At 38.3% G+C, this 57671-nt stretch carries 51 protein-coding genes (2 of these 51 running past the window's edge); 23 read left to right on the top strand and 28 right to left on the bottom strand.

Going from position 1 to position 57671, the window contains the following annotated elements; all coding sequences use genetic code 11:
• Positions 1-302: the 3' portion of a nucleoside-diphosphate kinase gene (locus tag G6N06_RS02970; RefSeq protein WP_163514570.1), read on the top strand. It extends 118 nt beyond the left edge of the window; 302 of the gene's 420 nt are visible here — the last part of the coding sequence; the start codon falls outside the window, past its left edge; it ends in the stop codon at positions 300-302.
• Positions 303-465: 163 nt separating this feature from the next.
• Here the strand turns inward: G6N06_RS02970 and G6N06_RS02965 are convergent, their stop codons facing one another.
• The 7 genes from G6N06_RS02965 to recF form a co-directional block, all read right to left on the bottom strand.
• Positions 466-657, bottom strand: coding sequence for a cold-shock protein (locus G6N06_RS02965; protein WP_027125508.1), 192 nt, complete (start codon positions 655-657; stop codon positions 466-468).
• Positions 658-921: 264 nt separating this feature from the next.
• Positions 922-1335 carry a hypothetical protein gene (locus tag G6N06_RS02960; RefSeq protein WP_163514569.1) on the bottom strand — a complete coding sequence of 138 codons (414 nt, stop codon included), beginning with the start codon at positions 1333-1335 and terminating at the stop codon, positions 922-924.
• 34 nt (positions 1336-1369) lie between these two features.
• Positions 1370-1723 carry a hypothetical protein gene (locus tag G6N06_RS02955; protein ID WP_163514568.1) on the bottom strand — a complete coding sequence of 118 codons (354 nt, stop codon included), beginning with the start codon at positions 1721-1723 and terminating at the stop codon, positions 1370-1372.
• Entirely contained in the window at positions 1720-4140 is a 2421-nt protein-coding gene (locus G6N06_RS02950; protein WP_163514567.1) for a penicillin acylase family protein, read from the bottom strand. Before G6N06_RS02950 ends, G6N06_RS02955 begins: the two co-directional genes overlap by 4 nt.
• A 97-nt stretch (positions 4141-4237) precedes the next feature.
• Positions 4238-4534 carry a DciA family protein gene (locus G6N06_RS02945; protein WP_163514566.1) on the bottom strand — a complete coding sequence of 99 codons (297 nt, stop codon included), beginning with the start codon at positions 4532-4534 and terminating at the stop codon, positions 4238-4240.
• A gap of 19 nt (positions 4535-4553) precedes the next feature.
• Positions 4554-4997 carry a lipocalin family protein gene (locus G6N06_RS02940; protein ID WP_163514565.1) on the bottom strand — a complete coding sequence of 148 codons (444 nt, stop codon included), beginning with the start codon at positions 4995-4997 and terminating at the stop codon, positions 4554-4556.
• A 112-nt stretch (positions 4998-5109) separates the two neighbouring features.
• A complete protein-coding gene (recF, locus tag G6N06_RS02935) occupies positions 5110-6192 on the bottom strand; it encodes a DNA replication/repair protein RecF (RefSeq protein ID WP_163514564.1) in 1083 nt (360 codons plus the stop codon).
• Between the two features lie 134 nt (positions 6193-6326).
• Between recF and G6N06_RS02930 the strand changes: the two genes are divergently transcribed.
• The 7 genes from G6N06_RS02930 to G6N06_RS02900 all read left to right on the top strand — a co-directional run bounded on the left by G6N06_RS02930 (position 6327) and on the right by G6N06_RS02900 (position 13046).
• On the top strand, positions 6327-7094 hold the full coding sequence (locus tag G6N06_RS02930; protein ID WP_163514563.1) for a YfgM family protein: 768 nt from the start codon (positions 6327-6329) through the stop codon (positions 7092-7094).
• Positions 7095-7097: 3 nt separating this feature from the next.
• Positions 7098-7580, top strand: a complete 483-nt coding sequence (gene ribH / locus G6N06_RS02925) for a 6,7-dimethyl-8-ribityllumazine synthase (RefSeq protein WP_163514562.1) — start codon at positions 7098-7100, stop codon at positions 7578-7580.
• A gap of 587 nt (positions 7581-8167) precedes the next feature.
• Positions 8168-8449: a riboflavin synthase subunit beta gene (locus tag G6N06_RS02920; RefSeq protein WP_163514561.1), complete on the top strand. Its 282-nt coding sequence runs from the start codon at positions 8168-8170 to the stop codon at positions 8447-8449.
• Entirely contained in the window at positions 8449-10299 is a 1851-nt protein-coding gene (mutL, locus tag G6N06_RS02915; protein WP_163514560.1) for a DNA mismatch repair endonuclease MutL, read from the top strand. The genes G6N06_RS02920 and mutL overlap by 1 nt, the downstream gene beginning before the upstream one ends.
• 28 nt (positions 10300-10327) lie before the next feature.
• Positions 10328-11149 (top strand): rhomboid family intramembrane serine protease, encoded by an 822-nt coding sequence (locus tag G6N06_RS02910; RefSeq protein WP_163514559.1) that lies wholly within the window; start codon positions 10328-10330, stop codon positions 11147-11149.
• Positions 11146-12018: a rhomboid family intramembrane serine protease gene (locus G6N06_RS02905; protein WP_163514558.1), complete on the top strand. Its 873-nt coding sequence runs from the start codon at positions 11146-11148 to the stop codon at positions 12016-12018. Before G6N06_RS02910 ends, G6N06_RS02905 begins: the two co-directional genes overlap by 4 nt.
• A gap of 5 nt (positions 12019-12023) precedes the next feature.
• Positions 12024-13046 (top strand): endonuclease/exonuclease/phosphatase family protein, encoded by a 1023-nt coding sequence (locus G6N06_RS02900; protein ID WP_163514557.1) that lies wholly within the window; start codon positions 12024-12026, stop codon positions 13044-13046.
• A gap of 346 nt (positions 13047-13392) precedes the next feature.
• Here G6N06_RS02900 and G6N06_RS02895 read toward each other — a convergent pair whose 3' ends face one another.
• The 10 genes from G6N06_RS02895 to G6N06_RS02850 form a co-directional block, all read right to left on the bottom strand.
• On the bottom strand, positions 13393-13707 hold the full coding sequence (locus G6N06_RS02895; RefSeq protein WP_163514556.1) for a DUF6122 family protein: 315 nt from the start codon (positions 13705-13707) through the stop codon (positions 13393-13395).
• Complete coding sequence (locus G6N06_RS02890; protein ID WP_163514555.1) at positions 13707-14327, bottom strand: WbqC family protein; 621 nt, start codon at positions 14325-14327, stop codon at positions 13707-13709. Before G6N06_RS02890 ends, G6N06_RS02895 begins: the two co-directional genes overlap by 1 nt.
• A 41-nt stretch (positions 14328-14368) precedes the next feature.
• Positions 14369-14776 carry a hypothetical protein gene (locus G6N06_RS02885; RefSeq protein ID WP_240337954.1) on the bottom strand — a complete coding sequence of 136 codons (408 nt, stop codon included), beginning with the start codon at positions 14774-14776 and terminating at the stop codon, positions 14369-14371.
• A 184-nt stretch (positions 14777-14960) separates the two neighbouring features.
• Positions 14961-16508, bottom strand: coding sequence for a signal peptidase I (gene lepB / locus G6N06_RS02880; RefSeq protein ID WP_163514553.1), 1548 nt, complete (start codon positions 16506-16508; stop codon positions 14961-14963).
• 109 nt (positions 16509-16617) lie between these two features.
• The gene (dapB, locus tag G6N06_RS02875) at positions 16618-17322 is read right to left on the bottom strand and encodes a 4-hydroxy-tetrahydrodipicolinate reductase (RefSeq protein ID WP_163514552.1); all 705 of its coding nucleotides are present in this window, start codon (positions 17320-17322) and stop codon (positions 16618-16620) included.
• Positions 17323-17435: 113 nt separating this feature from the next.
• Complete coding sequence (locus tag G6N06_RS02870) at positions 17436-18050, bottom strand: DUF5683 domain-containing protein (protein WP_240337953.1); 615 nt, start codon at positions 18048-18050, stop codon at positions 17436-17438.
• Positions 18040-18939 (bottom strand): ParB/RepB/Spo0J family partition protein, encoded by a 900-nt coding sequence (locus G6N06_RS02865; RefSeq protein WP_163514551.1) that lies wholly within the window; start codon positions 18937-18939, stop codon positions 18040-18042. Before G6N06_RS02865 ends, G6N06_RS02870 begins: the two co-directional genes overlap by 11 nt.
• Positions 18939-19703 (bottom strand): ParA family protein, encoded by a 765-nt coding sequence (locus G6N06_RS02860; RefSeq protein WP_163514550.1) that lies wholly within the window; start codon positions 19701-19703, stop codon positions 18939-18941. The genes G6N06_RS02865 and G6N06_RS02860 overlap by 1 nt, the downstream gene beginning before the upstream one ends.
• Before the next feature lie 241 nt (positions 19704-19944).
• A complete protein-coding gene (locus G6N06_RS02855) occupies positions 19945-22767 on the bottom strand; it encodes a M16 family metallopeptidase (protein ID WP_240337952.1) in 2823 nt (940 codons plus the stop codon).
• A gap of 123 nt (positions 22768-22890) precedes the next feature.
• On the bottom strand, positions 22891-23775 hold the full coding sequence (locus G6N06_RS02850; protein ID WP_163514549.1) for an SDR family oxidoreductase: 885 nt from the start codon (positions 23773-23775) through the stop codon (positions 22891-22893).
• Positions 23776-23941: 166 nt separating this feature from the next.
• Between G6N06_RS02850 and G6N06_RS02845 the strand changes: the two genes are divergently transcribed.
• From G6N06_RS02845 to yidC, 4 genes are all read left to right on the top strand, one after another.
• On the top strand, positions 23942-25666 hold the full coding sequence (locus G6N06_RS02845; RefSeq protein WP_163514548.1) for a M16 family metallopeptidase: 1725 nt from the start codon (positions 23942-23944) through the stop codon (positions 25664-25666).
• A gap of 24 nt (positions 25667-25690) precedes the next feature.
• Entirely contained in the window at positions 25691-26710 is a 1020-nt protein-coding gene (locus G6N06_RS02840) for a M16 family metallopeptidase (protein ID WP_163514547.1), read from the top strand.
• A gap of 498 nt (positions 26711-27208) precedes the next feature.
• Complete coding sequence (gene pyrG / locus G6N06_RS02835; RefSeq protein ID WP_163514546.1) at positions 27209-28837, top strand: CTP synthase; 1629 nt, start codon at positions 27209-27211, stop codon at positions 28835-28837.
• A gap of 120 nt (positions 28838-28957) precedes the next feature.
• A complete protein-coding gene (yidC, locus tag G6N06_RS02830; RefSeq protein WP_163514545.1) occupies positions 28958-30853 on the top strand; it encodes a membrane protein insertase YidC in 1896 nt (631 codons plus the stop codon).
• A gap of 97 nt (positions 30854-30950) precedes the next feature.
• Here the strand turns inward: yidC and G6N06_RS02825 are convergent, their stop codons facing one another.
• Entirely contained in the window at positions 30951-31943 is a 993-nt protein-coding gene (locus G6N06_RS02825) for a fasciclin domain-containing protein (RefSeq protein WP_163514544.1), read from the bottom strand.
• 66 nt (positions 31944-32009) lie between these two features.
• On the opposite strand from G6N06_RS02825, the gene G6N06_RS02820 reads away from it, so the two are divergent.
• The 7 genes from G6N06_RS02820 (at position 32010) to G6N06_RS02790 (ending at position 39991) form a co-directional block, all read left to right on the top strand.
• Positions 32010-32720, top strand: coding sequence for a toxin-antitoxin system YwqK family antitoxin (locus G6N06_RS02820; protein ID WP_163514543.1), 711 nt, complete (start codon positions 32010-32012; stop codon positions 32718-32720).
• Positions 32721-33034: 314 nt separating this feature from the next.
• A complete protein-coding gene (mnmA, locus tag G6N06_RS02815; protein WP_163514542.1) occupies positions 33035-34222 on the top strand; it encodes a tRNA 2-thiouridine(34) synthase MnmA in 1188 nt (395 codons plus the stop codon).
• Positions 34223-34254: 32 nt separating this feature from the next.
• Entirely contained in the window at positions 34255-35868 is a 1614-nt protein-coding gene (locus G6N06_RS02810) for a S8 family serine peptidase (RefSeq protein WP_163514541.1), read from the top strand.
• Positions 35868-36812, top strand: coding sequence for an NAD(P)H-dependent flavin oxidoreductase (locus tag G6N06_RS02805; RefSeq protein WP_163514540.1), 945 nt, complete (start codon positions 35868-35870; stop codon positions 36810-36812). The genes G6N06_RS02810 and G6N06_RS02805 overlap by 1 nt, the downstream gene beginning before the upstream one ends.
• Positions 36813-37243: 431 nt before the next feature.
• On the top strand, positions 37244-38623 hold the full coding sequence (locus G6N06_RS02800; RefSeq protein WP_163514539.1) for an MATE family efflux transporter: 1380 nt from the start codon (positions 37244-37246) through the stop codon (positions 38621-38623).
• 547 nt (positions 38624-39170) lie between these two features.
• Positions 39171-39398, top strand: coding sequence for a DUF8828 family protein (locus tag G6N06_RS02795; protein ID WP_163514538.1), 228 nt, complete (start codon positions 39171-39173; stop codon positions 39396-39398).
• A complete protein-coding gene (locus G6N06_RS02790; protein WP_163514537.1) occupies positions 39398-39991 on the top strand; it encodes a phosphatase PAP2 family protein in 594 nt (197 codons plus the stop codon). Before G6N06_RS02795 ends, G6N06_RS02790 begins: the two co-directional genes overlap by 1 nt.
• On the opposite strand, the gene G6N06_RS02785 is transcribed toward G6N06_RS02790, so the two are convergent.
• The 9 genes from G6N06_RS02785 to G6N06_RS02745 all read right to left on the bottom strand — a co-directional run bounded on the left by G6N06_RS02785 (position 39976) and on the right by G6N06_RS02745 (position 50717).
• Positions 39976-40857 (bottom strand): diacylglycerol/lipid kinase family protein, encoded by an 882-nt coding sequence (locus G6N06_RS02785; protein WP_163514536.1) that lies wholly within the window; start codon positions 40855-40857, stop codon positions 39976-39978. The genes G6N06_RS02790 and G6N06_RS02785 overlap by 16 nt on opposite strands.
• Positions 40858-41062: 205 nt before the next feature.
• Positions 41063-43036, bottom strand: a complete 1974-nt coding sequence (locus G6N06_RS02780) for an LTA synthase family protein (RefSeq protein WP_163514535.1) — start codon at positions 43034-43036, stop codon at positions 41063-41065.
• A gap of 44 nt (positions 43037-43080) precedes the next feature.
• Positions 43081-43845, bottom strand: coding sequence for a COG4705 family protein (locus G6N06_RS02775; RefSeq protein WP_163514534.1), 765 nt, complete (start codon positions 43843-43845; stop codon positions 43081-43083).
• A 64-nt stretch (positions 43846-43909) separates the two neighbouring features.
• The gene (locus tag G6N06_RS02770) at positions 43910-45154 is read right to left on the bottom strand and encodes a sensor histidine kinase (protein ID WP_163514533.1); all 1245 of its coding nucleotides are present in this window, start codon (positions 45152-45154) and stop codon (positions 43910-43912) included.
• A 24-nt stretch (positions 45155-45178) separates the two neighbouring features.
• Positions 45179-45853 (bottom strand): response regulator transcription factor, encoded by a 675-nt coding sequence (locus G6N06_RS02765; RefSeq protein ID WP_163514532.1) that lies wholly within the window; start codon positions 45851-45853, stop codon positions 45179-45181.
• Positions 45854-45991: 138 nt separating this feature from the next.
• Positions 45992-47353: an acyl-CoA dehydrogenase family protein gene (locus tag G6N06_RS02760; protein WP_163514531.1), complete on the bottom strand. Its 1362-nt coding sequence runs from the start codon at positions 47351-47353 to the stop codon at positions 45992-45994.
• A gap of 381 nt (positions 47354-47734) precedes the next feature.
• Complete coding sequence (meaB, locus tag G6N06_RS02755; protein ID WP_371865806.1) at positions 47735-48814, bottom strand: methylmalonyl Co-A mutase-associated GTPase MeaB; 1080 nt, start codon at positions 48812-48814, stop codon at positions 47735-47737.
• A gap of 14 nt (positions 48815-48828) precedes the next feature.
• The gene (locus tag G6N06_RS02750) at positions 48829-49404 is read right to left on the bottom strand and encodes a DUF2911 domain-containing protein (protein WP_163514529.1); all 576 of its coding nucleotides are present in this window, start codon (positions 49402-49404) and stop codon (positions 48829-48831) included.
• Between the two features lie 614 nt (positions 49405-50018).
• Complete coding sequence (locus G6N06_RS02745; protein WP_240337951.1) at positions 50019-50717, bottom strand: DUF4382 domain-containing protein; 699 nt, start codon at positions 50715-50717, stop codon at positions 50019-50021.
• 269 nt (positions 50718-50986) lie between these two features.
• Here G6N06_RS02745 and G6N06_RS02740 point away from each other — a divergent pair, with 269 nt between their 5' ends.
• The 4 genes from G6N06_RS02740 (at position 50987) to pncA (ending at position 56025) form a co-directional block, all read left to right on the top strand.
• Positions 50987-51436: a KTSC domain-containing protein gene (locus tag G6N06_RS02740; RefSeq protein ID WP_163514528.1), complete on the top strand. Its 450-nt coding sequence runs from the start codon at positions 50987-50989 to the stop codon at positions 51434-51436.
• 311 nt (positions 51437-51747) lie between these two features.
• Positions 51748-53277 carry a bifunctional metallophosphatase/5'-nucleotidase gene (locus tag G6N06_RS02735; protein ID WP_163514527.1) on the top strand — a complete coding sequence of 510 codons (1530 nt, stop codon included), beginning with the start codon at positions 51748-51750 and terminating at the stop codon, positions 53275-53277.
• A 354-nt stretch (positions 53278-53631) separates the two neighbouring features.
• Positions 53632-55029: a nicotinate phosphoribosyltransferase gene (locus tag G6N06_RS02730; protein WP_163514526.1), complete on the top strand. Its 1398-nt coding sequence runs from the start codon at positions 53632-53634 to the stop codon at positions 55027-55029.
• Positions 55030-55419: 390 nt separating this feature from the next.
• Complete coding sequence (gene pncA / locus G6N06_RS02725) at positions 55420-56025, top strand: bifunctional nicotinamidase/pyrazinamidase (protein WP_163514525.1); 606 nt, start codon at positions 55420-55422, stop codon at positions 56023-56025.
• An 81-nt stretch (positions 56026-56106) separates the two neighbouring features.
• Here pncA and G6N06_RS02720 read toward each other — a convergent pair whose 3' ends face one another.
• Positions 56107-57671: the 3' portion of a cytochrome c biogenesis protein gene (locus G6N06_RS02720; RefSeq protein ID WP_240337950.1), read on the bottom strand. 1588 nt of this gene lie beyond the right edge of the window; only the last 1565 of its 3153 coding nucleotides appear in the window; its start codon lies beyond the right edge, outside the window; it ends in the stop codon at positions 56107-56109.

Below are 57671 nucleotides of genomic sequence, written 5' to 3'. Positions count from 1 at the left end.
CTCAAATGACTACTGCTGATGCCAAGGAGTTTTATGCTATACACAGCGAAAGACCTTTTTATGGCGAGTTGGTAGAATATATGACACGCGGACCGATTGTAGCTGCGGTTTTAGAAAAAGACAATGCCGTTGAAGATTTCAGAACCTTGATTGGTGCAACCAACCCGGCTGATGCAGCTGAAGGTACTATCCGTAAACTCTACGCTGCTTCTATTGGTGAAAATGCAGTGCATGGAAGTGATAGCGATGAGAATGCCGCGATTGAAAGCGCATTCCATTTTGCAGGAAGAGAGATGTTTTAAGGGTTTAACCTGTTACATTCCTGTTACATATAAAAGGCTCGGAGCGATTGGTTCCGAGCCTTTTTTTGTTGAGTTTTCAAATACCCTGAATTCTATAAGCTCTATAAGCAAAAAGCCCCACAACATCAGTTGCAGGGCTTTATCATTTAAAAAAGCTTATATATTAGATAACTTTTACGTTAACTGCGTTTAATCCTTTTTTTCCTTCTGTAAGATCGAATTCAACTTCATCGCCTTCACGAATCTCGTCGATTAATCCTGAAATGTGAACAAAATGTTCTTTGTTGTTTCCTTCTTCCACGATAAAACCGAAGCCTTTAGCATCGTTGAAAAATTTTACTGTTCCTTTACTCATTGTAATAAAATATTAAATTAATTGTATATAATAGCCCAAAGATAGTGCCAAAAACCATACAAAATGCTTTTTAGGCCATCTTTTTTTTATCCCTGTTAAGAATGTAATTGACGATTGCTGAAATTTGAAGTTGGAACCATCCAAAGTCTCGTAAAACAATAGTCCAGATACTTTTGCAGATATATTGGCTATAGTCTAAGATATTGTCAATAAATATGGTATGGGTTATTTGAAGTGTTTCTTATCGTTATATTTTCTCGACAACTAGGGTTTAACACGAGTCAGGATTACGGACTTTTCATCAAAAGATGATGGTCTAATGTCCTCAAAGGAAAGGGCAAAATTAATGACGTCTTCTTCAATAAATTCGGCAATTGCCAATAAGGTTTTTTGCTCTCCAGACTCGAGCTTTGTAAGTGTGAAATCAATTTGAATGGGTTTGGTTTCTTTGTTAATGCTGTAGGTCATCTGACCTCTTTTACCATTAATCACAAATTCCTTTCCACCCATTATTTGTCCGCCAATTTCAAAGGCAGCGTAGCCATCCTTCTCAAAAATAACCGCGCCAACATCGTTGTTATCACTTCCAACCCATTTACCAACGAAGTCTTCAGGATTATTCTGAATATTAAATGCGAAAAATGGAATCAGGACAATTATTAAAATGAGCCTTTTCATAAGCGTATGATTTTTATTTGTGAGTGAATACTGTCTAACGTTTAACCAGGTTACGGCATTGTTTCCCCAATAGGGCTGCAACTCCTGCAGCAATGCCACCAATACATCCTGTAACTAAAAGCAACACAAACCAACTGCCTCCCAGAGGCAATAGGACTGCGATTTTTTTGGCTAGAATAAAATCATTCGCTTGACTCAACCAGAACGCATAGATTGTCCAATATATAAAGATAGCCAAAAAAGGAATATAAAATACTGCCGCGCGATTCAGACTGAAAAATACAGCAGAAATAAAACCAGCCGCCATCACGTGCCACCAAGGCAAAAATTGTGATAGGATAACGGCAATGATCAAGGTGACTATAAAATTGATAAGGTTCTTTTTCATTGTTTTGGAGTTAGGGTTTGACTTGCGATGATTTGTTCAGTGTCTTTTTCGCTTTGCATAAACAACAAGTCCATATATTCTCCAACGGCCCATCGGTCGATGAAATTGTCATAATATTTACTGCCCGGATTCCCGGACTGCCCACCTGGATAGATCCCATAACCAGTTGGAGGCGACGTCATTTCTACGATCATCCGCCATGATGGACCGTGGTTTTTTGCGGCTGCATTGACCGTGTTGTAATCGCCACCAATGTGCAGATCAAATCGTGAAAAGGCAGGCAGTGCTTGTAGCAAATGGCCAACAAATGTGGCCTTGTAGGCACCCCAATTATAGTTGCCATGCTCGGCTCTCCATTCTGTAAGTTCTTTTGCCGTTTCTTTAAAAGTGATCAAGAACAGATCTTTTGCTGTCTCTTTTTCAGGTGTGCTCAGAATATCCATTAACTCGTCCTTCGGATGATTTTTAAGCATATAAATGGTTTGATAGGTGTATGGTATTTCCAACGCCATAGTATCGGCATCAAATTCATCCCACACGGTCTTGTATAGTTTTGTCCACCAAGTTTCCCAAATACTCGGTGCGAGTTGATCGATTTCACTATAAAAATCCCACGTTTTAATAGTGTTAAGGATTTCTGTTTCGTCGTTGGTCAAGGTGGATGTTTCCATATTATCAAAAATATAGGGTAACAATTCGGAGGCCTTTAGATTGTAGTTGTTGTTCTGTAAGTTCTTGAAATCTTGGATGTCGAATTGATCCTTTGCCCTGAAAAAATCATTGATCACTCGGTTTCTATAGGTTTCGTATCCATCGTTGTAAACGTAAAAAGGGTAGGAAGCATCTACGGGGTGCTGGTTTGCCGAACTTACAAACCCACGCTCGGGGTTTTTAGTATGGGCATTGAATTCTTGAGGAATAAAACTCTGCCAATCGTGTTTTGGATTGCTTCCGTCCAATAAAAATTTGCCTTGCCCTTCCCATTTGTTAGGGAATTTACCTTGGATCCATAAGGCAATATCACCTTCGGTAGAGGCAAATACAAAGTTTTGGGCGGGAGCCGTATAGCTTTTTAGTGCGTCGAGGTAATCGTCATAATTTTTTCCTTCATTAAGTTTTAAAAATGTACGCTGGTTGTTTCCACCAATATGGCCAACCCATTGCATGGCGTAACCTGACTTTGCATTGTCGCCTTTGAAATTGTGGTCATATGTGACAGGTCCATGGTGGGTGTAAATGATGGTGTCGTAAAGGGTTTCTTTGTTTCTTATTTTGATTTCCTCAATGCGCTGTGTGGTTTTCTTCCATTGGCCATCGTGTTTGTATTCTTTTCTGGTATCATCCTTAAATTCAATCTTATACCAATCAATAACATCACGGGTGGCATTGGTCTCTCCCCAAGAAATATGATTGTTGTAGCCTGAAATGATGCCCAGAGCCCCAGGTAAAGTGGCGCCGTAGCTGTTGTGCTCTGGCGTTGCCAATTGCATCACAAACCAAATGGCAGGGAGGTTGAGGCCCAGATGTGGGTCATTGGCCAAAATAGGATGTCCTGAATAGGATTTTTCTCCAGAAACGGCCCAGTTATTACTGCCATTTTGCGCATGTGGTTTATCTATGGTTTCTGTAAGGGATATGGAGTCTATGGAAGATTCGTTCTCAGGTGCTTCCGGCATTTCTATGTCTATAAAGCTCCAATCGGTTTTTTTAGGGATGACCGGGTCGTTAACATCATAAAAATCTGGATATAAAAGATCGTAGCGCTCTTTTCCGAATTTTGCCAAAGCATTGGTTTGTTCCAGATCGGATTCTCTGCCTGCTAACATCTTGGTCATATACATCAGCAAGAGTGCTGTTTTTTTTATGCTCCAAGGTTCTGGTGCATAATCCAATAATTTATACTCCACTGGATAGTCTTTGGGCTTTAACTGATTGATATAACTATTTACTCCATCTCGATACGCTTCAATATAGCTCAATGTTTCCGGATCTTCCTTCATTTTTTGGAGGGCATTTTCTGCTCCAAAATCCATACCGCGTCGACGTTCTTGTCGGTCATAGTCCAAGGCTTGCTCCCCAAATATTTCAGCTAAGCGTCCTCCAGCGGCAAAAGTTTGAAATTCCAGTTGCCACAAGCGATGTTTGGCGGTCAAAAACCCTTGTGCACGATAGAGATCGGCGTTGTTTTGGGCAAATACATGCGGAATTAAATGTTCGTCGTAATGAACGGTGACTTCATCCTCTAAACCATCGATTTGCACGGTGGAACTGAGGTTTTCATCCTGTTCATTTTGCCAAAATCCTTGATTGGGACTTAAAAATTTGCCCATGGGTGGAGTGCTGCCAAATTTACCGTTAAGACCAATAAATACCGCTAGTGTAAGTGCTAAAGTCAGCAGGGACTTAAAATATTTCATAAAATAACTTGGTTAGGGCTTTGAAAATAAGAAATATTGCCGAAATATAAGTCCAAAGAAGAAATTACTTATCTTTTAATGAAGGGGATACGTGATTTTAGCAAAGTACCAATTTCTTTACTACCTCTTTACCGAGGGCCTCGTTCAACATTTTTATGATTTTTTGATTGCCATAACTGAGCTCTTCCCTTAAAACGCTGGAACTGAGTTGTACATAAAGCGTGTCGCGCTCCAAATGTATGGCCGTGGTGTAATTGTTGACGCCATTACCCATCATTTGTGCCCAAGCATCCTTGACATTCACTTTGTCCAAACCTGATTGGAGTCTGTTGGTTTCCACAAATTCTTTGAGGAGGTCACTGATAGAAAGCTGGTCTTTGGTACGTTTTGCCATTATGAAATTTGTTTTTTGTCTACCTGTCGGCAGAAGTGGAATTTGATTTTTCAACAATTATTGGCTCAAAGCGCTTATATAGATACTTTATTTTTTGATCATTTATAATAAATAGTCTTTCCTCGGTGGCATCTAAAACGGTTTCTTTCCAGTTGGCAAAAGGGGTCGTGTAATAAATGTGGAGACTGTCGTTTTCAATTTTCAATTTTAGGTCTTCAGAATCGTCAGAGGTGGTATAGGTGCCGTCAAAACTTGGCTTCAATTTTTTGCGAAACCCAGTTAGGCTATCGGAAATGCTGAAATAATCTACGGTATCGTTATAGGTGTATTCGCGTTTGGAACCATCGGGCATGATGACTTCATCGATTTCCCAATAGCCGTTTAAATGGGTAATCAACCCATTAGGATCGTTGGAACAACTTAATAAAATAAGGCTAAAAATTAAAATAGTATATTTTTTCATAAGGATGTGGTGTATTCAATTTCCAAAATCAAGTATAAATTTCCAAAAATATTGAAGGCTGATGGAATTTGCCTATCTGTCCGCAGACGATGAATTTTAAAGGTGGACGTTTTCATTTTAGCTTAAATATCTTATAAGATTGATGCACCTGTTTTATTATAGCTTCGGTCCGATCGGCGTGTGTGTCACTAATAAAGAGCTGCCCGAAATTTTCATTATTGACCAATCCAATGATTTGAGCCACACGGTTTTCATCTAATTTATCGAAAATATCATCCAAAAGCAAAATAGGAGAAACTCCGCTTTTCTGCTTGATAAAATCAAATTGTGCCAATTTTAACGCAATCAAGAACGATTTTTGCTGTCCTTGGCTTCCGAATCTTTTAATCGGAAAATCGTCAATCTCAAAACTCAAATCGTCTTTATGAATTCCAACAGAAGTGTATTGGAGCGCCTTGTCCTTGTTGAGATTGATTTTTAAAAGTGATTTCAAATCGTTTTCAAACAAATCACTTTTATAGGTTAGATGAACAGGTTCTTGGTGATTGCTTATGGCATTGTAGCGTGTTTTGAAAATAGGGATAAAGGTTTCCAAAAACGCCTTTCTGATAGCAAAGATTTCTGAACCATAAGTATGCAGCTGATCATTATAAACTTCCAACGTTTGTGCGTTAAACGTATTGTTAAGTGCAAAATACTTCAATAGGGCATTTCGCTGTTGTAAAATTTTATTGTAATTGATGAGTTGATTGAGGTAATTTTTATCGCCTTGTGAAATGACGCTGTCAATAAATTTTCGTCTGGTTTCACTGCCTTCAATAATCAAATCCCTATCTGCTGGAGAGATAATGACCAAAGGAATGAAGCCAATATGGTCGCTAAATCGCTCGTATGCCTTAGAATTTCGCTTAATTATCTTTTTTTGTGACTTTTTTAACGAGACAAGAATTTTTTCTTCACGATTATCTTTCTCAAAAATCCCTTCCACCACAAAAAAATCCTCCCCGTGTTTTATATTTTGGGATGCTATCGGATTAAAATAACTTTTTCCAAAAGACAGATGGTATATGGCGTCCAAAACGTTGGTCTTTCCAATGCCATTGGCCCCCACAAAACAATTGATCTTATGGTCAAAAGTGAAGTTTTGACTGTCGAAATTTTTGTAATTCAGTAAGGAAAGTGAGTTTAAAATCATTTAAAAATTCGCTTTAAAAAAGAATTGTTTGTCAACATTGCGAAAGGAAGTGCAAATTATTGAAAAATAACAAATAATATACCTTTTATATACCAATAAAAATTTTAATTTTGCGGCGCATTAATTATGACGATATGGCAACTTATAAGAAAAGAGGTTACAAACCGAAAACAAAGGCTGAAAAGACAGAAGCTTTAGAAGAAAACTCAACAACGGCTGAGGTATTTAATACTTTGGATGAGACTGCTTCGAAAACTGAAGAATGGGCAGTAAAGAACCAAAATTATATTATTGGTGCGGTTGCAACGATTGTAGTTGTTGTTTTAGGATATTTGGCTTACAACAAATTTGTTGCAGAACCTAAAGCGAGTGAGGCAATGAACGAAATGTACAAAGCCCAACAATATTTTGAACAAGCCCTTAATGGCGTTGCAGCTAAAGATTCATTATACACTTTATCTTTAAATGGTGGAGAAGGCAAGTATGGAATGTTGGATATTATTGAAGAATATAAAGGCACACCTGCTGCTAATTTAGCTAATTATTATGCAGGAATGGCTTATTACAATTTGAATGATTACGCAAACACGGTCAAGTACTTGGGTAATTTTTCAAGTAAGGATGAACTGTTGGGACCAATAGCCAGTGGAAGAATTGGCGATGCATTTGTTCAGTTAAATCAGCCTGAAGATGCTCTGAGCTACTATGAAAAGGCAGCCAACATGAACAAAAACACTTACACCACCCCAATGTTTTTATTTAAAGCTGGGAATGTGGCGCTGAATTTAGGTAAAACCAAAAAAGCACTTGATCATTTTACAGCTATAAAAGAAAACTATCCAAATTCCACTGAGGCTGGCAATATTGATGTCTTTATAGGAAAAGCGCAAGCAAGTTTGTAGAAAATGGCAACAAAAAATAAAAACTTATCCGACTACGATAAAAACACAATCCCAAATGCGAAGAACTTTCGATTTGGGATTGTTGTTTCAGAATGGAACAGTAATATCACGGATAATCTGCACAAAGGTGCCCTCGACACCTTGATTGAACACGGTACCTTACCTGACAATATCATTAGTTGGCATGTGCCAGGAAGTTATGAATTGATCTATGGCTGCAAGAAAATGCAAGAGCACAAGGTGGATGCCGTTATCGCTATAGGGAGTGTGATTCAAGGCGAAACCAAACATTTTGATTTTGTATGCGAAGCAGTGTCACAAGGGATCAAGGATTTAAATGTGTTGAACGACACTCCTGTGATTTTTTGTGTGCTTACCGACGATAATATGCAACAGTCTATTGAAAGATCTGGAGGAAAACACGGCAATAAAGGCGTTGAAGCTGCTGTGGCGGCGATCAAAATGGCGGTGTTGCGTCAGGGATGATTGGTTTTTAGTCTTCAGTAGGCAGTCTTCAGTAGGCAGTCATCAATAGGCGATGCAGTCCTCAGTTGGGGGTGGCAATCAGTCGTGTGTTTTTTAGCCACGAATTCACGAATGTTTTTTGTTCTATTCAGCGGCACTTAATGAAATCCCGTTTAAAGAACTTTCAGCAATCGACGATCATCAGACCCTAACTCAGCCGTCATCCATCACCGTCATCCATCACCGTCATCCGTCATCCGTCATTGAACACATATCCTTCCAACATCAAGCTTCGTGCTTCCGCTCCATTATTAACAATTTTTAGCAGTAATAGCATCGTTTTTCCTCGTATTTTGAGTACATTTGAAGTTCACAAAGGCAAAGCGTTCAATAGTGAATTTATTTAAACAGCGTCGACCTAAACGTTTCAGTTACACGCCAAGACATCTCAGAGAGCATCAGAAGGAGAATTCCATGGAATTTGAATCCAAGTGGCGTCAAAAAACACAGCGCAAGCAAAAAGCGCGGACATTACCTATACTCCTAATTTTTTTAGGTATGGTAATTGTTATTTGGTATGTTTTAAGTAACTACGAAATTTAGAAATTATGAGCATCTTTAAAACACGTCAAAACAAAAAATTTAGCTACACACCACGATACTATAAAGGTGAGGAGAATCCCTTTGAGATCAAGCACAAATTTGATGAACACAGAAAAACGGTTGGAAAAGTTGGTTTAAAAGGGAAATTTGAAAACGCTTGGGACGATTATAAAAACACACCAGACTCCGGAGCCAACAGACGAACTCTTATTATCGTTGGAATTTTAATATTTATTTTTCTGTTGATCATAGGCTTCGATTTGTCAATATTCTTTTCAAAAGGCTAATGTCAGATATCATTCAACTTTTACCAGATCATGTTGCCAATCAAATTGCAGCAGGAGAGGTCGTGCAACGTCCAGCTTCTGTGGTCAAGGAATTGATGGAAAATGCCATTGACGCTGATTCTACCTCAATCAAGTTGATCATTAAGGATGCGGGCAAGACTTTGGTTCAGGTGATAGATAATGGAAAAGGCATGAGCGCTACGGATGCACGCTTGAGTTTTGAACGTCACGCCACTTCAAAAATCCGTTCTGCCGATGATTTGTTTAGTTTAAATACCAAAGGGTTTAGGGGAGAAGCTTTGGCAAGTATTGCGGCGATTGCCCATGTGGAGCTAAAATCAAAACAGGCCGAGGATGAACTTGGAACATACATAAACATCGAAGGCAGTGAAATTAAAGCACAAGAAGTCACCGTGACACCAACAGGTACTTCAATTGCCGTAAAACATTTGTTTTTTAATATTCCAGCACGTCGTAATTTTTTAAAATCAAACACGGTCGAATTGCGTCATATTATTGATGAATTCCATCGTGTCGCTTTGGCTCATCCACAAGTTGCATTTTCCATGTACCATAATGGCAGCCAGCTATTCAATTTGCACGAAAGCAATTACCGCCAACGCGTTGTCAATATCTTCGGGGCCAAAACCAATGAGAAGCTTGTTCCAGTTGAGGAAGCGACTGAAGTCTTGACAATCTCTGGATTTGTGGGTAAACCACAGTTCGCAAAAAAGAGTCGATCTGAACAATTTTTTTTTGTCAATAACCGCTTTATCAAAAGTCCTTATCTCAATCATGCCATCAATGCGGCGTTTGAAGGTTTGATCAAGGATGGGAATCACCCCATATATTTTTTAAATCTGACCGTCGATCCAAAATCAATTGATATCAATATCCATCCCACCAAAACTGAAATCAAATTTGATGATGAACATACGTTATATGCGATTTTGAGATCTTCAGTAAAACATAGTTTGGGCCAATTCAATATTGCGCCGGTCTTGGATTTTGACTATGACACGAATCTGGATACACCCTATAATTATAAGGATAAAGGAGCGACAACACCGACTGTTGAGGTGGACAGGAATTTCAATCCGTTTCGGCAAGAACGTGTTTCTGGCAAGCAGATCACGGCATTTCGAAAGCAAACACCAAATAATTGGGATAGTTTGTATGTTGGTTTGGAGTCAAAAGGCACCCGTGATACACAGGATTTTAGCCAGGTAGAATTTGAAAGTGAACCAGAAAAATCATCGTTGTTTGATGGTGAATTGCACATAGAAACTACGCAAAGCACCTATCAATTTCAAAATAAATACATTATCAGCACGATAAAATCAGGTATGTTGATGATTGATCAACATAGAGCGCATCAACGGATTTTATATGAAGGCTTATTAAAGAGTATGACGGTCAAGGAAGCGGTAAGTCAACAATTGTTATTCCCCTTGCAATTGCATTTTACAGGATCGGAATTGACTATTTTAAAGCAACTGAAGGACGATTTGGAAGCTACGGGTTTTGTGTTTTCTGCAATTGATGAAAACTTGGTTGAAATTACAGGACTTCCAATCAATGTACCAGATAGTGAAGTTTCGATGATTTTGGAACAACTTATTAGCGATGTGGAGCAGGAGGTGCCCGACAGTCATTTCAGTGCGACCGATTTATTGGCAAAGTCCATGGCGAAGAGTTTAGCTATTAAAACGGGACAATCTCTCTCAAATTTAGAGCAAGAACATTTAGTGAATAGCTTATTTGCATGTAAAGAGCCTTCTGTTTCTCCCTCCAATAGAGCCACATTTATTACAATGACGATTGATGAAGTTGACAGAAAATTTATGTAATTTTAATTAAAGAAAAGATCAAAAAAGAATGAGAGGAATTACAGATACGGTTAAGCATTTGCTCATCATCAATGTGTTGATGTTTATTGGGACCCTTACCATACAAAACGGTATATTTTACAATTGGTTTTCACTACATTTTCCTGTAAATGATTCCTTCAAAATTTGGCAGATCATTACCCACATGTTTATGCACGGCAGTGGGATGCACATCTTGTTTAATATGTTTGCTCTTTGGATGTTTGGTGTTGCCGTTGAGCATCAATTAGGCTCTAGCAAATTCCTCTTTATCTATATTTCGGCGGGATTGGGCGCTGTATTATTTCAATTGGGATATAACTACTTTGAATATTATAGTGCCTATCAATATATTGCAGATCTTAATTTAAGCTCCGAACTCATCCATAAAATCGCCAATATAAATGCCACTGAAGGTGGGTATATCAAGGGGCAGTTATTTCAGAATCAATTACTTCCTTTACTTGCTGAATATAATGTCAATCCTAATGTGCTCAATACTCAAACATTCAGTGCACTTTTTGAAATGAATATTGCCGCCAGCTCAAGAATGGTTGGTGCATCGGGCTGTATAATGGGTGTTCTGGCTGCGTTTGGGATGATGAATCCTGAGGCTAAATTGATGTTGATATTTTTACCTATCCCTATCAAGGCTAAATATTTTATTCCAGGCATTATTCTGTTGGATGTAATTTCTGCTATTTCTGGACAGTCATTTTTCAGTCCGAGCAATACGGCTTATATGGCTCACGTTGGTGGAGCGCTTACAGGCTTTTTGATCATGTGGTATTGGAAACGAACGCAATTCAATAAAAACCGTTGGGATAGATGAAATCATTAAATTACGATCTTCAGGAGAAGTTGAGAAACCTCAATGTGCTCGAAAAGATAATTGCTATCAATGTGGTTGTTTTTTTGGTTGGGTTACTGCTTTCACTCATTGTTAATTCGGGTGGAAGTTTGTACTGGCTGGAATTGCCTAAAGATGCTGGCGATTTTCTCTTTAAACCTTGGAGCATCATAACCTATGGCTTTACCCATTACGGGTTTTTGCATATTCTGTTTAATATGATGGTGCTTTACTTTGTTTCGCAAATGATGCTCAATCTATTCAGCCCTAAACTTACGTTGAACGTATATTTCTTAGGAATCATTCTGGGCGGACTCTTTTTTCTTTTTGCCTATAATGTCCTGCCTCAAAATTATTTGAAACCTGCTGGTGCCTTGGTTGGGGCATCTGCAGGAGTTAGGGCATTATTGATTTTTTTATGTGCCTATATGCCGAACACTCAGGTAAGATTGATTGTTTTCAATATAAAACTGTGGCATCTTGGAGTTGCCCTTGTGGCTTTTGATGTTATTGGTCTTTTTGGATCGAACCAAGGTGGCAATATTGCCCATTTGGGTGGTGTAGCTTTGGGGTATTTTTACGCAACCCAATTGATCAAAGGTAATGACATAGGGAAGGGCTTTGAAAAGCTTATGGATCGTGTTGCCAATTTTTTTAAAGGGGGAAAAAAATCGCCTTTAAAAACTGTACACAAACGGAAGTCGAATACAGTTGCGGGTCATAATAAATCGGAGTTTAAGGAGTTTAGTAAGCAAAAGCAAATTGATCTCATCCTAGATAAGATAAGTAAAAGTGGTTACGAAAGCCTGACAGAGGAAGAAAAAGCTTTTTTATTCAAGGCTAAAGATTAAAAATCATGAAAAAACTAAATCTTATTGATAAGCTTTTGTTTTTCTTAAATTCAATTGCAGCGACCACTCTTTTACTGGCCTATATCTTGCCGTACATTGAGCCAAAACGTTTCGCTTTTTTGTCCGTATTAAGTCTAACGGTTCCTTTTTTGATTATTGTCAATCTTCTGTTTGTTATCTACTGGCTTTTAAAAGTCAAAAAACAACTTCTATTATCTCTAATTGTTCTTTTGATTGGTTTTAACCATGTGGCATCATTATATAAGATTTCTTCATCAAAACAAATAGATGATGTTGACAATATTGCCGTGATGAACTACAATGTACGCTTGTTCAATGTTTTTAAGTGGATTCCGGGCATTGATGCAGCCCAAGAGATAAGTCGGTTTATTGATGATAAAAAACCTGATATCATCAGCATGCAGGAATATAGACCTGATGATGGGTTGGTGATGAAGGAATACTTTAGGTTTGAAGCAGTTGGAGGAAACAAAATTAGAAATGGACAGGCCATATTTTCTAAGTTTCCAATCATCAATACAGGTTCTATAGAATTCCCAAACACTTATAATAATGCCATTTTTGCCGATGTTGTGAGAGGCAAGGATACGATTAGGATATATAATGTGCATCTGCAATCTTTAAAAATTGATGCGAGTACGGATCCACTGAAAAATGAAGCCGCTGAAAATCTATTTAGACGTGTTGGCAATACATTTAGATTGCAACAGGCACAAGCTGATTTGTTTTTGGAGCATAAGGCCACTAGTCCCTATAAGACGATTGTTTGTGGCGATTTCAATAATACGGCCTATTCCTATGTCTATAAGAAAATTAAAGGCAACAATCTTAAAGATGCCTTTGTAGAAGCAGGAAATGGATTTGGACGGTCCTTCGATTTTAGGTTCTTTCCGGTGAGGATCGATTTTATTCTTGTAGATGATCATTTTGAAATCAACGGATTTCGAACTTTTGACGTCAAGCTTTCAGACCATTTTCCGATTATGAGTCGGGTGAAGGTGAGGTAGTTGGCAGTCTTCATTTGGCAGTCTTCAGTTGGCAGTCCTCAGTTGGCAGTCTTCAGTTAGCAGTCTTCAGTTGATAATTGGGTTTCGAATTATGAGTTCAGAGTTATGACTATGTTCAAATGTGTAGATATTTCTTTGTACATCCTTGTGATATGGCTTTTTTTTTATTTTCGCAAATCGCAAATCGCAAATCGTATTGTTAGATTTCTCCCGAAGATTTGCTTCGCCAGTTCGCTATCGCTCGGGTCGCAGAGTATCGCAGAAATTATTTAGCTAAAACAATATATTTTTCAACTATTTTTTTACCCTTAAAAAATCTTGAATCTTGAATCTTGAATCTTGAACCTCAAAGCGTCATCATCCAACAATCCGTTGCGTCTGCTATCATATGAATGACCAATCCGATGCCCAAAATCCTTGTTTTTTTAATAAATAGAAATCCAACATAAACAACCATCGCATAATAAGTGTGGAGAGGATGGAAATTGATACTACAGCGTCCAGGGTCGAATAGGGGGGTTGCCAAAAGATGATCCAAGTCGATGAGCATCGTCGCAATCATGATCAAATAAGCGGATTTCCAGTTGGATCTAAAAAAGAGAAAGGCTATTACCAAGGGCAGCCCAAAATGAATTCCGTAATGTATAAAGGATTGCAGCATTATACGGGTAATTGTTGTTTTTCAAGATATAATAAGGCGTTCGGACCTTCGTTGAAAATCAAATCGAGAACGCTCAGATTTGAAATAAATCCGTGTTTGTCATCAAACACCTGCACATACGGTTTCAATGGATGTTCGGTTTCTTTTCTATGATTGGCTAAATATCGGTAATCTTTTTGTTGTGTGGGATTCAGTTCAAATTCAGTTGTCCTTTCAAACTTCAGTTCGTGTTGCAGGCATTCCATAATGGCATCTAAGCATCTAAAGTTAAAATCCATCAAGTTGGTTGCTTCTTCAGTGAAAAGATGTGCCAGATCGTGTTCGTAAAACTCGAAAAACGGAGAACTACTGTAGGCAGATTGAATCGATTTCCAATGCAGATCTTGCCATTTTTCATCATTTGATATGATAATATCCTTGTAGAGCTGTCTATTTTTTTGAGAATAAGTCACTGGAACCGTCAAGGGGATTTTACCTTGTGCACCATAGATGGTCATTCGGTTTCTGTAGGTTTGTTTCTGATAATTATCGCAGACTTCAAAAATCACCTTTTCTGCCTGAATCATGGCAACACATTGTGCAATACTCGGGAAATAGGTAGGGTGAAGTAGAATGTCCATAATCAAACGTTTAATTTAAGATGACTTGGGAATGCGAATTCTTAAGGCCATATTTCTGTAAGATATACAATTCCAACAATCCAACCTAAGTATAGAACAGTATAGGAAAACGAATAGGCTGCTGATGCCCATATATATCCTTTTGTAGTTGCCGATTTATTAAAAACAAATTTTAGAGCTCTAAAGAATACCCAATAGAGCATTGCCAAAATGATGAAAATTGAGATCCAAAAAACGGCTTCCAATAAAATCAAAAGTATAAATATCACAATGGTCATTATTATCCATAACAAAACAGACATTATCAAACCTCCGATTCCATCTCCAGCCTGAATAGTTGGTAATTCTGGTATGGTACCTGATTGCGCGATGATCTCTCCCTTTTTGAAGGTTTTAAATTTTGGAAAATCATCCGATAGACCTATGCCTTTATAAAGCCCGTAGGACATAAATAGGAATAGAACCGCACCAATGATCGACAAGGACAAGTAAAAGTTTGAAGTGATACTCCTGTTATAATTTATTCCTGTGAGGTAAACCGTCAAACTTGTAATGCCTATAACACATAGAGAAATGATGAAGACTGATTTCCCTTTTAGATATTTCCGTGGGAATTTCAACCGTTAACTTCGTTTATTGTTTATTAGCTCTCCTTTTGCGCCAAGCATTAAATCCAAACCAAACACCTAATAATATAAGGAATGGAATAAAGTAAGATACCAATTTTCCATTGCCACCAACGGTGGTGAAAAATCGTTCCCAACGCGGATTTTTAATCCCATCCCAGCTCATCCATACGAGTACAGGTTTTCCTACGACGTGATCAAAAGGCACAAAGCCCCAGACCCTAGAATCTTGAGAGTTGTGACGGTTATCCCCCATCATCCAATAGTAATCCTGTTTAAAGGTGTACTGGTTGGTGACTTGGCCGTCAATACTGATCTGGTTGCCGTTTACAGAGAGTTCACGGCCTTCATACACATCGATAACACGTTTGTACAAAGGAAGGTTTTCAGCAGTTAAAGTGATGGTTTTTCCTTTCTCTGGGATATATAAAGGACCGAAATAATCATTATTCCAATCGTAAGCGGGATGCATTGGAAATATTCCAGAGTCACGATGCCCCAAAGAATCCTTACGGATTTCTATGGATGCAATATTGGGATGGTTTTTTGCCCTCGCTACCGCTTCTTCTGTCGCTGCGGGAATGATCCAAGTCTCATTTTCTTGGTCATAGCCTAAACCATCGGTCATGTCAAAACGCTTCAGGATGTCATAGACCTGTGCATTTGAAGTGATTTGACCTTTAAAGGTGACATTGTATGAAAATTGAATGCGAGCACGATCGTTCAGTATATTTTGCTTGCCATTAATGTACACATAGCCATCTCTTATGGAGAGTGTGTCGCCAGGGATTCCGACGCTACGCTTCACATAATTGGTCTTTTTATCGATGGGTTTATAGTAGAACTTATCGGTGTGTCGCATGTCTAACATGGTATCAACCGGCCAGTTGAAAACAACAATATCATTGCGTTTGATCTTTTGAAAACCAGGAAGCCTTAGGTAAGGCAGTTCAGGTTTTGAAAGATAAGATTTGATATTCAGCACGGGGATGGTATCGTGTACCATTGGTGCGGCTACAGTAGTCATTGGAAGTCTCGCCCCATAATGGAATTTGCTCACAAATAGAAAGTCGCCCACCAACAATGTTTTTTCCAAGGAGGAAGTCGGAATGGTAAATGGCTGGATAAAATAGGTATGGACAATCGTTGCCGCCACAATGGCGAATAAAATAGAGCTGATCCAATCTCCTGCGGCCGACTTTGGATGTAAACTACGGTCTTTGACATGTTCAACATCTGCGATATAATTCAGGTAATAATTGTAAAAGCCTAAAGTAACCAACGCTAAAACCGTATCTGTCGTGGAATTTCTTCCGAAACTCCTAGCGGTTTCCACCCAAACCACAGGAAACATGATCAAATTGACAATGGGTACAAAAAGCAAGATGGTCCACCACCAAGGTCGGTTGATAATTTTCATTAAAACCACAGCATTATATACCGGTACGAAAGCTTCCCAAGCCTGTCGGCCAGCTTTAATGTATAATTTCCATGTACCAAGTCCGTGTATGACCTGTATCACGAAAAAGAAAATAAACCATTCTGTAAATGTCATCTGATCGTAGTTATTAATTTGATAATTAAGGCTTTAATGCTTAGGTTTTAAAGCCCGTTTAACAAATATATTGTAAATGATAAATCGTAATTAAAAAATCGTTAATAAGTTAACCAATGTTTAACACATCTTTCATTGAGAACACACCTTTTTTTCCTGCAATCCATTCTGCGGCAATTACGGCGCCAAGCGCAAAACCTTCGCGGTTATGGGCAGTATGTTTAATTTCTATAGTATCTACTGATGAGCTATAGGTCACTTCATGGGTTCCTGGAACATTGTCAATGCGTTTGGAATTGATATGTAAATCCCGCCCTGATCTTGCGGCATCAAGCGTCCAAGTGCCGTATTTTGAGTTCTTTAGAATTTCTTCTGCCAAAGTAATCGCCGTTCCACTTGGGGCGTCCAGTTTTTGGGTATGATGAATTTCTTCCATGCTGATGTTATATTGCGGAAGATTTGCCATGAGTTTAGATAGCGTTTTGTTCAATTCAAAAAAGATATTCACACCTAAACTAAAATTGGAAGCATAAAGAAAGGTGCCGTTCTTTTCATGGCATAAAGCGACCACTTCATCATAACGTTCCAACCATCCTGTTGTTCCTGAAATGACAGGAACATTGTGGTTGAAACAATTGGTAATATTATCTACAGCAGCATCAGGCGTGCTAAAATCTATGGCGACATCTATGTTTTCGAGAACATAGTTTTCGGTGTCTTTATCAACTTTTAAGGTGATGTCATGATGCCGTTCGAGGGCTATCTGTTCGATGGTTTTTCCCATCTTGCCGTAACCTAAAAGACCTATTTTCATGTGTTTATATTTGTTTTTTTTTAGCGGACACATGCTGTTCGCTATCTGCCTGTCGGACAGGCAGGTTAATCATTTCCTTGGGCGTTAAATTCTTTAGCATGTTCGTTTCATGTTTAAAATTTAAAATTCAAGGTGACTCCCAAATTGGTGGAATTTTCCTGTTCGTTATATTTAAAATGCGGCTTTAATGCCAAATTTTCATCTAAGTTATACTGTAATAAATGCGCATCCACATTGGCGTCAATAATGTTGAGTGCGTAAAGCCCGAAGGTGATCAGCAACGACAGCTCTTTATTACGGCGCAGGGTATTTTGTGCTCTAATAAGTCCCTCATTGGATACTCGTGGCGTTGTGCCATCTCCATAAAATTCGTCATCCGTAAATCCCGCCAACCGTCGTTTGTAGGCATCCCGATAGCGATCGTAGGTTTTGTCGTTGTCCAAATAGAAATAGATGCCTGTGCCAAGTGCTGCATAAACAATGGGTATTTTCCAATACTTTTTGTTGTAGGCTTGTCCCAATCCTGGTAGTACGGCCGAGTAAAATGCCGCCCGGGATGGTGCTAAAATATTCATGGGTTTCTGGACACTACTGTCGACCACAACTTCTTTAGGAATGTCTTTGGAGATGTCTTTCGGAATACTATCAGTAGTAGGAGTTTGCGAAAATCCGGAGAAAGAGGCAAAAAATAATATGAAAAGAGATGTGTAAATCCGATTATTTGGCACTTTGTACAAGTTTTTTGATACGGTTAAAATCTTCTTCAGAATGAAAAGGAATACTTATGGTCCCTTTTCCGTTCTTACTCACTTTAACGTCAATTTTGTGGCCAAAGTATTCTGAAAATTCTTTTACTCCGTTTTTGACAAAGGCAGGTAGCTCTGGTTTTTCAGAAACTTTTGTTTCGCTTTTGCTATGATAGTTCTTTACCAGTGCTTCTGTGTCTCTAACTGATAATTTATCGGACAGGATTTTTTCGTAAATATCGAGTTGTTTGGATTGGTCTTCAATATTGATGATGGCGCGCCCATGTCCCATGGAAATAAATCCATCACGCATTCCCGTTTGAATGATAGGGTCCAGTTTTAATAGACGAAGATAATTTGCGATTGTAGAACGTTTTTTGCCCACACGCTCACTCATTTGTTCTTGGGTCAATTGGATTTCATCAATCAAACGTTGGTAGGACAAGGCAATTTCAATTGGATCTAAATCTTGACGCTGAATATTTTCAACCAAAGCCATTTCCAAGGACTCTTGGTCATTGGCAATTCTTATATATGCGGGAATGGTTGGCAATCCAATAAGTTTGGAAGCCCTAAAACGACGCTCCCCTGAGACCAATTGGTATTTGTTGAAATCAAGCTTTCTAACAGTAATAGGTTGGATGACACCCAATTCCTTGATGGAGGAGGCTAATTCTCTAAGCGTTTCCTCGTTAAAATTGGTTCGTGGTTGAAATGGATTGATTTCAATGACCTCCAATTCCAACTCAACAATATTGCCAATGACTTTATCGGCATTTTTATCCTGAACCGATTTGATATCGTTTGCCGGATCTTTTAAAAGTGCTGATAATCCTCTTCCTAAAGCTTGTTTCTGTGTTGCCTTCGCCATTAATCGTTCTTTTTAATAATTTCTTTTGCTAAACTTAAATAATTAGTAGCACCTTTACTGCTCACATCATAATTGATGATGCTTTCCCCGAAGCTTGGGGCTTCTCCCAAACGTACGTTACGCTGAATGATCGTATCAAAAACCATATCACTAAAATGCTTCTGCACCTCTTCAACAACCTGGTTTGACAAACGAAGTCGCGCATCATACATGGTCAACAACATGCCTTCGATATCTAAATCCTGATTGTGGATGCGCTGTACACTTTTAATGGTATTCAACAATTTGCCCAGTCCTTCCAGCGCAAAATACTCACATTGAATAGGGATGATGACCGAATCGGCAGCTGTAAGTGCGTTCAAAGTCAAAAGTCCCAAGGATGGAGCGCAGTCAATCAAAATATAATCGTACTGGTCTTTCAGATGCTGAATTGCTTTTTTTAACATATACTCACGTTCCTCTTTGTCAACCAGTTCAATTTCAATGGCCACCAAATCGATGTGGGCCGGAATGATATCCACATGTGGTGCATTTGTTGGGATGATGCAGTCTTCTGCCTTAGTGGAGTGTTCAATGAGTTGATAGGAACCAACTTCTACACTGTCAACATCAATGCCCAAGCCAGATGACGCATTGGCCTGCGGATCGGCATCTATCAATAATACTTTTTTCTCTAAAGCGCCCAAGGAAGCAGCTAAATTTACTGATGTGGTTGTTTTACCAACGCCTCCTTTTTGATTGGCTATTGCAATGATTTTACCCATTAAATGATCTGATTTTTGTGTGTGTAAAAATACAATTATTTGTGAGTTTAAAAAATGTTACTTGTTAACAAATGGTTTGGGCTGATAGGATGGCAAGTAAAGGGATTATTGAATGAAAACAGACGTTAGATGAGGTCATTATATGAAATTTCAGTAAGCCTTTTACAAAATTCAATCACCCTTGAACGAACAAAAGCAGCTCCGATTGAAACTGCTTTTGCTAAGACTGATTTTTTTAGGTTTATTTTTCGGGATTTTGGATTCCAATAATATATCCTTGTGTTAGATATTTTTTTGCAACATTATGGAGGTCTTCCTTGGTTAAATTGGCTACGGTAGTTTCAAACGCTAGCATTTTCTTTGCGTCCATACCCTGAAAGTCCGCATTTCTTAGTGTTCTCAACCAAAAACGATTGTCTTTTAAATCTTCTTTGTATTCTAAAAGTTGCGCTTCCTTTATTTTTGCCATGTCCTCATCCGTTGGTCCTTCTTTAACCAATTTGTCAACTTCAGCTAAGGTTGCAGCAGTAAGTTTCTCAACATTTTCTGGTCCACAAGGGAAACTGACGTTAAAACTGTACCACCCATAAGGTATTTTGTTGATATTGCCACGTGCGCCAACACCATAAACGCCACCTTCTTCCTCCCTGAGTTTCTCAATGAGCTTGATGGATAGTACTTCGCCTAAGCTTTTTAGGGCATGGTCCTCTTTTTCATTATATTCTGTTGGGCCATGATAGGTCATGCGTACCATACTTTTGGGATCTTTACCAATTTCTACAATCTTTTCGTGCTGCCCAGTCAATGGTCTAAAATCATCTACTTTATACATTGTTTTCGATTGTGTAGCGGGTAGACTCGCTAAATATTTCTCACTGTATTCCATAAGCTTCTTTTCATCGATGTTACCGACAAAGTAGAAGTGAAAATTGCCCGCGTCGGCAAAACGTTCCTGATATTTTTTGTAGGCCAAGTCGTAATCTGCGTTATCCATATCTTCAGGAGTAGGAAAGCCTATATATCTTGGATTGTCTCCATACATGAATTTGCCCATTTCTACTTGGAAAAAAAATTGCGGACTTGACATCATGTTGGACATAAATGCCTTTTGTTTTTCCTTATATGAATTGTAAGCATCGTTATCCTTGTTCAATGCCGTAAAATATAAATGGGTCAACTGAAACAATTCTTCCAAATCTTTAGGTGATGCATTTCCTGACAAACCTTCATTATAAGCACCAATACTTGGTCTTACATTGACCATCTTACCCGAAAGGATTTTGGACATTTCATTTTTGTCAAAGTTATTTACCCCAGCCTCGCCCAAGCCACCATTGGCAAAACTTGTAGCTTTGTAGTCTTCATCAGAATATAGAGAGGTGCCGCCATAGCTGAAAGCATCAAACAATATTTCATCGTTTTTAAAATCGGTGATTTTGTAGGTCACCGTTGCGCCATTGCTCAAAACCAAAGTGGTGGTTCCTAAAGCTTCATCTTTTTTATAATCTGTAATTTGACCAGCCGGAGGTATATTGGTCATTAATGCAGCGGCCACTTCCTTGTCCTCGTAAGGCGTCAATTTAATATTTTTGATGTTGTCCAAAACGGATTGCACTTCAGCTTCCGTTACTTTGGCAATACCTTCTTTTTCCGGACCTGTCAGAATGATCACTCGGTTATCTTCTTTAATATAATTGGCAATTAACGAATTGACATCGTCCAAAGTAATATTTGGCATGTGTTCTTTTTGGAAGTTGTATTCCCATGCAATACCGGGAACAGGCTTCTGTTCCAAGAAATTGTTTACCAGCTGACCGACAATTTGTGCAGATTCCGTTTTGTCTCTGTCTTTGTATCCCTTTTCCAATCGGGCGAGAATATCCTTTTTAGCGCGTTCCAATTCGCCTTCAAAAAATCCGAACTGTTTGACACGCTCATTTTCTTCCAACAATGTCTTGAGCGCGTTAAGTTGTCCTGTTTCACTGGTCATGGCAAACGATTGATAGGCTTCCTTTGTTCTGGCATAAGTGCCACCATGATAGCTAAATCCAAAAACAAAAGGCGGATTTGGACTGTTTCTCAATTCGTCCAATCGGTTGTTCAGCATCTGTCCGAACAGGGATTCCACCATAGAGTGCTTATAATCAGCAATGGTAAGATCAGGGGTTGCACTGTCATAATCCTTGAACAGCACTTGGACTTGCGAAAAGGAGGCTTCTTTATCGGTTTCGACGGCGATAAAGGTTTCCTTGTGGTTTGGCATGTCATAAATGGCACGCTCTCTCGGGTTTTTTGCAGCAGGGATTTTTCCGAAATGGGATTTTATTTTTTCCTCTAAAGTTTTGACGTCCAAATCGCCAACGGCAATAACGGCCATTAAATCAGGTCTGTACCAATCTTTGTAAAACCGTTTTAGACTTTCATAATTAAAAGTTTCAAGATTTTCTTTAGTACCAATGGGCAATCTATCCGCATATTTAGATCCGTAAAGTAATTTTGGTAAATAATTTTGTCGCATCCGCTCATCCGCACCTTTTCCTAGGCGATATTCTTCCAATACGACTCCGCGTTCATTGTCAATTTCCTCATGCGTCAAGAGTGCATTGTGCGCCCAGTCTTCAATAATCTGAAATCCTTTTTCCAGTTTTTCAGGATCATCACTTGGGATAGGAAGAATGTAAACGGTTTCATCAAAACTTGTGTAAGCGTTTAAATGTGCGCCAAATTTCACACCTATACTTTGCAGATAGTTGACCAATTCATTTTTTTCAAAATTTTTGGTGCCGTTAAAATTCATGTGTTCCATGAAATGTGCTAACCCCAGCTGATCTTCATCTTCTAAAATTGAACCAGCGTTGACTACTAGGCGTAATTCTACTTTGTTTTCGGGTTTCCCATTGTTTTTAATATAATAGGTAAGACCGTTGTCCAGTTTACCCATTTTGACCTCTGGGTTGAAAGGAATTTTTTCGGTAGCCGTGGTTTTGGTAGCAGTTGTCTTTTGCTTGACCGCGTTGATTTGTTGGGCAAAACTCGTGGCGATAGTCATTAAAGAGACTGACATCACAAGGCTTGCAAGTTTGAGGGATTTTAGCATAACATTGAATGGATTAGATTAATTTGTACTTTTCTGAGTTAAATATAACTAAATATTTAGTTCATAGAACCTGAGTTTGTAATAAAATTCTTAATTATTTGATTTTTTAGCTCTAATCATCGCTTCCAACTGTTCCCACATTTCTTCCGGTATTGCTTCCAATAGGTTAAATTGTCCCGCTCCTTTTAGCCATTCGCCGCCATCAATAGTAATCACTTCTCCGTTGACATAGGCAGAAAAATCAGAGACTAAGTAGGCAGCGAGATTCGCCAATTCCTGATGCTCACCCACCCGATTTAGGGGCACTTTTTTAGCCATGTCAAACTTGTCTTTTAAATCGCCTGGCAAGAGTCGGTCCCAAGCCCCTTTTGTAGGAAATGGCCCAGGAGCAATCGCGTTAAAGCGCATCCCGTATTTGGCCCATTCCACAGCAAGACTGCGGGTCATGGCCAACACGCCAGCTTTGGCTGTAGCACTTGGTACCACATAAGCGGAGCCTGTCCAGGCGTAAGTAGTGACAATATTGAGGACGGAAGTATTGGTTTGCTTCGTGTCAATCCAATGTTTTCCAAATGCCAAGGTGCAATTTTTGGTGCCTTTCAATACAATATCTATAATGGTATCAAATGCATTGGCGGACAGACGCTCAGTAGGAGAGATAAAGTTTCCTGCTGCATTATTTAACAATACATCCACTTTTCCAAATTTTTTGACTGCGTCTTTCAGCATGGCTTCTACCTCGTCATAATTGCGGACGTCGCATTGCAAGGGCAGACAGGTACCGTTGGTTTCTTTTTCAAGTTCCTCAGCAGTATTTTTTAATTTATCAAGATTGCGCGAGGTAATCGCAACATTGGCGCCCAATTCTAAAAAATATTTGGACATGGCTTTGCCCAATCCGCTACCACCACCGGTAACAACTATTGTTTTTCCTTTTAAAGCATCATCTCTGAGCATTTTTTGTGTATAGATCATTTTCTTTTTTTTTTATTTCGTGAATTTAAAAATACGGATAATATATTATGAATTCCCTTCTAAAAAGTCAAATTATTCTTAAAGCGTAGATGCTACTGATATGACGATTGGAAAGTTTTATAGGAATTTTTTTATACCTTTAAAGTGAATCAATTATCCATTAACTATGAGAAATCACACCCAATTATTCAGAATTGCATTTGCAATGCTCCTGTGCCTTTCATTATCCCTCACTTCGGAAGCACAAATTAAAAAAGTGGCGAGTGTTGAAGGAATTACGGAATACAGATTGGACAATGGTCTAAAAGTCCTAATGTTTCCTGACAATTCCGCACAAACTATTACCGTCAACATTACCTATATGGTGGGCTCCCGTCACGAAGGATATGGAGAAAAAGGCATGGCCCATTTGTTGGAACATATGGTGTTTAAAGGTACACCTAACCATCCCAATATTCCAGAAGAGTTATCCGCTCGCGGTGCTAGACCAAACGGCACAACTTGGTATGACCGAACCAATTATTTTGAAACGTTTAATGCCACCGATGAGAATTTAGATTGGGCCTTAGATTTGGAATCTGACCGAATGGTGAATTCCTATATCGCAAAAGAAGATTTGGAGTCGGAGTTTTCAGTGGTTCGGAATGAGTTTGAAAGCGGTGAAAACTCGCCGTCAAGAGTGTTGATGCAAGGCGTTGCCAGTGCAGCTTACTTATGGCACAACTACGGACAATCTACCATTGGCAACAAGTCGGATATTGAGCGTGTGCCCATTGAGAACTTACAGGCTTTTTACAAAAAATACTACCGACCTGATAATGCTATCTTAATGATTACCGGAAAATTTGATACCGAGAAAACCTTGGCATTAGTTGAAAAGAAATTTGGACCAATTAAAAACCCAGAAGTTGAATTGAAAGATATTCCAACCATTGAGCCAGCTCAAGACGGCGAAAAACGGGTGACCTTAAATCGTGTGGGGGACTTACAAATAGTGTCGGCACTTTACCATGTGCCTGCTGGGTCCCATGAAGATGCCGCAGCATTGGCTATCGCGGAGCAGGTTTTGACTGATGAGCCTTCTGGCCGATTGTATAAAGCCTTAGTTGATACTCAAAAATCATCTGGGATCTGGTCTTTTACGCCATTTACAAAAGAGCCATCCTTTTTATATATGAATGTTGATGTGCCTTCAGATAAGTCTTTGGCTGAAGCTGAAACAATCTTCTTGACGACCTTGGATAATTTGGCCAATAATCCGATTACGGAGGCCGAACTGAATCGTGCGAAGGCGAATATGTTAAAGCGGATGGATCAAATTTTTAGAAACTCCTCTTATTTGGGTACTTATATGAGTGAGTTCATTGGTGCAGGCGATTGGAGATTGGCATTCATTTTTAGAGATCGTATTGATGAAATGACGGTCGATAAAGTCAACGAAGCCATTAAAAAATACTTTATTCCGACCAATAGAACGGTTGGCAACTTTATCCCAACAAAAGACCCAATACGGGTAGGTATTCCACACACCGAAAATGTGGAAGCCTTAGTTGCCAATTATAAAGGTAGAGAAGCATTGGATGCGGGCGAAGCCTTTGACGTTTCCTATGAAAATATTCAAAACACGTTGCAATTAGGTACCCTGCCAAATACCAACATTGAATATGGTCTCATTAAGAAAGATAATCGTGGCAAAACAGTCAATCTCACCTTCACTTTACGCACTGGGAATGTGGATCAGTTGATGAACAAGGGACTTGCTGCAAGATATACAGCGAGAATGTTGAACAAGGGCACCAAGACAAAATCCAGACAAGATATTGAGGATAAGTTGAGTGCTTTAAAATCTTCCGTATATTTTAATGGTTCCAACGGCCGTGTTACTGCATAGGTCAATAGTACGGAAGAAAACCTCATGGAAACCTTGGCTTTGATGACCGATATGTTGAAGAATCCCATATTTGATGCTACGGAGCTGGAGAAGCTGAAAACCCAGGATTTGGCCAGTCTTGAAGAAAGCAAATCGGAGCCACAATCGGTAGTGTCCAGACGAATAGGTTTGTTGAATAACCGTTATGAAAAGGGGCATCCTTTATATAGGATGACCTTGGATGAAGAAATAGCCGCTATAAATGCAGTGAATGTGGCCGATTTAAAGTCGTATTACAATGATTTTTACGGGGTCAACAATAGCACATCTTTAGTGGCTATTGGCAATATGGACGAAGAAGCGCTGAAGACGTATTTTGACAAAGCTTACGCCGATTTCAAATCGGATAAACCTTATACAGAAATCAGTGACAAGTTTCAAAACAACAGACCTGCCAATGAAAAGATCCTTACTCCAGACAAGAAAAACGCGTTTACATTGGGCATTTTATCTTTTGAAGGGAGTGAATATGACGATGATTATGCGGCACTGCAAGTAGCAGGCGAAATATTTGGTGGTGGTTTCCTGAATTCTCGTATTGCAGGTCGTCTACGTCAAAAAGATGGTGTGAGTTATGGCGCAGGTGGGAATGTTGGTGTGGACAGTAATAAAGATGACAAAAATTCGTCCATGTATATTTATGCCATTTATGCTCCTGAAAATGCCGCAAAAGTACAGCAAGGTTTTAAAGAGGAAATTGCACGCTATATTGCCGAAGGCATTACCGAAGAAGAGCTTAAAAACGCAGTGAGCGGTTGGGTGCAGGAACAAAATGTATCCCGAGCCAAGGATAATGAATTAGCAGGAGTCATCAACACCAATTTATATTTGGACAGAGATATGACGTTTCAAAAAAATGTTGAAGACCGAGTCAAAAAGTTAACCGTTCAAGATGTCAATAAGGTCATTAAGAAGTACTTTAAGGATTATGAAAACTGGACGGTCGTGAATGGTGGCGATTTTGATAATTTTGAAATTAACCAAGCCGATAAAAAAGTAGATTAATAAAAATTGTAATAAAAAGAATCACCTGCTTCAACCATTTTGTGTTTGGAGCAGGTTTTTTTAGTGAAACCCAAAACTCAAAAGCGGAGCGCATTGGGTTTTGCTGGTTGAACTAATCCCGCATTTGGGCGGGATCCGAAACCCCTGTCTGCCGTCAGGCAGACAAAACCCAAAAGCACAGTGCATTGGCTTTAGCTGATTGTATCAATGTGGCGATCCTCTTTCAGGTTTCAGGATTAGAGAAATGTGAGCTTTAACGTGATAGCCTCTTATCTCGGTACCTACATTGGAACGGAAAAAAAATTATCATTCAGTAGCTTGAGAGACAGTCTTGAACATATTTATTACTATTCTTTAGAGCCTAAGCTCCTACAAATGCTTGCTTATGAGTGTTTTGTGAAGTAGAATAAACACAAGTCGGTTCATATAAATAACTAAAATTAGATGCTCTAATAACTATTTAAATTTTGTAAATTTGCCTGCGTTTAACAGCGCAACATGACAACTACTACAAAATACATATTCGTCACAGGAGGTGTAACGTCTTCTTTAGGGAAAGGCATTATTGCGGCTTCTTTGGCAAAATTACTTCAGGCTCAAGGCTATAGAACCACAATCCAAAAACTGGATCCTTATATTAATGTCGATCCAGGAACAATGAATCCCTATGAACATGGGGAATGCTACGTTACCGATGATGGTGCGGAAACCGATTTGGATTTGGGACACTATGAGCGTTTTTTGAATGTGCCTACCAGTCAGTCCAATAACGTCACCACAGGACGTATCTATCAAAGTGTTATCGACAAGGAGCGTCGTGGCGAATTTTTGGGTAAAACCGTTCAGGTTATTCCACATATTACCGATGAAATCAAAAGCAGAGTCCAACTTCTTGGTAAATCAGGCGATTATGATATTGTCATTACAGAAATAGGAGGGACCGTGGGGGATATTGAGTCCTTACCTTATATTGAAGCAGTACGTCAATTGAAATGGGATTTGGGAGAGCACAATGCTATCGTTATCCATTTAACATTGGTGCCATATCTGTCGGCTGCAGGCGAATTGAAAACAAAACCGACCCAACACAGTGTCAAAACCTTAATGGAAAGTGGGGTCATGGCAGATATCTTGGTGTGCCGTACCGAGCATGAATTGCCAATGGAGCTACGTCGTAAGTTGGCATTGTTTTGTAATGTTCGTGAAGAAGCAGTCATTCAATCTATTGATGCTTCAACGATATATGACGTACCCAACTTAATGTTGGAACAAGGATTGGATAAGGTGGTGCTTAAAAAACTGGATCTTCAAAGTGATGCACCAGATTTGACCCAATGGAATCAATTTTTAAAACGATTGAAAAACCCCAAAAGTGAAGTAACCATTGGTTTGATCGGGAAGTATGTAGAGCTCCAGGATTCTTACAAATCGATTTTAGAGTCATTTATTCATGCGGGTGCTGAAAATGAAGTAAAAGTTAATGTACAACCAATTCATTCTGAGTACTTGACAGTAGATAATGCTGCAAAGGAACTCGCACATTTGGATGGGGTTTTAGTGGCCCCTGGATTTGGTGAACGCGGTGTGGACGGAAAAATTGAAGCCGTGAAGTTTGTCAGAGAAAATAATATCCCATTTCTGGGCATTTGTTTGGGCATGCAAATGGCAGTTATAGAATATGCCCGTAATGTTTTAGGCCTAAAAAACGCCAATTCTACTGAAATGAATCCACATACTTCTGATCCTGTGATCGATTTAATGGAATCGCAAAAAGAGGTCACCGAAAAAGGAGGAACTATGCGACTTGGCGCTTGGGCCTGTCATTTGGAAAAGGGAAGTATTGCCCATGACGTTTACCAAACAACAGAAATTTTTGAACGTCACCGTCACCGTTACGAGTTTAATAATGCCTATAAAAAGCAAATAGAAGATGCTGGAATGAAGGCGACAGGTCTCAACCCTGACACGGGATTGGTTGAAATTGTTGAAATCCCGTCGCACAATTGGTTTGTGGGCGTTCAATATCACCCTGAATATAAAAGTACTGTGGCCAATCCACATCCGTTGTTTGTGGCCTTTGTTAAGGCAGCAGTCAAATTTAAAAAGGCTAAAACTGTGTCAGTATGACATTAAATTAGATTTGGACGCATTTTTGTGTTATCCAATCTTATCAAAAACAGAATTAATTACCAACTTAAAAAGGACCTTGAAAGTTATAAATACGTTTTCGGTCTGAAAATCACGTAAATGGAAGAAAAAAAATTTGATCTCAATTCTATTATAGGATTCGTTCTTATTTTCGGAATATTATTGTTCATGCTTTGGCAGAACCAGCCAACTCCTGAAGAAGTTGCAGCACAAGAACGAGCTAAGCAAGCCAAAATTGAGGCGGAGAAAAAAGCAACAGTTAAAAAAGACACCTTTGTTTCCACGGCTGAAGATTATACCAACCCATCAGCATTAGACTCTACAAAACTTGAAGCTTTAAAGAATAGGTTGGGTGCTTTTGCCTATGCTTCTACCTTGCCATCGGCTACGGACCAAGAAACTTTGGTGGAAACTGACTTGTTGGAATTGAAATTCAGTAATAAGGGAGGTTATTTGTCGGAAGTAAGACTTAAAGAGTTTGTGTCACATGATTCAATGCCGATTTATCTTATTAAAGATAACAATGCGCTTTTCAATATTTCTTTCTCTACAACAGATAATAGAAATCTAAATACCAAAGATCTTTACTTTGAGCCGACTGTTACTAAGAGTGGTGAAAACACTGTGGTATCCATGAAGCTTAAAGTTTCGGAAAGCAAGTTCTTGGAATATCGCTATGAGCTTAAACCTGATGATTATATGTTTGCTTTCAATGTACGATCTCAAGGTTTAAACGATGTCATCGATAGTTCACAGGAAGTTAATCTCGATTGGAACATTAAGACCTACAGATATGCCAAAAGCATCTCTTATGAAAACAGATATACTGAGCTTATTTTTGAATATGAAGGAGGTAAGGATGATTATTTAGGTCAGGGCGAATCAACAGATGATACTGCCAAAGACGTGACTTGGATTGCCAACAAACAGCATTTTTTCACTTCCATTCTTTTGGCCGATCAGCCGTTTAAAACAGGATATTTTACTTCAAGAAATTTGGTGAAGGATGAAGATATTGATACCGTTTTTACAAAAGCGTTCAGTTCTAAATTGCCACTGGTACTTGAAGGTGGTGAAATCAATAAGAGCATGGATCTGTATTATGGTCCAAGTGATTATAAAATACTGAATTCTTATAAAAGGAATTTAGATGAAGTTCTGCCATTGGGTTGGGGTATTTTTGGATGGATCAACCGTTACCTGTTCATTCCGTTATTCGCCTTTTTAGGCTCTCATATGCCTTATGGAATTGCCATTGTTGTGATGACCATATTAATCAAATTGTGTTTGTCATTTGTACAATACAAGCAATTCCTGTCTCAGGCCAAGCTTAAGATAATCAAGCCGGAATTGGATGCTATCCGTGAAAAGTATAAAGATAATAAGCTTAAAATCCAACAAGAAACCATGGCCTTACAGTCTAAGGCAGGCGCAAGTCCGTTGAGTGGTTGTTTGCCGGCATTGATTCAATTGCCTGTGTTTTATGCCTTGTTCCAGTTTTTCCCATCAGCCTTCGATATCCGTCAGAAGAGCTTCCTTTGGGCAGATGATTTATCATCTTACGATACTATTGCAGATTTACCTTTCAAGATTCCGTTTTATGGAGATCACGTGAGTTTGTTCCCGATTTTGGCGTCCATTGCTATTTTCTTTTATATGAAAATGACTACAGGACAACAAATGTCATCACAACCAACCCAGGAAGGGATGCCAGATATGGCTAAAATGATGAAGTATATGATTTACTTCTCGCCAATTATGATGTTGTTCTTCTTTAATAACTATGCGTCCGGATTGAGTTTGTATTATTTCATATCGAATTTAATTAGTATTGGAATCATGTTGGTTATCAAGAACTTTATTTTGGATGAAGAAAAAATCCATGCACAAATTCAGGTGAATAAAGCAAAACCTAAAAAAGAAAGTAAGTTCCAGAAGAAGATGAAAGAAATGATGGAACAGGCTGAAGAACAGAAAAGACAAGGAAAGCGTTAAAAAGTTTTTCCATTTCAAATAAAAAATGCCTCTGAAATTTTTAGAGGCATTTTTGCTATTAATCGACAAAATTATTGTGGATTAATTAAAGTTGAAACTACTGTCCCATTTCTGGTAATACCACTTTGTCAATGGCGTGAACTATACCGTTTACAGCTTGGATGTCTACCAATGCTGGAATGATGTTGCTTACTCTTCCGTTTGGATCAGTGATTGTGAGGTTTGAAGCGTTTATGGTCACGTCTCCACCTAAAGTTGTTACAGTACCAGTAGGAATCGCATCTGAAGTGACATTTCCACTCACGACGTGAAATTTTAAAATGGCTTCAACCGTCGCAGGATCTACATCATCTAAAGTTGTACCTCCTGTTGGATCAAGTTCGTTTAACAATGAGGCAAAAGCATCGTTGGTTGGCGCAAACACGGTAAATGGCCCATTTGCAGATAGGGTAGGAATCAAGTTTGGGGAAGGGTCTTGGGAATCGGCAGATTGCAATGCGGCCACTAAACTTGATAAAGCTGGGTTTGCCAAGGCAAAATCTACAACTGTTGGTAATCCAATAACAGCGTCCACCACATGAATTGTTCCGTTAGTGGCAGAAATATCGGCAGCGGCCACTTTTGATACGCCGTTAAATTTCACACCATCTGAGGTGTTGAAGTACAAACTTAGATTCTTATCTCCTGGACCAGTTGCATTTGTATTTGCATAACCTGATCCGGCATTAACTAAATCTGTAGATTTCACATTTCCTGCAATAACATGGTTTAATAAAATTTCTGAAAGCACATCCGTTGGGACATCGCTTAATTTTGCAAATCCATTATCCGTTAGAAACTTTTGGAATGCTGCATTGGTTGGTGCCAATACAGTGAAGGGACCTTGTCCATTCAAAACACTTACCAGATTTCCATCGGCAGCTTTGAGCGCAGCGACTAAATTGCTGAGATCTGATGTGGCCACCGCAGTTTCTACAATGTTCATGGGTTGAGGTTCAGTGTTGTTGTCATCATCATTACTACAGGATTGGAGACCAACAACCAGTAAAAACAATGGTAGAATTTTGAGAGTTTTTGAAATAATCTTCATTTTTTTGAGTTTATTTGTTCGAAATGGAAACTAACCTCATGTTAGTTTGTTTAACAAAAATATAAAATGATTAAACAAAATATCTTTTTTGTGTTGTTTTTAACAGTATTTTTAACAAAGTCTAATGCGCAGAATGCTATAAACCAATTGGATAAGGACGGTGAACGCCATGGGTTTTGGAAAGTAAATTTTGATCAGACGGATCAACCTAGGTATGAAGGCAGCTTTGAACATGGTAAGGAAATAGGAATGTTTAAATTTTATAAGTTGGTCAACAATAAAAGTGTCTTGAGCGCCACTCGTGAATTTGACCCTAACAGCGATAATATTCTTGTAAAATTCTATTCTTCAAAGGGCAAGCTAATAAGTGAAGGACATATGACCAACAAACTCTTTGTTGGAAAATGGGTGTACTACCACAATAAAACGAATGGTATCATGACCGTGGAACATTATAATGATAAAGGTCAGCTCGAGGGTGAAAAGGTAGTCTATTATCCAAATGGTCAAATAGCGGAACAATCTCATTATGTCAATGGCAAGTTGGATGGGATTTCTAAAGTGTTTTCAGAAAGAGGGGTGCTCATCAAGGAGTTTACTTATGAAAATGACGTCCTCAACGGTTTGTCCAAATATTATGATGCAGACGGAAAGATGTTAGCCGAAGGCGCTTATAGAAATGACCAAAAGCATGGGATTTGGAAGTTTTATGAGAAAGGTGTCCTAACCGAAGAAAAGGACTTTACGGTTTATAGCAAGAATCCAGGGAAAGAATAAGGTTCAGTTGGCAGTCGGCAGTTATCAGTTGGCGGCTTGCCGTACCGAAAGGCCACTTTCGGGGCGGGTTGGCAGTATTCAGTATTCAGAGTGCAGTGTTCAGGATGCCGGTATCGATTTAGTACATTCGGGAGCTTAAGTATTTAGTTTTCAGTGTCTCCTTGAAACTCAATTTTTCTCATTGAATCTCTGTGAAATAACCCATGAACCCTGGTCACCCGTCATCAGTCACCCATCAAAATTTCAACTTCATCTTCAGCTTCAATTTCACCTTGGCATTACGTTATGTGCGAGAAACTTCGTAATTTTGCAAAATGAAAAGAGTAATCGTAGGACTATCAGGAGGTGTTGATTCAAGTGTTGCTGCTTATTTATTAAAAGAGCAAGGCTATGAGGTCATTGGCTTGTTTATGAAAAACTGGCATGATGATTCTGTGACTATTTCTGATGAATGTCCGTGGTTGGATGATAGTAATGATGCCATGTTAGTGGCCGATAAGCTGGGAATTCCGTTTCAAACGGTCGATTTGAGCGAGCAGTATAAAGAACGAATCGTCGATTATATGTTTGACGAATACCAAAAAGGTAGGACACCAAATCCGGATGTGCTCTGCAATCGGGAAATCAAGTTTGACGTGTTTATGAAAATTGCCCTCGATTTGGGTGCTGATTATGTAGCTACCGGCCATTATTGCCGTAAAGGCATTCTTCAAAAAGATGGAAAGGATGTTTATCAATTGCTTGCCGGGGTCGATCCAAATAAAGATCAGTCTTATTTTTTGTGTCAATTATCACAAGATCAATTAGCTAAGGCATTATTCCCAATTGGCGAATTGACCAAGCCTGAAGTACGCAAAATTGCGGCACAACAAAATTTGATTACCGCAGATAAAAAAGACTCCCAAGGCCTTTGTTTTATTGGAAAAGTTAGACTTCCAGAGTTTTTACAGCAAAAACTACAGCCTAAAGAAGGTGTGATCGTCGAAATTCCTTCACAACAGGATATCTATCTTCAAACAGAACCTGAGTTCTCTTCCGAAGAAGATCAACTCGCCTATATGTCCCGAAAAATAGAATACCATATCACAGATGGTAAAGTGGTTGGCAAACATCAGGGGGCGCATTACTTTACAAAAGGTCAGCGCAAAGGGCTTGCCGTGGGCGGCACTGTTGAACCTCTTTTTGTGATTGAGACTGACGTTGAAGAAAATGTCATTTATACGGGTCAGGGAAAAGGACATCCAGGATTGCTTAAAAAAGCCTTGTTTGTCTCTAATGATGAGGTGCATTGGATTCGTGAAGACTTAAAGTTGACGTTGGATCAAACTATGGAAGTCAAAGCGCGGATCAGATATCGTCAACCACTTCAAAATGCGACATTGCATCAGGTGGATAGTGGACTCTACGTGGTTTTTGAAGAATTTCAGTCGGCTATTACGGAAGGCCAATTTGTGGCATGGTACCTCAATGATGAATTAGTAGGTTCGGGAGTAATTTCTTAAATTGCAGTAATAATTGTGTTGAATTATTGCTGATGAAAGTTAACATTTTCCTGTTTTTCTTTGTGTGCTTCTCTAATGTGGTCTTTGCACAACAGGATGCATGGGTGTTTTTTACAGATAAGGAAAATGTGGAAGCTTCCATTCAAAATCCCATCACTATTCTTTCACAACAAGCCATCGCAAGAAAAAACGCTCATCAAATTCCTATTGATGCCAGAGATGTGCCTGTCAATGAATCTTATATTTCTCTTCTAAAATCAGCTAATGGCATCAGTGTTTTGGCAAAATCAAAATGGATGAATGCTGTTCACGTCAGAGGTGAAGTTTCGGATATTACTGCTCTTTTTGATTTGGAATTTGTGAGTAAAATTCAGTTTGCGGATAAAAACGTGGCCAGTTTATCTCGACCAACCATTCAGCATGACAAGTTTGCAATTGAGATGGGTTTGGAAGACTTTAATTATGGAAGTGCTGAAAACCAAGTGGACATGATTCATGTGGATGCGCTTCATTTGGAGAACTATACTGGAGAGGGCGTTGTGATAGCCGTGATTGATGCTGGTTTTCCCAATGTCAATACCATGACATCGTTCAATAGATTAAGAGCTAACAACCGATTGTTGGGTGGTTATGATTTTGTGAACAGAACATCAGCCATTTATGACTACACTGGCAGTTCGCACGGCACCAAAGTGTTGAGCACCATGGCTGGATATATTGAAAATGAATTTGTTGGTACTGCTCCTGATGCTTCCTATTATTTATTTCGAACCGAGGAGGCAAGCTTCGAAAATCCTGTTGAGGAAAGTTATTGGGTAGAAGCAGCAGAGCGTGCCGATAGTTTGGGCGTTCATATTATCAATTCCTCCTTAGGTTACAACACATTTGATAATGCCAATTATAACTATCAGCCATCAGATATGAATGGTACGACCACATTCATTAGTAGAGGCGCCAATATTGCTTCCGAAAAGGGCATCTTGGTAGTAAATTCGGCCGGAAATTCAGGAAATAATTCATGGGGCATTGTCACGGCTCCAGCAGATGCTTCAGGCGTTTTAACCGTTGGTGCGGTAAATGCAAGCGGACTTTATGCGGCATTCAGTTCAAGAGGAAATAGTTTTCAAAACACCCAAAAACCAGATGTGGTGGCACAAGGCTTAGGATCTGTAGTTATTGATGAAACAGATGTTGTTGTCAGTAATAATGGCACGTCTTTTAGTTCGCCCATTTTGGCCGGAGGCATTGCCTGTTTGTGGCAAGCCCTACCCAAGGCTAATGCTGAGCAGATCAAGCAATATATCAGATTGTCAGCCTCCCAATATACCACACCTGATTATTTTTTAGGCTATGGAATCCCGAACTTGCAATTGGCACTTTCTCTCGGACTTTCAATAGTGGAAAGCGATGTCCAAGCATATAGGGTATATCCAAATCCTGTTATGCAACGGCTTTATATTCAATTGCCTACAAGTCATGAAGAAAGAATCTTAAGAATTTATGATGCTCGAGGTAAACTTATCGATGAACAGGTTTATTCCAATACCCATTCCAATTTGGAGGTATCGCACTTAGCTTCAGGATTATACATACTTCATGTCATTTCAAATGGTGAATCACTCAATTTTAAATTCATAAAATCTTAATGTCAAATAAAATTACAGAACTTTTCAAAATTAAATACCCAATCATTCAGGCTGGAATGATTTGGAACAGCGGATGGCGCCTGGCTTCGGCTTCGAGTAATTCAGGAATTCTTGGTCTGATTGGTGCGGGTTCCATGTATCCGGATGTATTGCGGGAACATATTCAAAAATGTAAAAAGGCTACGGATCAGCCTTTTGGAGTCAATGTGCCCATGCTTTATCCGAATATTGAAGAGATCATGAACATTATTGTGGAAGAAGAGGTAAAAATTGTATTTACATCTGCAGGCAACCCTAAAACTTGGACCACATGGTTAAAGGATCATGGTGTCACTGTGGTTCATGTGGTCAGTAGTGTGAAATTTGCATTGAAAGCTCAAGAAGCTGGTGTTGATGCCGTTGTTGCCGAAGGTTTTGAAGCCGGAGGTCATAATGGAAGAGAAGAAACGACCACCTTAACCTTAATCCCAATGGTTAGGGAAGCCTTGGACATTCCGCTTATCGCGGCAGGAGGTATCGCCACGGGACAGGGCATGTTGGCTGTTATGGTCTTAGGTGCTGATGGGGTTCAGGTAGGCAGCCGGTTTGTAGCCAGTGAAGAAAGTTCTGCCCATCAGGCATTTAAGGAGGTGGTGATTAACTCCCAAGAAGGTGACACACACTTGACCTTAAAGGAGTTGGCACCTGTTCGATTGATCAAAAATAAGTTCTATAATGACATTGTCGAACTGTACAAAACTTCTCCAACGGTTGATGAACTCAAGAATTTACTCGGTAGGGCAAGAGCGAAGCGCGGCATGTTTGAAGGCGATTTGGAAGAAGGCGAATTGGAAATTGGGCAAATATCAGGGTTGATCCACGATATTAAACCAGTTGCGAAAATTGTTGAAGATATGGTTGCAGAATATGAAATGGCAAAACAAAACGTGAACCTGTTATTTTAAATAGTTCAATTGGTATTTCGGAATACTTATCGTTCCTAATAAACTCATCACGGGCTTCACGAAAATAGTATCCATAATTCATAGCCAATGTATCCAAACTTTATTATAAACGAAAAGGGGAAAAATTCCCCTTTTTCGATTTGAAACGTTTTAACAATAAAATTTTTAAATCCCTCTAAAATAATAGCTAAAACTTTCGATATTATACGTTGACTGTCATCCAAAAATATGAATAGGACAAACCATCATATAATTTATGTAAAAATAACCGTTATCATGATTTTGAGCAATTAAATGGAAGTAACTTATTAACAAATTTGTCTTGTAAGTTGATAACTATCAATTGGTTGGTGGTTTTTTTTGGAAATTAAATTGGAAAATTGGAGGTATGGATGAGCAATCTACTACCTTTGCATCTTTAAAATTTAAGGGTGATTTTATCTCAATATACAAAAGAATTTAGGTATAACTTAAACCTAGCGGCACCAGTCATGTTAGGCATGTTGGGTCATACCTTTGTGAGTCTTGTGGACAATATCATGGTGGGACAATTGGGTGCGGCAGAGCTTGCTGCTGTGTCTTTGGGCAATAGTTTTGTATTCATTGCCATGTCTATTGGGATTGGTTTTTCAACCGCTATTACGCCTTTGGTGGCAGAGGCTGATACTGAAAACAATTTCAAAAAAGGGAAATCGGCGCTAAAGCATGGTTTGTTCTTGTGCACTGCTTTGGGAATTGTTCTGTTTTTACTCCTTTTACTGGCCAAACCTTTAATGTATATTATGGATCAACCGGAAGAGGTCGTGAAATTGGCTATTCCGTATTTGGATTTGGTAGCATTTTCGTTGATTCCATTGATTGTGTTTCAAGCTTTTAAACAGTTTAGTGATGGTCTTTCGCTTACCAAATATCCTATGTATGCAACCATTATAGCCAACATTATCAATGTAGTGCTCAATTACCTGTTGATTTTTGGGAAGTTTGGTTTTCCTGAGATGGGTATTGTCGGGGCTGCTATTGGAACCTTAATTTCAAGAGTTGTGATGGTGTTTTTTATCTGGTGGGTTTTGAAAGCTCGAGATAAATCGAAGGCCTATGTCACCAATATCAAAATTTTTGTTTTGGAAGCGCCTATGATTAAGAAGGTCGTTAATATCGGGTTTCCAAGTGCCATGCAAATGTTTTTTGAGGTGGGTATTTTTACCTCTGCCATTTGGCTCAGTGGTACCTTGGGACAGAATCCACAGGCCGCAAATCAAATTGCGTTGAACCTGTCTTCAATGACCTTTATGGTGGCCACAGGTTTAAGTGTTGCCGCTATGATTAGGGTAGGCAATCAAAAAGGACTTCGGAATTTCACGGAATTACGTCGAATAGCCATATCCATTTTTTTATTGGGTGTTATTTTGGCCGTTGTCTTTGCATTGGCATTTGTGCTTTTACATAAGGTGTTACCAACTATTTATGTGGATTTGGACGATCCATTAAATGCTATTGATACCAGAGAAGTTGTTGCTATTGCGTCCACTTTACTTTTACTATCGGCAATATTTCAAATTAGCGATAGTTTACAAGTGGTTGCCCTTGGTGCGCTGAGAGGCTTACAGGATGTTAAAATTCCGACCATAATTACGTTTATATCCTATTGGGCAATCGGGTTTCCGATTAGCTTCTTTTTAGGAAAAGAGGAGGCTTTTGGAAGTGCTGGCATATGGCTCGGACTTATAGCTGGATTGACCTGTGCTGCTATCATGTTATTTATTAGATTTAATTATTTGACGAAGAAATTAATAAGGCTAGGAAATGTCTAAAGTCGGAAAGTGTCTAAGGTTTAGAGTTTATGAAAAATGACCCGTAAAAGTCTCTTATGTTTGAAGTAATGAAATTCTAAAGTAAATTCTATTGGATATGACTCATAAGGAATTTGCAACTATTTTATAAAAACGGGCAGTTCAATGTGCCATTGCTATAATAAACTTGGTTTCTGTCTTGCCATCATCAACGGAAGGTTTAGTGGTAAGAAATGAACTGACTAAATCAGGGACAAGTATTGGGGGCTTATTATAGGGAAGCGTGTAGATCAAGAAGGCCAAGAGATTTTATAAAATGAAATTAGAATGAGTTTGGCTATTTTTACTTCAATTGCTAGTAAGTTATAAGCCATAAACTAAATAAAATTTGATACTTTTACGCTCTAATTAAATTTCACCTAAAGCATTTAAAAAGTTTTTAACTTTAAGGACGTCAATTGCTTGTAATTTTTTGCACTTCAAATACTCGTAACCTTAGACACTCTTATAACTTATTTCTTAAAATAACTTAATTGAACTTTAAGTATTCATAACTCACAACAAAAAAATGGAACTACCAAAATTCATACTCGGCGACAATACAGATTATCCTGATGCCATCTATATTATTCATACAGAATTTCCACGATTTATTTTAAATCTGGAAGATGATGAAGTGGAATGGATGGAAGAGTTTGATGAACATGACGAAAAGGAAATTGCTTCTGAAACTGAGAATTTAATTCAGCTGGCTACCGACTTCTACGATCGTGAAATTGAAAGATACAATGCCTAATGATTGATCAAATTCTACAGTTAGATACTGATGTTTTTATTTATTTGAACAGTCTTGGGACAACAACCTGGGATCCGTTCTGGATGGCTTACACGTCCAAATTCAATTGGATTCCGTTTTATGCTTTGTTGCTCTATCTGATGTTTAGACAAATGCGGTTAAAAGCGGTATTGATAACTCTTTTGGCTGTTGCATTAATGATCTTGGTAACTGACCAAGTGACCAATCTTTTCAAAAGTGGATTCCAAAGATTGAGACCGTGTCATTTGGCTGAACTGATTGACGGGATGCGATTGGTGAAATCGAGTTGCGGAGGACAATATGGATTCTTTTCGGGTCATGCTTCCAATACGATGGCGGCAGCAATATTTATTGGCCTGACATTGAAAAAACGATTTAAATATCTTATTTATCTTTTGATCGTGTGGGCCATTTTAATGGGGTATAGTCGTATCTACATTGGAGTTCATTATCCTTTGGATGTGTTATTGGGAATGTTGTTTGGCGTTTTGACTGGAGCCTTATTTTATAAGCTCAACATCTATGCAATAAACAAATTTAAGGCTGACAAAAACGATCAAAAAATAACTTGAAGTGACTTTTCCAATAGTGAAATGTTGATGGCCTCACCATCGATATTGAAGAACTCACCATCAATTTGAGTTTCATAAGCACTCTGATTGGTTTGACGAATTATGACTTTTTTTGATTGATAACACTTAGCCTCCTTTATTAAATGAGGTTTTTTAAGCAAGATCAACAATCCGAAGTATAGTGATTTCAATCTAGACATTTTCGAAACAATTAAAATATCCAGCAAGCCATCCTGTAAAGATGCCATTGGTGTCAAGCTGATCTTATAGCCCATTTCATTGGAGTTGGAAACAAATACCAAAAACGGATGGGTTTGGATAGTATGTCCGTTAACTTCAACCGTGATTTTATTTTTATATTTAAAACACCTCAAGGCTTTCAGAGAAGATTTTAAATAGCTAATTAATTTTCGTTCATTCGAGTTTTCATAGTGTCTAATGACTTGTGCGTCAATACCGATGCCCGTATTACTAAAAAAATAATGCTCATTGACACAGCCTACATCAATTTTGTTGACGGATGCTGTTTTGATTAGAGCGGTGGCACGTTCAATATCTTTTGGAATCTTTAAATTGGATGCCAAGCCGTTTCCTGAGCCCAGTGGGATGATGCCCAAAACGATATTGGTATTGACCAAACAGGAGGCTACTTCGTTAATTGTACCGTCACCACCACAGGCTACAATAATATGTGCCCCTTCGTCGATGGATGATTCGGTCAAAACTTTGGCGTGCTTTTTATATGTAGATTTTTTTATAGTGACCACATACTCCCTCTCATCAAAAAATTTCTTTAAAAATTTCTGATTGATTGGCTGGTTCCCGGAACCAGATACAGGATTCACTATAAAATGGATATGTTTCAAATAGGTTTTCTTTTATTTCCACTACCGGGTTATAACACCCTAGGCTTATATCGATCGAAAGGACAATTTCTTAAATTACTGACAAGACCAATCTTCATTCAAAAATTTAGACTTGTGTTGTCTCCTACAAAAGTCTGAAATGGGTTTGAAAGATATTAATTTACCGACATAAATTATCAAAAATTTAAGTATTCATTAGATCTTATTATTTAAGTTTTAAACCTTCATTTCTATAGAGATAATCTGCTACTTGATAGAAAGCTACAGTTTCATTCAGGAAATTCTCATTCATGGGCAAAGTTTCTAAACTGTTTTGGTTTGGATTCCATTTGTAATAATTGCTTTTTTCCTGTTCACTTAAAATCATAATCTGATTGTTCTTTATATAGCCCAGTTTTCGGTAATTACCTAAAAAGGCACGTTCCTCACCAGGAGCCATCTCCAAAATATCCTTACCGAATAGATTCGAGTTATAGTCCCAATTTAAAAGGCCAAACAGTGTTGGGAAAATATCAATCTGTGAGCAAAGTTTATCAATTTTGATTGGTTTTGTGTTGGACAAATTATAGATAAAGGCTGGAATATGATAGTTTTTCACATCCAAATCCCAACGTCCAGCAACGGAGGCACAATGGTCTGACATGATTACAAAAATGGTATTAGAATACCAAGGTTTTGATTGGGCTTGTTTTAAAAATTGACCAATGGCAAAGTCGGTGTATTTAACTGCACCATGTCTACCTGTCCCGGAAGGAATGTCAATTTTACCTTCAGGATAGGTGTAAGGTCGGTGGTTGGATGTCGTCATTACAAAATCAAAAAACAACTTTTTATTTGAAAAGGCCTTGTCTGCTTCAGCAATGACCTTATTATAAATGTCCTCGTCACAAACTCCCCATGCATTTTCAAAAGTGACTTCTTTGTCTTCAATGTTTGTGCGGGTGGTTGGGATACTCTTATCAATTAAAAAACCACGGCCTCTGTCAATAATATTGAACCCATTCCCGCCAAAAAAGGTATTCATATTGTCAAAATAGCCATCACCACCGTAAAAAAAGTTACGTTCATATCCTTCTGATTTGAACACTTCGCCTATAGTAAATAAGTTTTGATTGTTCTTTCGCTTTACGATACTTCTGCCAGGAGTTGGGGGAATGGATAAAGTTATGGCTTCCATACCTCTAACTGTACGTGTTCCCGTAGCAAAAAGATTGGTAAAAAACAGACTTTCTGAGCTTATGGAATCGAGATGAGGCGTGATATGGTCTTTATTGCCAAATGACGTTAAGTAATTTCCACTGAAGCTTTCAATACAGATGAAAATAACATTAGGGCGTAGGGGCTTGGTCAGGCTGTCATTGTTGTGAATACTTCTATAGATTTCGTTTTTATTAGGAGATACCAAATGTTCTTTTGGGGATTTGAAACTATTTTTGACGATCGTAAATGCCTGGTCAATAGGGATGGTTTTATAAAAATCGGTATATGGGAGTTCGTTGGTTCTGAATGCCGCAACGAATGAGTAAATACCCGATTTTGCCAGTTCATTATTGTAGCGATTTTCAAATTGTTCAGCATTTTTATTGGTAATTAATAACCCGAAAAATAATGCAATCGAGAGAATGAAAGCGGAGGGAATAAGTTTCTGCTGAAAGCCGTTGTCATTATTAAAAGTTTTTTTAAAGGCACCGATCTTCCATGTAAGAAATAGCAAACCGTATAAAATGACAGAAATTATCAATATGATTATTTTTATGGGATAGCTTTCATTGATGTTTTTTAAGACTTCATTGGTGTAAATCAAATAATCTACTGCTATAAAATTAAAACGACTTTTGAACTCTTCCCAAAAAGTGATTTCAGCTATAAACGAAAAGATTATAATGATCAAGCCTAAAAGATAGGCACTATAGGTGGTAATTCTATCAAATAAACTGCCATGTAATTTTTTAGGGAGTAACAAAAGATACAGTACATATGGCGTCAAAAACAGCGAGATGGTTCCAAGGTCAAATAGAAAGCCGATTAAAAAAGTATTGACAATATGAAATAAGTTCACATCTACTTCATTAAAACTCCAAATAAATAAAAGCACTCTAATTGCTGTTGAAGATAGGATAAAAATAAAAATGAAAGATTTTAATAATGTAAACCTTTGCGGTAATCTAAATGTTGTCATTGTTAATTTTCGAATAAAATTACGTTCCAATTCTAAAGAGACTTTTAAGTGGTTGGCTTTACTAAACCTGTGTTACTGGTTCTTAACTTTGAGTGAGAAACGAAAATAAAGATCGCCATGAGTACCATTGCTATAATGGATGCTGTTAATGTGCCTAAATCCAATCCGCCTTTGGCTATAGGCTTGGTAAGAAAGTCACCAAAGGTGGCGCCAAATGGGCGGGTAAAAACAAAGGCAATCCAAAACAACAGGATTTGGTTGGCCTTGGTAAAATAATGCAACCCAATAACCAATGCAATTATAGATGCCGTAACTAAAGCTCCCATGAGATAACTCAACCCGATATTGTCACTTAGATAGTCGCCAAAAGCCGTGCCCAGACTGTTAGAGAACAGTACGGCAGTCCAAAAGAGCAATTCTTTCTTCCTTTGATAAATAGGATGGACCTCAAGATTTTTGAAACTCAAATACCAAATCAACAGGGTCAATAAGAGTCCTGCGCATAAGATGATACTACCATAAGTGTAACCAAGTCCTAAACTTCGGTCCATAAAATCAGAAATTTCTGTGCCGAGGGTGGTCGTTGCAATGATAACCAGCCAAAAGAAAAGTGGGATATATTTTTTTGAATAGAGCTGTATGCTCAAGACAATCAAGAAAAAAACGAGTGTTATGGAAATACCCACAGTATAACCCAAGCCCAACGTTTGGGCTATAAAATCTCCTAAAGTTTCCCCAAGTGTGGTCGCAACGATTTTCATGCACCAAAACAAGAATGTTATCTTGGCGACTTTGTTTAAATGTTCCATTTTTATTTTAAGTAAGGCTTAAAATTACAATGGAATTCTAAAGAGATTTTAAAGAGAGAAAGGATCAGAACTGAATTTCAAACTCATGGATGTTATTTGAATAGGTATAAGTAAGCTCAAAATTATAATAGTCACATATTTTTTTAACTATGGCCAATCCGAGGCCTAATGACTTGGACTGTTTGTTTTCTTTATAAAATCGATGAAACAATTGGTCCGAGCCAGCTATCTTGTTGTCGCCGTTGTTGGAAATTTTGAAACTGTCAGAAGTGATCGCAATAGTTATGTTCCCATTCGCATTAGTGTATTTTATGGCATTTCCTATAAGGTTGGAGAACAAAATATCTGCTAAACTCCTGTCCATTAAAATACGAGTTTCAGAACGGGAAGAGAAATTAATTTCAAGCTTCTTATGGTTCCAAATGTCCTTTAGATTTTCTAAAAGTTCTTCGATTATAGTATTTACTGAAATTGCTTCAACATCATGAAATTGTTGATTGTCAATTCGTGTCAATAGGATAAGGCTTTTATTTAATTTGGAAAGTCGTTTTGTATTGTCTTGAATATCATAAAGTGTTTTTAAATGGTCTTGTTCCAGGTCTTTCGATCCATCAATCAAATTTTCAATTTTTGCTTGAATGATAGCCAAGGGTGTTTGGACTTCATGCGAGAGGTTTTCTGTAAACTGCTTTAAGTTATGGTAGTCTGTGGACAATTTTGATGTTAACGCCTCAATTTCAATATTTAACTCTGAAAATTCAGAAATATCAGAGGCTTCTAGTTGAATAGCTTGTTCTGACCTAATTGAAAAAGCTTTGAGAATTTCAATATTTTTAAAAAAAGGCGTCCAAATTGTTCTGTTCAAATTTTTATTATAGATAAATTGGGTCAGGTAAACCAAAATAATGATGACTCCAAAAGTGATGAGAATGGTCAACAAGGTGTCATCGTATTCAACCATTAAGGTTCTGGTGATTATATGGTAATTTTTCGTATTGATGGTCTTATAGACATTAAGTTCCTTAAAGAGTTCATTTTCATTTTGAAGAACATCAAAGATGATTGTATCTTTTAGAGTGTCAGGGTGAAGATGCTCAACCTGATGGATTTCAAAAAGCGGAAATAATGATGTTACTTCCTTTTGTTGAACAAGTTGTTGTTCTATTCGAAAATTTGTGTGGTAAAGACTTTCTTTGGCTTCTGCCACAATATAGGCCCGTGTTAAAAAATATAGAATGGTCAGACTCCCCAAAACAATGGCGAGCCCAAAAAGCAATTGTTTTTGAGAGATTTTTTTTGATAATGACATTGTTTTCTTTTGTCCCTTCAAAATCTACGTATCTGTGAATTTATAGCCACTTCCATAAGTGGTCTGAATGTATTTTGCTCCCTTATTGGTCAGTTTTTTTCTAAGGTTATTGATATGGACATAAATAAAATCAAAATTGTCCAAGAGATCGCTATGGTCTCCCCAAAGATGTTCTGCAATGATTTCCTTTGAAAGAACACGGTTTTTATTGGTGATAAAAAAGAGAAGTAGATCAAATTCTTTTCGAGTCAACACAATGTCTACTTCGTTGACAACAACCGTGCGCGATGTAGTATTGATAGAAATCTCATTAAAGTTTATGATATCATTCCCTTCATAGTGGCCACGTCGTAGAACGGCTCTGATGCGTGAATTAAGTTCGGCCAAATGAAAAGGTTTGGTCAGGTAATCATCGGCACCTAAATCAAGACCCTTAAGTTTGTCTTCCAAAGAGCTGTTGGCCGAAATGATGATAATGCCAGAATGTTTGTGTTCTTCCTTTAAGGTTTTCAAAATGTCTAAACCGCTGCCGTCCAGTAGATTAATGTCGAGTAGAATAATATCATAGGCATAAAGGTCTGATTTATAGGAGCCTTCACTAAAGTTGGATGCTGTTTCGCAAATATGACCATCCTTTTGTAAATAAGTCACAATGGACTGCTGCAGTTCAATTTCGTCCTCAACGATTAAAATTTTCATAGTCAGTTGAATTAATGATCCAATGTAGGGCTCAATATTATAGATAATCTAAAGTTGAAAACTATATTTAATTTTTTGGTTTTAACGTTAAACTCAATTATAGATCTTTTGAGCAAGGTGGTCCAATAGCTATAAAAATCAAACAAACGCACTATATCCAGTTATGGCTCTTCCCACAATTAAGGTATTGATTTCCTTGGTGCCTTCATAAGAATATATGGCTTCCGCATCGGCCACAAACCGCGCCACATTGTACTCCAACAAAATACCATTACCACCCATGACCTCACGTGCCTGGCTGACCACATCTCGTGTCCTTAAAGAGCAAAACACCTTTGCTAAGGAGGCGTGTTCATCGGTTAGAAGACCTTGATCCTGCAATTCAGAAAGTCTATAGACCATGGTTTTCATTGCTGTGAGATTGGATAGCATTTCCACCAGATGATTTTGTATCAATTGAAATGAAGCAATTGGTTTTCCAAACTGTTCACGTTTTTTGGTGTATTTGAGTGCATTTTCATAAGCTCCCCTTGCGCAACCTACGGCTTGCCACGCTACACCCGCTCTGGTCATCCGCAATACTTTGGCCGTATCTCTGAACGAATTGGCGTTTTGGAGTCGGTCTTTTTCAGCAATTCTACACTCCTTTAGTGTGATGATGGCATTCTGTACGGTTCTTAATGCCATTTTATCTTCTATTTTTTCGGTGGTGAATCCGGGGGTACCCTTTCTAACCAAAAATCCTTTGACCTTGTTGCTGGTTTCGTCTCTTGCCCATATAATCGTCACATCAGCAAATGTGGCGTTCCCAATCCATTTTTTTTGACCGTTTAAAATCCACTCGTCGCCTTCAAGTCTACAGGTCGTTTCCATTCCGCCCGCCACGGCACTTCCAACATTGGGTTCGGTCAGACCAAAGGCACCTATCAATTCCATTTTTTGCATTCTCGGTAGCCATTCTTCTTTTTGCTCTTCGCTTCCGCAGAGATAGATCGACCCCATGGCAAGTCCGCTATGAACCCCAAAAAAAGTCGAGATCGAGACATCCACACGTGCCAACTCTTCAGCGATGATGCCTTCCATAATAAAAGGAAGATCAGGGCAGCCATAACCCTTATAGGCGACACCACAAATGTTTAGGGCAGCTAATTTTGGGATGATTTCCATAGGGAATTTGGCTTTTTTCCAATAGTCATTGGCAATAGGCTCTACTTCATCCTGCATAAAATTGCGGACTTTCATTTGAATCGCACGCTGTTCCTGTGTCAATTTTAAATCGAGATCATAAAAATCGCCATCAATAGGAGGAAGTTGGTGTTGTCCTTTTTTGCTTTTCTCGGTGAGCATTTTCATGAGTCCGTCGAGCTGATTATCATCGAGTTCTCCCACAGTTTTCATGATTTTAGGTAAATCTATTTTCTCTGAAATTCTACCAAGATCTTCAAAGTCAACTTCTTTCATCAGATTGATGATGGACTTAATTTTTGTGAATAATGTCATAGAGCGCTTCGGATTTTGAATTAGTTGATGAAAAGTTAGTGATTTCCATTAGAAAAAAATACGAGTCTATGGAGATTTATATAGAATTTAACGCTGAAGGTTGAATCCCAATGGGTATCGGGAGAAGTCGAAATTGAAATTGAAGTTGAAATTGACTCCTGAAGGTTGTTGGGAGAAGTTGTCCGTCACTTACCATTAAAGTTTCCCGCAGATTGCCGCAGAAACTATTGAAGAAGAATAAACGGATTTCATTATTTAGGTTGTTTTAATCTCTTCTCCAATGAAGTTGAGAGGATTATACACCGTCAATCCACTACTACCCACTATCCACTGCCCACTATTAAGTTTCACAGAGAAATCCGTTAAAATATTAGTGGAGATTTACTTGAGACCCAGCAATAGTTCCGCGGCAGCAAATGGCGTGGTTTCACCATTTTCAATACGTTCCAATTGGTGTTTTAATTCTTTTTTAATGGTTGGATTATTGTAGAAGTCGGTTTTGAGTCGGTCTTCAATGGTTTGGAGTAGCCAGAATTTGTTTTGTTCGTTCCGTGTATGGTCAAAAAAATGGTTTTCTTTGACTAAGCTTAAATAATCCTCAATCAGTTGCCAAACTTCTGGAATTCCTTTGTTTTCAAGCGCACTAGCCAGAAGAACTTTGGGTTGCCATCCAGAATCTTTAGGAGGGTAGAGGTGTAGTGCCCTGTTAAACTCGACCTTTGCAGTTTTGGCATTTTTAAGATTGTCGCCATCTGCTTTGTTGATCACAATAGCATCTGCCATTTCCATAATGCCCCGTTTAATGCCCTGCAATTCGTCTCCTGCACCGGCCAGTTTCAATAATAAAAAGAAATCGACCATACTGTGGACGGCCGTTTCACTTTGCCCAACGCCAACAGTTTCGATCAAGATGGTATCAAAGCCAGCAGCTTCACACAGAATAATGGTTTCCCTACTTTTTCGTGCCACACCACCAAGTGATGTCCCAGATGGTGAAGGACGGATAAAGGCATTGTCGTCCTTGACCAGTGCTTCCATCCGGGTTTTATCGCCTAAAATTGAGCCACGACTTAAAGAACTGCTCGGGTCTACCGCTAAAACAGCAATCTGCCTTCCTTTAGACGTCAAATAGGTGCCAAAAGTTTCTATAAATGTACTTTTTCCGACCCCGGGCACACCGGTAATGCCAATCCTGATTGATTTATTGGCATAAGGAAGGCATTGTTGAATGATCTCATTGGCCATCGTTAAATGTTGCGGATTGGTGCTTTCCACCAAAGTTATGGCCCTGCTCAGTGCTGTGCGGTTTTTGTCGCGTATGCCTCTGACCAATTCTGCTGTGGAAGGTTGTTTATGGCGTTTATTTCTAATGGCAGCAATAGCACTTTTGTTGGTCGTTTCAGATTCAGAAACACCTTCAGTTTCTTGTAGTGCCGAGGTTTTGCCTTTTTTGGTCAAAATAATTCAAGTTTAGCCTATTGTGGTTGGTCTTTGCTGATTTCCATAGGGACTTCAATTTTGGTTTGGTCCCATGCCATGGTCATTTTTAAAATATCTACAGTATTGTCAAAAGCAATGGTAAACTGTTCTACGGTATGGTCTAAATGGATGACAGGAACATCAACTTCCAAAAGATCATATTTTGGTTCACGCATAGGCCGCATTTGGTCGTCAACACCCCATTCGTATTGTTTGGTATTAAAATAAACCTTCCAAAGGCTATCATTAGGAACGGTCCACAGTGTATAAATGCCCTTGGGCACAGAAATGCCGTCAATGATTAGGGTTTTGTTGGTGGTAAATGTGGTAGCTTCGTTGGCACCGGTACGCCAAACTTTATCATAAGGTACCAAAGCACCAAAAATCTCCCGTCCTTTTTTATAAGGTCTATTGTAAAGCACTTCCAACTTTGTATCATTTAATTCAAATTTTACGACATCTTTTGGACTCACTCGTTTTGAAAAAATATCTTCAACAAAATAGGAATATAAAAATAAGCCTGCTGCCACTATGGCCAGGACAATTAAAAGGCGTTTTAAAAACGTATTCATAAATAAGGGAATTTGTTTGAAACTTGGGTTAAATATAATTATAAAAGATTGCTCCTTAAAGCACTTAACGTTGTTTTATGTAAAGTTGGTATTATTTTTTAAAAAGAGGACTTAATTCTCCTTAGCTCATACTTTTAAAGGTGTTTTATAAGAATCATCAAAAATTCAGAAACAATTATGAGTGCCATTTGTGGTGATATGGAGGTTGAATGGGCTATTGGATTTGAACCGATTAATGGTGATATTTTAATGATCTCGAGTTGCGTTCTGATGACCGTATTCAAAATAGTATGATCGCAAGTTAGTTCTATATTAAAAAAGAGCAACTCATCAGTATCGGCGGGAATGCCCAAAGCCTAAAAAATACTAGTCTAAAGTGTTTATGTCATGCCCTATCGCTATTGGAAGCAAAGAACTGTGCCTATATCGCCAAACTATTTGTTTTTAAAACCTAGTGTTCGTCGTTATTTCGTTGCGAACCAAGGAGTTAAGTTTTTGTACGGGTTGTGTACTTTTACTCGTAAGCACGCTCATGATCGGGTACAAAAAAACTGCCCATAATTGTTTTCAAACATTTCTGAGCAGTTTTTATCAAGATTGTTATTTACTGATTCTTAATCATCCAACAAATCAATTTGTACTTTGAAAGCTTCTTTCAGTGCTTCTGCCAAATCATTGTTACCATCCATATCTTCTGGACTGATCGTAATCACACCATCGCCATCACCATCAGTAGCAGTAGACAGATCTACCATGCCCAATACAGCGTTGATGTCGAAGTTAATGACTACCTCTTTTGTGTCGTTGTTGATGATCAGATTTTGGTCGCTATCTTCGTAATCAATTTCGATTTCGTCCTCAAAATCATGCCAAAAAACAAAAGACTGTCCATTGATTTCTCCTGTCAACAACATACTTTTTCCAAACAAGTCAGAGTTTTGATTTTCACTTTTGTCAAATTCAAATTCAATTTCTTCATACACCCCATTTGGAATTTCAATGTCTACCAATTGGATGCTGTTTCCGGATAAAAGATCGATTTCAAAAGGGCCTTTCAATTCGATATCATCATCGCTATCGTAAAAACCGTCTTGAAGTTCCAATTCAATTTCTTTAAAATTCACTAAAAACTCTCCAAGAATCACGTTATCAGTACCTCTAGTGGCTACTGGGATATAACTTGCTTTGGCAGCTATTTTTAAATTGCCTTGATTTGGGGCATTTGTTGAATCATCATCCGATGAACAGGCCGTAAATACAGTTGCCAGGGACAGTGCAACAATGCCAAATTTCATTTTTTTAAATACATTCATAGTTTTTAAACTTTATAGGTTATCTAGTGTTAACGGTATAAAAGGAATTTAGTATGTATAGAATGTTAAATATATTTGAAAATTGTAAGTCATTGTGGCCTCTTTTGTTTGGTTGTTTGTAACTCGGCCGAAGAAAAAATTGCAATAGAAAATTTTAGTTTCAAGAGATACAGATTGTTAGGATAGAATTATGATCTAACAAAAATGATATTGATGCTATTTTATGTCCCATTTACCCGTACTTTTGCGCCCTCAAATAAAATTTTGAAATGAAGCGCATAAATGAATACAAGAAACTCTTTGGAGTGGAAAGCGAAATTGAATTAAAGACTCTGAAAAAGAGTTACCGTGATTTAGTGAAGGAATGGCATCCTGATAAATTCCAAATTGGAGATGCGCTACAGGAAGAAGCAGAAATCCAAAGCCGAAAGATTATTGACGGGTATCATTTTTTGGTAAGTATAGCACCAGAGACCATTGCCTCGCAAAAAGATAGTTATACAGAAACGATTACCAATTCAGGTATTGCCGATTATATGCACAAAGGTTTATTGCTCGAAATTACCTTTCAGGACGGTTCTACTTACGAGTATTTTGGCGTTACCAAACAGGTTTATATTAAAATGATCAATAGTGATAAGCTAAATCGTTTTGCAAAACGCAACATTTATTCTAATTACACCTATAGAAAGTCGAAAAGAACGCTAGAACCTGTTTAGTAGGAAGATGGGCGTATAGGATCGAGATTGCAATCAACGAATCAAATTTTTAATGTACAAAGGGAGCATGGTTTTTTCAATCATGTTCCTTTTTTTATAAATGATTTTGTCAGTCCTAATTAGGTTTCCCATAGTTTCAATATCATTATTATTTAATAAAGATTTAAACATCGCCACTAAATATCGATGTTATCTTCAGATTTGTAAACTTTCGTCTTTACCTTACTTAATTGAGGATAAGCACTTTTATAAAATAGGGTTAAGTTTTTATTCAGATGGTAAATGCTTATTTTGCATAAAATCTGATAATCATGAAAAAAACACTTGCTCTTCTGTCGTTAATCGTTTTAATCTTTGGAACGTCCTGTTCAGTATTCCAGAAAAACACCTCAATTAAAGATGATGGTCAAATCGATATTGTTTTTGTTCAGGTCAATGACGTATATGAAATAGCCCCTTTAAGCGGGGGAAAAGAGGGTGGGGTCGCTCGAATTGCAAGGTTAAAGAAGCAAGAAAAGGAGAAGAACCAAAATACGTTTCTGGTTATGGGAGGCGATTTTGTGAGTCCATCTATTTACAATAGCTTGAAATATGAAGGGAAGAGCATACGTGGCAAACAGATGATAGAAGCCTTAAACGCAGCTGAAATGGATTTTGTTGTTTTTGGCAATCATGAATTTGATATTAAGGAAAATGAATTACAGTCACGTATTGATGAATCAGAATTTACTTGGATTTCATCAAATACATTTCATAAAAAAGGCACGTCTATCCAACCCTTTTACAAGTCTTCTACAAATCCTTTCCCGGAGACTTATATTTTGAATCTTGTCGATGACGATGGCACCGAGGCGAAAATTGGAATTATTGGACTTACGCTGCCTTTTAATAAAGCGTCTTATGTGCATTATACTGATCCTTTAACGACTGCTAAGAAGTTATATGCTCAAATAAAAGATTCTGTGGATGTGGTTATCGCTTTAACGCATTTGGATCTTGCGGACGATATCAAGCTCGCTCAGGAAATTCCGACCTTAGGTTTGATCATGGGAGGACATGAGCACGATATGCAATTTGAAAAAGTAGGTGATGTGTATATTACAAAGGCCCATGCCAATGCGAAATCAGCTTATGTAAATACTTTGAGATTAAATAAGAATACAGGTGAATTAAAAGTGTCTCCAAAACTGAGATATCTTAACGAAGACATAGCGCTTGATCATCATACAAATACAATAGTGGAAAAATGGGAGGGAATTGCCAATGCAAATTACAGCTCTTTAGGGTTTGATGTAGCAGATATTGTTATTGAAAAAAGTGAACCACTTGAAGGTAGGGAAATTGTGATCAGGTCGCAACCTAGCAATTTAACCGAACTTGTAGTAAGTTCGGTACAAGCTGCTGCTCCTTTATCAAATGCGGTACTTGTCAATGCGGGAGCTATTCGCGTTGATGATATTTTGCATGCACCGGTGTCTCAATACGACATCTTGCGGGCCATGCCTTTTGGCGGAGAAATAAGAGAGGTTGATATGAAGGGAAGTTTGCTGAATAGGATTTTGGAGATCGGGGAAAGCAACAAAGGAAGTGGCGGTTATTTATTACGCAATACAACTATTAAAAAAGTAGACGGTACTTGGGTTATTGGAGAAGATGAGATTGAAAACAGTAAGGTCTATAGGGTAGCTATGTTAGGTTTTTTGCTTACAGGGATGGAGTCTAATTTAGATTTTTTAAAAGAAGATCATCCTGAAATCCTCAAGATATATCCGATTGAAACCTCTTCCGATCACCCCCAATCTGATATTCGACTTGCGCTCATCCATTACTTAAAAAGTTAAAAGAGTTAAGCGTTGTGAAAGAACATGGAGACTTGCTTTATGGTATCTAAGGAGATAGAAGAGTAGCCTAAAAAACTTATGTTAAATTTTCATCCAGCAATTAATGGCATCTAAAAATTTTGTATATTTATGGAACAATCATATCGGGGTGCTTAAATTTAAACCGTTAAATATAGCTGAGAAAAAACCCGTATAACTTCAAAGGAGATACTACCAAAAGAAGGAATATGATTTACAAAGGGAACAACGTTGTCAGAACTTGTTCCCTTTGTTTTTACTGAAATCTTATTAATAAATTAACCATTTTTTGGATATCTTAACAAAATAAAAAATCTCAATTAAAAAGAAACTTTCATGAACATTACAGCTTCTTATACTGATCTCTATCAACTGACTATGGCCCAAGTCTATTTTAAAACCAAACCGGATGGACGGGCAGTCTATGACTATTATTTTAGAAATAATCCATTTAATGGCGGGTATTCCATTTTTGCCGGATTGGAGGATGTCCTGGATATTCTTGAGACTTTAAAGTTTTCGACATCAGATGTGACCTATTTGGAGCAACATGGATTTGAAAAGAGTTTTTTGGATTATTTAAAGGAGTTTCGATTCAGGGGGAATATCTTTTCAAGCATGGAAGGTGATGTTGTTTTTCCAAATCGTCCAATTCTTCAAGTAGAAGCCAATATTATAGAGGCGCAAATCATAGAAACGCTATTGTTGAATATTCTCAACTTTCAGACCTTAATTGCCACAAAGGCAAGCCGAATTCGCCATAGTGCTAAAACAGAAATGCTATTGGATATGGGGCTTCGTCGCGCACATGCTACCGGTGGATATTATGCGTCAAGGGCGGCTATCGTTGGTGGTTTTGACAGTACAAGTAACGTGAAAGCGGCTGAGGACTATAATATTCCATCTTCGGGTACCATGGCACATTCATTTATACAAAGTTATGAAGATGAATTGGAGGCTTTTCGGGATTTTGCCAAAATACGACCTAAAAACTGTGTACTTCTTATAGATACCTATAACACGCTTAGAAGTGGATTGCCAAATGCGATTACAGTTGCCAAAGAGATGGAGAGCAGTGGAGAGCAGTTGTTGGGCGTCAGATTGGACAGTGGAGATTTGGCTTATTTGGCAAAAAAAGCTCGAAAAATGCTCGATGATGCCGATTTGGGCTATGTAAAAATAGTGGCTTCTAATCAATTGGATGAATACGTCATAAAAAGTTTGAAAGATCAAGGGGCGCCTATTGACATCTACGGAGTGGGAACAAACTTGGTCACCGGAAAACCTGATGCCGCGATAGATGGGGTTTATAAGTTGTCTGAATACAATGGCGAACCCCGTATCAAGCTTTCTGAAAATATTATTAAGGTTTCCCTACCTTCAAAAAAACAGGTGTACAGAATGTTGGACAAAAACGGCATGTTCTACGGTGCAGATGCCGTTGCTATTTATGATGAGGAAAATGTAGCGCGAATGGAGCATTCATTCGACGCCAACAAAAGCTTGGAACTTACACGTTTTGAACACGAACCTTTACTTCAGAAGGTAATGGAAAACGGTAAAAAAGTAATGCCCTCGCGAACTGTCAGTGAGATTGCAGAGTATTCAAAATCTCGATTGCTGAAACTACCTGATGAATACAAACGATTTCAGAATCCGCATATTTACAAAATAGGCTTGAGCACACATCTCAAGCAAGAACGTGATAGGTTGGTTAAAAAACACAAATTTTAAATTAGTGAAATTGATAGTTGTCCGGATAGCTGTCGGGATAATCCCGATTTTCAGCGGGATATTTAGGTTTTATTACCCGAGGCTCTGCGTCGAAGTTAAACAAGTATTTCTAATTTGATACTTCGTAGCCTTTGGACGAGGGAGTTCATTTCGGATATTTTTTTCAGACATCTTAAGGCACTAAGGTCACTGATAACCACTAATAATTAGGTCTGGTATATTTTTTGAGATTGGCAAAATTGTTGTTTGAAAATTAGTGGGTATTCGTGTAATTCGTGTCTAAAATATATCTGTGCTATAAGATGTTTACCCTATTATTCGGGGACTTTGGGTTGTCGAAAACAGGATGTTTGATTAACTTTACGGAAAAGCTTAAAAAACTAGATTAAAATGAAGACACTTCTTATAATTGATGTCCAAAATGATTTTATGCCAGGAGGATCGCTTGCGGTTCCTGATGGCGACAAAATTGTTCCGGTGATCAATAACATCCAACATAAATTTGATTTGGTCGTGGCTGCTCAAGACTGGCATCCACAGGATCACGTGAGTTTTGCGTCCAATCATCCAGGGAAATCTCATTTTGATGAGATCGAAATTCATGGGAAACCACAAACATTATGGCCAGATCACTGTGTACAAGGCACCGAGGGAGCAAAGTTCCATAGGGATCTTGACACTCAAAGATGGGAGGCGATTTTTAGAAAAGGAACGGATAAGGAAATTGACAGCTATAGTGCTTTTTATGACAATGGCCGTTTGAAATCGACAGGATTGACCGGTTATCTAAAAGAGAAAGGCGTGTCCCAACTTTTTTTATGTGGACTCGCAGCCGATATCTGCGTTTACTTTTCCACTTACGATGCCTTTAAGGAAGGCTTTGCCTGTTTCTTTATTGAAGATGCTTCTCAACCATTGGATCCAAAAAAACATGAAGAATTAAAAAAGGAGATGGAATATCTGGGCATACAGATGATCTCTTCTGAAGATATTTAGTTGAGAATTTATAACCAATTTTAAACCTCTCAGGTTTTCAAAACCTGAGAGGTTTTTTGATACAAAAATGTTATGTGAATATTAACCCACTTTCTTTTTAGGTTTTCGCACTCTTATATAAGCTATGATGGATACAATTATGACAACCGCCGTTAATATATAAATAAACTTCGGAACAGGGATAGGGTCACCCGCAGCATAACTATGCAGACCCGTTAAATAGTAGTTCACCCCAAAAGAGGTCATGATAATGGAACCGAATGCAAACACACTGGCCACGTTCAGGGTAAAGCGACTTTTAAGTGCCGGAACCAGTCGTAAGTGTAAGACGATGGCATAAATAATGATTGAAATCAATGCCCAGGTTTCCTTTGGATCCCATGCCCAATAGCGGCCCCACGATTCGTTGGCCCAAACACCACCTAAAAAGGTGCCAATAGTCAATACAAACAAGCCTATGGTCATGGAGATCTCATTGATATACGTGAGTTCTTTTATGCGGATATCAATTTTATAGGCGCTGCTTTTGGTTCTGATGATCATTAAAATTAGCGCCATAAAGCCCAATACGGCAGATAATGCCAAGGGCGCATAACTACTGACAATTGTTGCCACGTGAACCTTGAGCCAAAAAGACGATTTTAGGACCGGCATTAAATTGGTGATCTCTGGGTTTAACCAATCGAGGTAGCTTACAAATAGGAGGGAGCCCGTAAATAAAGTTGCCAATGGCAATGAGAAATCAGATTTTCTAAAGGTCATCAATCCGCAGAGCATCAATACCCAAGCTACAAAAACCATCATTTCATAACCGTTGCTCCATGGTGGATGTTGTGCAATATACCAACGCAGCAGAATGTTTCCTGTAAATATCAAGAAACTGATCAATGAAATTAACACGAGAATATCCCAAAGGACATTTATAAATCGTTTTTGAACGAATATTTTTGAAAGCGCCAAGACGAGCATGATCAAACCAATAGTGAAAAAGGTCTGAAATAACCAAAAATTAAGATTCATTTGGTTGTACCATAATTCGGCTTCAATTCGTTCTTCGGAAGGGATGATGTGTTTGCCCAACGTAGATTGATAGGTGTCTATATAAGAAAGTTTATCAGTAGCGCCTGCCCAATTATGGGCGGCGATATCGTTAAAATAGGTTCGTGTGATATTTTGAACAAATATGCCGTCTTCTGCCGGAAAGTCGTTAAAGTGGTGGGTATAACTGAACCACTTATCCGTTTCATCCAAACTATTTGGGAAAATATTCAAATAGTTTCCGGAGAAAATATTGAATAGTATATTAAAGCGCTCATCAACTCTGATGACTTCCTTATCAAATTCGTTCTGCTCTGCAGGTTTCTTGGCATGTGCTTCTTCGGCCATCTTGGATAGGACATAATTGCCTTCTGGATTGATCAAATGATCAAAGGAGATATAACCGTCATCCGTAATTTTAAGAGGTTTGAAAAAATCCCCTCCTTTGATGGCTTCTATTTTTATAACGGGAATTTTCTGCCATGCTCCTGGTGACACGTGCATTGCCAAAAATACCTGGTTGGCATCCAAAGTTATTTTCTCATCATTTGTTTTATAAGTGAATGTGGTTTTGCCATAGATTTTACGTAAAAACTCTGAAGCTAAAG

The organism is Gelidibacter japonicus, assembly GCF_010725055.1.
GTDB classification, from domain to species: Bacteria; Bacteroidota; Bacteroidia; order Flavobacteriales; family Flavobacteriaceae; genus Gelidibacter; species Gelidibacter japonicus.
Note: the sequence above shows the minus strand (reverse complement) of the source record. Positions and strands in the feature narration are given on the sequence as shown.

Excerpts from the sequence above, each read along its gene's own strand:
- G6N06_RS02965 (WP_027125508.1), bottom strand. The coding sequence starts at position 657 with ATGAGTAAAGGAACAGTAAAATTTTTCAACGATGCTAAAGGCTTCGGT.
- G6N06_RS02960 (WP_163514569.1), bottom strand. The coding sequence starts at position 1,335 with ATGAAAAGGCTCATTTTAATAATTGTCCTGATTCCATTTTTCGCATTT.
- G6N06_RS02955 (WP_163514568.1), bottom strand. The coding sequence starts at position 1,723 with ATGAAAAAGAACCTTATCAATTTTATAGTCACCTTGATCATTGCCGTT.
- G6N06_RS02950 (WP_163514567.1), bottom strand. The coding sequence starts at position 4,140 with ATGAAATATTTTAAGTCCCTGCTGACTTTAGCACTTACACTAGCGGTA.
- G6N06_RS02945 (WP_163514566.1), bottom strand. The coding sequence starts at position 4,534 with ATGGCAAAACGTACCAAAGACCAGCTTTCTATCAGTGACCTCCTCAAA.
- G6N06_RS02940 (WP_163514565.1), bottom strand. The coding sequence starts at position 4,997 with ATGAAAAAATATACTATTTTAATTTTTAGCCTTATTTTATTAAGTTGT.
- recF (WP_163514564.1), bottom strand. The coding sequence starts at position 6,192 with ATGATTTTAAACTCACTTTCCTTACTGAATTACAAAAATTTCGACAGT.
- G6N06_RS02930 (WP_163514563.1), top strand. The coding sequence starts at position 6,327 with ATGGCAACTTATAAGAAAAGAGGTTACAAACCGAAAACAAAGGCTGAA.
- ribH (WP_163514562.1), top strand. The coding sequence starts at position 7,098 with ATGGCAACAAAAAATAAAAACTTATCCGACTACGATAAAAACACAATC.
- G6N06_RS02920 (WP_163514561.1), top strand. The coding sequence starts at position 8,168 with ATGAGCATCTTTAAAACACGTCAAAACAAAAAATTTAGCTACACACCA.
- mutL (WP_163514560.1), top strand. The coding sequence starts at position 8,449 with ATGTCAGATATCATTCAACTTTTACCAGATCATGTTGCCAATCAAATT.
- G6N06_RS02910 (WP_163514559.1), top strand. The coding sequence starts at position 10,328 with ATGAGAGGAATTACAGATACGGTTAAGCATTTGCTCATCATCAATGTG.
- G6N06_RS02905 (WP_163514558.1), top strand. The coding sequence starts at position 11,146 with ATGAAATCATTAAATTACGATCTTCAGGAGAAGTTGAGAAACCTCAAT.
- G6N06_RS02900 (WP_163514557.1), top strand. The coding sequence starts at position 12,024 with ATGAAAAAACTAAATCTTATTGATAAGCTTTTGTTTTTCTTAAATTCA.
- G6N06_RS02895 (WP_163514556.1), bottom strand. The coding sequence starts at position 13,707 with ATGCTGCAATCCTTTATACATTACGGAATTCATTTTGGGCTGCCCTTG.
- G6N06_RS02890 (WP_163514555.1), bottom strand. The coding sequence starts at position 14,327 with ATGGACATTCTACTTCACCCTACCTATTTCCCGAGTATTGCACAATGT.
- G6N06_RS02885 (WP_240337954.1), bottom strand. The coding sequence starts at position 14,776 with ATGTCCTACGGGCTTTATAAAGGCATAGGTCTATCGGATGATTTTCCA.
- lepB (WP_163514553.1), bottom strand. The coding sequence starts at position 16,508 with ATGACATTTACAGAATGGTTTATTTTCTTTTTCGTGATACAGGTCATA.
- dapB (WP_163514552.1), bottom strand. The coding sequence starts at position 17,322 with ATGAAAATAGGTCTTTTAGGTTACGGCAAGATGGGAAAAACCATCGAA.
- G6N06_RS02865 (WP_163514551.1), bottom strand. The coding sequence starts at position 18,939 with ATGGCGAAGGCAACACAGAAACAAGCTTTAGGAAGAGGATTATCAGCA.
- G6N06_RS02860 (WP_163514550.1), bottom strand. The coding sequence starts at position 19,703 with ATGGGTAAAATCATTGCAATAGCCAATCAAAAAGGAGGCGTTGGTAAA.
- G6N06_RS02855 (WP_240337952.1), bottom strand. The coding sequence starts at position 22,767 with ATGTCAGTCTCTTTAATGACTATCGCCACGAGTTTTGCCCAACAAATC.
- G6N06_RS02850 (WP_163514549.1), bottom strand. The coding sequence starts at position 23,775 with ATGATCTATACACAAAAAATGCTCAGAGATGATGCTTTAAAAGGAAAA.
- G6N06_RS02845 (WP_163514548.1), top strand. The coding sequence starts at position 23,942 with ATGAGAAATCACACCCAATTATTCAGAATTGCATTTGCAATGCTCCTG.
- G6N06_RS02840 (WP_163514547.1), top strand. The coding sequence starts at position 25,691 with ATGGAAACCTTGGCTTTGATGACCGATATGTTGAAGAATCCCATATTT.
- pyrG (WP_163514546.1), top strand. The coding sequence starts at position 27,209 with ATGACAACTACTACAAAATACATATTCGTCACAGGAGGTGTAACGTCT.
- yidC (WP_163514545.1), top strand. The coding sequence starts at position 28,958 with ATGGAAGAAAAAAAATTTGATCTCAATTCTATTATAGGATTCGTTCTT.
- G6N06_RS02825 (WP_163514544.1), bottom strand. The coding sequence starts at position 31,943 with ATGAAGATTATTTCAAAAACTCTCAAAATTCTACCATTGTTTTTACTG.
- G6N06_RS02820 (WP_163514543.1), top strand. The coding sequence starts at position 32,010 with ATGATTAAACAAAATATCTTTTTTGTGTTGTTTTTAACAGTATTTTTA.
- mnmA (WP_163514542.1), top strand. The coding sequence starts at position 33,035 with ATGAAAAGAGTAATCGTAGGACTATCAGGAGGTGTTGATTCAAGTGTT.
- G6N06_RS02810 (WP_163514541.1), top strand. The coding sequence starts at position 34,255 with ATGAAAGTTAACATTTTCCTGTTTTTCTTTGTGTGCTTCTCTAATGTG.
- G6N06_RS02805 (WP_163514540.1), top strand. The coding sequence starts at position 35,868 with ATGTCAAATAAAATTACAGAACTTTTCAAAATTAAATACCCAATCATT.
- G6N06_RS02795 (WP_163514538.1), top strand. The coding sequence starts at position 39,171 with ATGGAACTACCAAAATTCATACTCGGCGACAATACAGATTATCCTGAT.
- G6N06_RS02790 (WP_163514537.1), top strand. The coding sequence starts at position 39,398 with ATGATTGATCAAATTCTACAGTTAGATACTGATGTTTTTATTTATTTG.
- G6N06_RS02780 (WP_163514535.1), bottom strand. The coding sequence starts at position 43,036 with ATGACAACATTTAGATTACCGCAAAGGTTTACATTATTAAAATCTTTC.
- G6N06_RS02775 (WP_163514534.1), bottom strand. The coding sequence starts at position 43,845 with ATGGAACATTTAAACAAAGTCGCCAAGATAACATTCTTGTTTTGGTGC.
- G6N06_RS02770 (WP_163514533.1), bottom strand. The coding sequence starts at position 45,154 with ATGTCATTATCAAAAAAAATCTCTCAAAAACAATTGCTTTTTGGGCTC.
- G6N06_RS02765 (WP_163514532.1), bottom strand. The coding sequence starts at position 45,853 with ATGAAAATTTTAATCGTTGAGGACGAAATTGAACTGCAGCAGTCCATT.
- G6N06_RS02760 (WP_163514531.1), bottom strand. The coding sequence starts at position 47,353 with ATGACATTATTCACAAAAATTAAGTCCATCATCAATCTGATGAAAGAA.
- G6N06_RS02750 (WP_163514529.1), bottom strand. The coding sequence starts at position 49,404 with ATGAATACGTTTTTAAAACGCCTTTTAATTGTCCTGGCCATAGTGGCA.
- G6N06_RS02745 (WP_240337951.1), bottom strand. The coding sequence starts at position 50,717 with ATGAATGTATTTAAAAAAATGAAATTTGGCATTGTTGCACTGTCCCTG.
- G6N06_RS02740 (WP_163514528.1), top strand. The coding sequence starts at position 50,987 with ATGAAGCGCATAAATGAATACAAGAAACTCTTTGGAGTGGAAAGCGAA.
- G6N06_RS02735 (WP_163514527.1), top strand. The coding sequence starts at position 51,748 with ATGAAAAAAACACTTGCTCTTCTGTCGTTAATCGTTTTAATCTTTGGA.
- G6N06_RS02730 (WP_163514526.1), top strand. The coding sequence starts at position 53,632 with ATGAACATTACAGCTTCTTATACTGATCTCTATCAACTGACTATGGCC.
- pncA (WP_163514525.1), top strand. The coding sequence starts at position 55,420 with ATGAAGACACTTCTTATAATTGATGTCCAAAATGATTTTATGCCAGGA.